Here is a 51,952-nt window from a genome sequence, read left to right as displayed (position 1 = left end):
CCCGCAACCCCGGTGGCTCCCGTCTCCCCGGTGGCTCCCGTAGCTCCAGTTGCTCCCGTGACTCCAGTTGCTCCCGTAGCTCCGGTTACTCCTGTGGCTCCGGTTGCTCCCGTGGCTCCGGTTACTCCCGTAGCTCCAGTTGCTCCCGTAGCTCCAGTTGCTCCCGTGGCTCCGGTTACTCCCGTAGCTCCAGTTGCTCCCGTTTCTCCGGTTGCCCCCGTGGCTCCGGTTACTCCCGTAGCTCCAGTTGCTCCCGTGGCTCCGGTTACTCCCGTCTCTCCTGTCGCTCCCGTGACTCCGGTTGACCCCGTAGCTCCGGTTGATCCCGTGACTCCGGTTGCTCCCGTAGCTCCGGTTACTCCTGTGGCTCCGGTTACTCCCGTAACTCCGGTTGACCCTGTCTCTCCGGTTACTCCCGTAACCCCGGTTGATCCTGTGGCTCCGGTTGTTCCCGTCTCTCCGGTTGATCCCGTAACTCCAGTTGCTCCCGTGGCCCCAGATTCTCCCGTAGCTCCAGTTGCTCCCGTAGCTCCGGTTACTCCCGTGGCTCCAGTTTCTCCCGTGGCTCCCGTGGCTCCAGTTACTCCCGTAGCTCCAGTTGCTCCCGTGGCTCCAGTTACTCCCGTAGCTCCAGTTGCTCCAGATTCTCCCGTGGCTCCGGTTACTCCCGTAGCTCCAGTTGCTCCCGTGGCTCCGGTTACTCCCGTCTCTCCGGTTACTCCCGTAACTCCAGTTGACCCCGTAGCTCCAGTTGCTCCCGTCTCTCCGGTTACTCCCGTAACTCCGGTTGCTCCCGTGATTCCGGTTGCTCCCGTAACTCCAGTTGCTCCCGTAACTCCAGTTGCTCCCATAGTTCCGGTTGACCCCGTGGCTCCAGTTGCTCCCGTTTCTCCGATTGCCCCCGTGGCTCCGGTTACTCCCGTGGCTCCAGTTGCTCCCGTAACTCCGGTTGACCCCGTGGCTCCAGTTGATCCCGTAACTCCGGTTGACCCCGTAACTCCAGTTGATCCCGTAACTCCAGTTGACCCCGTAACTCCAGTTGACCCCGTAACTCCAGTTGACCCCGTAACTCCAGTTGATCCTGTGTCTCCGGTTGCTCCCGTGGCTCCAGTTGACCCCGTGGCTCCAGTTACTCCCGTGACTCCAGTTGCTCCTGTCTCTCCGGTTGCTCCCGTAGCTCCAGTTGCTCCAGTTGCTCCAGTTGCTCCAGTCGCCCCCTTCCCCGCCCCTGTCGCTCCGGTTGGACCCGTTGCTCCGGTTGGACCCTGCATGGTGGAGGCGCTCAACACCGTCTGCAGCTTCGCCTGGAGGAGCATGTCTTGTTTGATCGTCGCATCGACCATTTCTCTTACGCTCTGGTCAATCGCCAGCAAATCATCTATCGTCGCTCCCGCAGGTCCACTCACACCAGGAAGCGTTCCTAGGACATACTGAATTTTTTCGCCTTCCGCATTCAAGATATGGCTTAGCCCCAATTCCTCCATGGCAAAAGAAGACAGCAACAAGTTAATGGCGTCTTCGCGCGTAATCGTAATTGTCGGGCTGATATTTGGGATATTTGGAAATGACAAAACTCTCCCCCCTTCCCCGTGAAAAGCGCAGCCTCCCCATTCCGCTTATTCAATAGCCAAAAGAACACCATCCAACCTCACGGATTCTTCTTCCACTTCTTGGACTGGACCACAACCTTGTGGCTTTTGGTCACGGCGGGCAGTACCTCCCTGTTTAACCAAGGAGCTTGATAATGGCGATTTGTCTCGATAACGGAACGGACGCTCCCCCCGAGATCGCCGTACTTTTTCAATGGCAGGACAATGTCCTTCAATTTCACTTTAAAAGCAGAAGAAAGCGCGCTCGAAGGCGAACCATACCTTTCCAACTGCTGCAAAGCCGAACCAAGCATGGAGCGTTTTTCCCGCTGTGCAGCTTCCCCCTCAATCCCTCGATTGGCAAAAGGCACTCCCCAAAAATCCGCTTTCCGCACACAAATGCGAAAAAAATCATCCAACTGTTCGAGCAAATGAATAAGCTGCTGCTCGGACGATCGGTGACAGGGCGACGTTTGCTGGAGAGCAATGACATGCAAAATGATCTGTTCCACTAGGCCAATGGCCGCTAGACCAAACGAGTACACAGCCGTCCATGACCTTTTGCAAACCTCCGCAACCTGCTCCGATTTCTCTGCCATATGATCTTGCCATGCAAAAAAAGAAGCCATCCCCTTTATCCGGCTAAAAGTTATCCAATGCAACATAATCATCGCTTCCAGCCAAAGACTTGACGATTTCAGCGCCTGGAATAAAAGTGGGATCGCTTCTTCCTTTGGATGTGTTTTGGCGGCAAGCAAAAAAGCTTTGGTGTGACACGCTTGGCATTCCGCCAGAGAAGCCATGGCTTTTTCCATGGCGAAGGCAGCGGCCAAAAGCCGCTCATATCCGTCTGTTCCCCCTGTCGTTCCCTGGCGATTCGTCCAATGAACCACACCTGCAAGCATTCGGTCAAACGAGCTATTCCTCATGACAATCCTCGGCAGGATCTCCCGAATCGCCCAGCTTTCGTTCCATTTCCAAAATATTATCCAGCTTGAATTGCAGCAAAATTTGCTTGCTGATGATGCTGCGCAGCATTCTTTCGACGCTTTTGTTAATGCGCAGCATATCTTCCAGGCAAACCTCCTCTTTTTGCAGCAAACGCTGAATTTTTTCCCCCTCCGCATTCATAATATGAGACAGGCTGATTTCCTCCATGGCGACAGAGGTAAGCAACAGATGAAACACTTCCTCGCGCTTCAGCGTGATGCGCGGCGTTATGTCAGGCACATTTGGCAACGACATGTCTCATGACCTCCGTTTCCAGCCGCCGGAAAAAGCAATTCTCTCACACTGACGGCTGCGCTTCTTCCCGGCTGGCAAAGTACCTTTCGTTGTGCAAAACGCTCGGATGCGTAGGATGGTGCAGCTTTGACATCTCGTGGTGAATTTTTGCCCTTCCGTACTCCCCGATCTGATCATAGCAGTAGCACAACTGCAAATGAGGCAGCCACGACCAGGCAGGTTCATCTGTCATCCCCATCATGTTTGGTGGCCGTTCAAGCAAAGTCGCTTGCCGGAACCAGTAAATCGCTTTATGAATATCCTTTTTCTCCAAAAAATAAGCCCCTACCTTGCAGCAAAATTCCGCCCGCGGCGCGTCAAAAGCCAATGTTCTCACCAGGGACTGAATCTGTTTTTCCGGCTGCTGCAAGTTCGCATAACATTCCGCTTGTTTATAGCAAGCCATAATCTGGTCCTCGATCCAGCCCTGTCCGCCATCCAAAAAGGCTTGATATTGCTCGGCCGCTTCCTGATAGCGGCCATGATCGTAAAGTTCGTTGGCAAAGTAGTACTGATCCCTGGGGGAAAACGATTCGTTTCGCTCCTGCCGCCGCAAATAAATTTGCAAATTGCGGTCGGTGTACGCCTTCTCCTTGCGATGCGTGACCGCAATGTCGCTGTGATAAATCTCCCCTCCCACCTCCAAATATTCGTGGACAGCGCCGTGCCAGACAAATTGGCGTTGCCGCTTCACCAGCCGATTTCGCCGCAGGAACTTCACAGGCTGGCCCCGATCGTCAAAGGCAAGGTGATAAGGCATGGAGACACTGTCGTACTCAAAAGGCTCCATTTTCCGCAGCGCCAAAAACCGTTCCCGGTCAGCTTCTTCCAACACATCGTCGGCATCGAGCCAAAAAATATAGTCTTTGCTCGCCTGGCTGAAAGCAAAGTTGCGCGCTGCCGCAAAGTCGTCGATCCACGCAAACTCAAACAGCCTCGCCCCGAATGACCGGGCAATTTCGCGCGTCTGATCTTCAGACCCTGTATCTACAATGATGATCTCATCCACCAAATCGCGCACAGTCGACAAGCATCGACCCAGTGTCTGTTCTTCATTGCGAACGATCATGCACAGGCTGACTGTGAACATGCAGATCGCCCTCCTTAGGCGCAAAATCTTTTTTACATCCTATTTTCCGGCCAAGCCCAATATGTATATCGCTCCTCACATAACTTTGGCTTTCAAAGAATAAGGTTTATCGAAAGCATGATGAAAGAACAACCCAAAGAAGGTGATAGCGTCCATGACACCTCCGCTCATTTCGCTATGCATGATTGTCAAAGACGAGGCCGATCAGATCGAAGCATGTCTGGGAAGCGTTCATTCTGTTGTAGATGAGATCATTGTCGTCGACACAGGTTCAACAGACGGCACACAGGAGCTTTGCCGCAAATACGGTGCGAAAGTCATCGAAGCTCCGTGGGAAAACAGTTTTTCCAAAGCGCGGAATATCGGATTGAAAGAAGCCCGTGGGGAATGGGTTTTGTGGCTCGATGCGGATGAGCGATTGGAGGAAGCAGATCAGGAGGCGTTGCGTCAGGCGGCCATTGCAAGCAAATCGGACGTCCTGTTTCTCAAGCTCCTTCATTACCAAGGCCCGAAAAAAGAAACGGCCTCTCTGCATCTGGCAAGCCGCAACGCGCAAATTCGCCTTTTTCGCAACAAAAAGGGGTTTCAATTTGCAAGGGATATTCATGAAGTGCTGCAATGGCCCGAAACGGTTCCGCAGGACGGGGCGATCCCGCTGATTCCTGTCCGCCTTCACCATTATGGCTACATAGAAGAAGTTGTTACGAAGAAAAACAAAGCCAGACGCAACCTGAAGCTGCTTTTGGAAGAGAGGGAAAATCCCGATCGCGACCCGTGGTGCGACTACCACCTGGCCAGCGAATTTTATCGCGCGCAAAAATGGGAGCACGCCTTCATTCTCGTCAATCAGGCGCTGGAAGGCTTTTTGGGCAAAAGTCAGTTGCCGCCGTCTCTTTTTTACAAGCTAAAATACGAGATTTTGTTCCGGCACGGCAGCATGCGGGGGGCATGGCCCGGCATCGAATGCGCCATTCGGCTCTATCCGGATTACGTGGACCTGCATTTTTACAAAGGAGTTTTCTTGATGGAGCACGGGCTGTACGCCGAAGCGATCCAATCGTTCGAGCGTTGCCTAGAGATCGGGGAAGAGCATTGGGAGCATCTCAGTCAGCAAGGAATGGGCAGCTTTCATGCCTTGCACTATCTCGGACGTTGCATGGAGCGTCTGGGCAAATCAAAAGAGGCGCACGTATACGACCAGACCTCGGCCAACATGGTGCGTACATGTGCCCACACGCCATCGACCAAGGGGTGATAAAATGACGACGCAAACGCGGATTTTGATTGGAAGCCCGGTTTGCCAACAACCGGACGTGCTGCGCATGTTTTTGTTTTCGCTGGAAAAGCTTTCGACTTCCGATATGGCCGTCCACTACCTGTTTGTTGATGACAATAACGATCCTGCTTCGAGCAGACTCCTCCACCATTTTGCCGAAAAGCACTCCGGCCAAGTGGAGATCATCCGCAGCCAGGAAGCACCCTCTACCTACTCTTGCAACGAGACGACCCATATTTGGACAGATGAGCTGGTCTGGCGGGTAGCTTCCTTCAAAAACCAACTGATCGAGCGCGCCAAATCAGGCGGCTACGACGGGCTGTTCCTCCTCGACTCGGACTTGCTGCTCCAGCCAGCTACGCTGGAAACTTTGCTCGCATCGGAAAAAGACATCGTCTCGGAAGTTTTCTGGACGAGTTGGACGCCAGACACGCTGCCAGTTCCCCAGGTTTGGCTTACGGACCAGTACACGCAGTATGAAATCAACCATCGGCTGGAAACCATCTCTGCCGAGGAACAATACCTCAGAAAGTACGCCTTTTATGGAAAGCTGCGCGTTCCCGGCCTGTATGAAGTGGGCGGCCTCGGCGCTTGCACCTTGATTCGCCGGAAGGCATTGGAATCCGGCGTGAACTATTCGCGTATTCACAATGTCACGTTTTGGGGAGAAGATCGCCATTTTTGCATACGGGCTGTGGCGCTAGGGTTCTCTTTGTTCGTAGACACCCACTACCCCGCGTTCCATCTGTACCGGGAAAGTGACTTTGCGGAAGCGACCGTCTGGATGAAACAAATCTACGGTTCCGCTCCGCTCCGCGTCAAAAAATCCCCCTCTCTTGCCGTGCCCGCTGTGCCCACGTCCCGTCCCAAAATTACTTTGTCCATGGTCATCCACAACGAGGCAGACAAACATCTCGCCCACGTGCTCACCAAGCACAGGGAGTACATCGACGAAGCCGTTATTATCGACGACGGCAGCACAGACGACAGCGCCGAAATTTGCCATGAGCTGCTAAAAGGCATTCCCCTCCACCTCGTCCGAAACCCGACGCCGCAATTCACCAACGAAGTCGCCCTGCGCAAACAGCAATGGAAAGAAACCATTTCTCACCAGCCAGAGTGGATCGTCAACATGGATGCCGACGAAGTTTTTGAAGACGGGTTTGCCACAGGTGTACATGCGCTGCTCTCCAGACAGCATGGCGATGTGTGCTGCTTCCGCCTGTATGATATGTGGACTGAATCCCACTACCGTGAAGACCCGTATTGGCGCGCCCATTATGTATACCGCCCATTCATCGTCCGCTACCGCCCCAACCTTCGCTATCTGTGGAAAGAACAGCCCTTGCACTGCGGACGCTTTCCCGGCAATATTTTCGAGCTGCCTTCCTTTCTCAGTTACTACCGGGTGAAGCATCTGGGCTGGTCATCTGAAAAGATTCGCCAGGAAAAATACGCCCGCTACAAGCTGCTGGACCCAACCGCCCTGTATGGCTGGAAAGAACAATACGAATCGATTTTGGACGCCGAGCCAAATCTCGTGCCGTGGAGAGAATAAAGGGTTGGTAACATTAACCATTTGTGGTAAAATCGTTTACAACTATTTGGATAGGAAGGTACGGGTGCGACGTATGCCAACAACAACTTTGTAATGGCCTAAAAAACTGGATAGCCTTGCTCCTGGAAAAACAACGCGTTTTTTCGCCCAGGTGCAGTCTGCCCTTTTTTCCCATTACAAAGGAACGTAACGAAATCTGTAGGCTGTCCTTCTTACGGAGATTCGCTATGGGGAATCTCCGTTTTTTGCGTTCAAAAAAGCCAGTCTGCAAGACATCCAAATAGCAGGTACGTTCCTTACCCTTTTTCACGAGGTGAAGGATCATGCTAGTCATGGAACATACGTGGGTATTAACTCAAACGCCATGCACTCTCCCCGTGCTGCGGTATTGCCGGAGCTGCGGACGCACCGTACCCTTTTTCGATACCAGCATTCGCCGGCACAACGCCAACGGCAAAAACATTTATCGTTTCGCCATCTACAAATGCGAGCGGGACCACACATGGAACGAGAAGCTCGCCATATACAAATCGTTTACGGAGCATGTAGAAGTACCGGAGCAGGAGACAATGGCAGAAAATCTCGCCTTGCCCGTCCTCCCTGTTCTCGATTACAAAGAGCAAGGCGTACAGGAAGTCCGCATCACGATTGAAAGCGCAGATGCGCGGTATCGCCTCGACAAGCTGCTCGCCAGTCGACTGGATGGCTGGAGCCGCAGCCAAATCGTGCAAAAGATCAAGGATGGCCGCATCCGCGTCAACCAGCGGGAAGCGAAGCCGAGTGCGATTTTGTCCGCCAGCGACGTCATCGTCATTGTGATCGGCTGACACTTGCTTGCACCATATTCAATAGCAAAAGGGGCTGTCCCAAAAGTCGAATTTTCGGCTGAGCGACGCCCTTTTTCCTTTCATACGCGTCGATGAATCAATGTTTCCGCTTGCTTGACGTTAGCTAATTCGCCTTTTTGGGCAGCTCCTTTGTGCTCTGTTGGGTCGTGCTGCCAACGCCGCTTATTTTTCGCCTTCTGTTACTCAGGCTTATCCTCGCAGCACTACCGTTTTCCTCGCTGCGTCCCAGCTCACTTCCATTCCTAGCAGGGCAGCCACCTCTCTTGCCGGAGCATAAGCGGTTCCATTTTCATGGAGACAATTCAGTTCGTGACCGTTCACCGTTACCGTTTTGGTACTCGGCTCCCACCCGACCGTTGCTCCCGCTGCCTCCGCGACCAGCCGGACCGGGACATAGGCAGTTCCTGCAATCAGCTTGCCTGTCGTCGCCAGCGTCAGCTCGACAGCGCAGTTATCAACAGGCGCCTGTGGTTTTTGTGGAAAACCTGTTAGCAACCTGTGGACATCCTGTTTAAAACTTTCCCAGGCAGCTTGCGCATTTTTGCCAAAATAAGCTTGCGCCGTGCGCTCATCGACAAAAAAGGCCGGGCAGTTTTTCCCGGTAATGTCGTAATGCCGCCACAACTTATCCACAGCCCAGCCATAACGTTTTAAAAGCTCTGCTGTCAAAGCTACGGTCTGCTCGTACATTTTTGTAAAGCTGCCGTCCGCGTTGACACACATCTCGATGCCAATCGTGCAATCGTTCGGGTACGCGCTCAGCTTTTGCAGCGCCTCTGCCTTGTACGATTTCGCCCCCACGTGATAGCCCATTTCCGTCTCAGGCAAACACCTGATAATTTGCCGGTCGTCCACGATGTAGTGAGCGCTGGCTTCTGTCGTCGGCTTGTTGAAGTAGTTCCGGTTTGCCACCGCATCGGCGCCTTTTTTCTCGTTGGCTGTCCAGTGGATGACCAGTCCTTTCGGGACAATCTTTGTGCCTGGTCTGGCCGTTTGGTTCGTGAGCAGCATTTCCGTGATTTGCATGTTATTTGCCCTCCCCTCTCCCTTTTAGCACCTCTACTGCTCGCTTAATCAATTCCGGAACGGGCAGGCCAATGCGTCCCGCGTTCTCGATGATGGACAGCAGCTCATTTGCCAGGTAAAAAAAGATCGTCGCGTCGCGGATGAAATTTTGGTCACCAAGCGACATGTCGATCAGATGGGCAATCGCGACCATGCAAAAAATGAACAACTTCCGCGCAATGCCGATCATACCGACCTTGCTTTTTAACTTTCCTTCCATTCCGGCTGCAATCAGGCCAGTGACAAAATCAAAAATGACGAATGCGAGTAGCACACTGAGCAATGCTGACCAGCCGCCAAAAAGAAACGAGGCTGCTGCGCCTCCGATAGCAATTCCTGTTTTGATAAAGTTGTCCATTCGCTCTTCTTCCTCTCTCCCCTCGGTGCAGTAAAAATTGCCCCGATCGGCTCGGGGCTGGCTCTCGGTCTTGGTGATAAAAAAATACCCTCGGTTTTACCCGAGGGCCGTTGATGGCGTTTTAAAATGGACCACTTAATGGTGTTTCATACGTTATGTTCTCGTGTTTATCCTTTACTGCCCCGGGAACAAACTTTACTTGATAGAAAAACCCGGTATGCCAAGTATCAGGATTATAACGCATGTAAACCTTGAGAATGGGCTTTTCCGGATCGGTTGTATCCCATTCAATACTCTGGTTCCAATTTTGTTTTTTTAAGTTGGCTCCAGTATGACTGTTAATGTGGGTAATGAGCTGATCAATATCAGTAATGGATAAGGTATCCTCTGATAATTCTTCATTGAAGCTAATCAGCAAAATACTCGCATTCATAACAGTGATTGTGCCAACTGCCGGGCTGGTATCGCTATTCTCGACTTATCCCCTTCTCTCCACGAGGGGTTTCGTTCGAGCCTACACCGCGCGAGCGACTTTCATCGCACACGGCGTTCCATCAACGGATAAAAAGCAAAAAACCTACAACGGGCAAATGTGATTATAAGCTCATTGCGTATAACTGGTCCTCTAACTAAAGTTATGCATTGAGACAAATTTGAAGCTAACGGAAAGGAGCCACTCAGTAGCTCCCCATGAAAAACGCCCTCTTCGCTTGGGAAAAGGCGCTATGCTACTGGTGCTCCATCGGTACTCAGCCCGTTAGCTTCCAGGTCTTCTTTTACTGCCAGCTTCAAACCAGTTGGCACACTGTCGTATGTGCGGCGGCCAATACGATCAGAGCTACCTAGCCCCGAAAAGATATGAGCCGGATGCCCAGATTAACCAGTGCTGCTTTCAGCATCAAGCATCGCCTGTACTTCCTCTTGAAGATGTGCGGGAACTTGGTCCATCTTCCGCCTGCCAGCCTTGACCAAACTGTAGTAAATTGCTGCCACTAAGATGTCCCTCCCATCTGCTCTTTCAATAGAAGCAACTCCTCATACAGTTGAGCAGTTGCCTCCATGATTGTGAGCTTGTCATTTTTTTCGGCGACCAGTTCCGCCTCCAGCCTGACAATCTTTTGTTCCGGCGTTTCCTGCTGCTTTTTGCGAATTTCCGTGATGGACTCTTGATTGCTGAACTTCATCAGTCAAAAGCACCCCCATATCCATAGACGTGGACTCGCTGCGTGGCAGAACCTTTTGCAAGGGTGACCCATACGCAAATAGCCCAGTCGGCTGCTGTCTTCGTCTTGTTTGTGAAAATGTAGCCGCGGCCACCGATTACGGCATTGCAAGCATCTTCCCAGGTAGGCGTAGCATCGAGATAGTTATTTGTGACCAGCAAACTCTCGATCTCAGAGTCGGGCGGCAAGTATCGCTCCAGCGTGAACAGGATTCGCTCCGGCATGCCATCTACTGTGAAGAAGGCAGCGACATCCGGGTTGTTGTAGTCCAGCATGAACTCCAGATGTGTCTCGGTGCGGGTAAAAGTGTAGACGCGCTCGGATGAAATGCCTGCGCTGTCCGTAGCGACGATCTTCAACTGGTGCTGTACGTCGAGATCAAGCTTGATCCATGCATCATGTGTCAGCTCGAAGGTGTTCTGCTGACCATCTGTCCCGGCGAATGACCTGACTTGCTGGCCGTTTAGGTACTCGGTGAAGGTGAAGGAGTTGCCTTCCGGGTCTGCGGCTGAATATGTGACTGTCGGCCGCTCCGTAAGCGTTCCAAGGTCGCTGTTTTGACCGCTGATCGTAGGCGGACGGTTCCAGACCACGCGGAACTTGCGCGTGACTTCCGCGCTTTTGCCGCCTTTGTCGTCTTCGGCCCAGACTGCCAGCGTGTGATCGGTGTTCTCCGCCAGATCGACGCCAGCGACATCGACCGCGCCGTCCCACATCCTTTTGCCGCTGTACCTCAGATCGCGAGCAAAAGAAAGAGGCGTGCTGCCGTCTGAAACTCCAGATGCGATGTTTCGGATGGTGCCGCCGTTGATGCGGTATTTGATGGTGACTGCGTTGTCTACGTCCTGATCCAGTGCGCTACCAGCTACAGAAAGTGTAGCGTTTTCGGTCAGCGTCTGGTTGTCAGGCGTAGTCAGCGTGACGACAGGCTTCTTGTTCGGGTTTAGGACGCCGTAGTATTTTACTGCTCCGGCCGCTTGATAAAGCGTTGGCGGCACCGAGAAGTCAGTCTGGAACGACTGGTCATAAAACGTCGCTGGCTTGGTTCCTGCGCCGACCAAAAACGGACCTTGATATGTGACGAACTCGTCCGTTGACTCGATCCGCTTGATATAGCCGCCGTCTTCGTAGGTTATCGATAGCTTTCCGTTTTTGTCAGACGTGATGCTAGCGTTCTGTCCTTTTACCAGCTTTCTCGGCGCGGCGGGCCAGGTTATGGCGTCTGTTGAGTTGCTGTATCGAATGTAAGGGCTAACCGTATTATCGGAATCTGTACCGTGCCAAACAACATGCAGTTTGTCGTTTGGTGTGGTAATTGCTTGAGGACTTGCTTGAGGGTAGCCCCCGCCGTCGTAAATCATCACTCCACGTCCGTCATTGGATGGGTCCCAGGCGAAACCGAGATAAAAGTTAATGTAAATTCCGTAGTTGTTTGGGGCACTTGACCATACGCTAATGATCGCAGGATTTTCTAATACATACGCTACACATGGACTGGTGATGTTTGTACCTGAAGCATCATAGTACGTCAACTGACTAGCTGAACCAGGCGACGGATCAAGCGTCCCGTTCGACAAAAATACAAGGAAACCAGTGCGAATGTTGAAACTGTTTGGGAGTGTTGAGTTTTTCGTGCTGGCTGCCCACCAAAGTTCGGAACCGTGAGAGTTGACTATTAGGTCAATGCCATTAAATGCGGTTTGTCCCGAGTCGATTGCACCTTTATACAGAACCCAACTTGCGTTCAATCCCCATAGATTCGTGTTCGTTGCGTAGATTGCGTCGATTGCGATAAGGTTGATATCTGCGGTTCCTGTCGAAAATGCAATACACACTACACTATCCTTTGATGCGATCGAGAAGTAGGTCAAGTCACTACTTCCGTTACTCACGTAGCACAATTGCGCCCATGCTTTTCCGTTATTGGTTGACTTGTATAAATAAATGGTTTTTCCTGTAAAATCATAAACGGCCCCCACTAGCCACCCATTGTTCAAACGAACAGGCTGAGCCATTTGAGAAACAAGATGAGCCTTACTGACCACATTGACTGGAACATACAGCTTGCCATCCTCTTGCACTGCGGTGAAGTTTCGAGTCACTTTTGCTGAGTCATCGCTGCCATCGTTCACCCACACTTGTATGGAGGACACTTCTGCTGGTAACAGGCCAGAAACGTCAGCCGTCCCGTCCCAGAAACGCCCCTGTGAGTATGTCAACGTTTTGCTGAATGTCTTCGCTGTTGTTCCGTCAGATGTTCCGAGTGTGATACTCTGCGTCGGTCCGCCGCCGATGGAATACTTGACTGAGAGGGGTTGTCCAGCGTCTGCATCAGACACGCTGCCTTCCAACTTGTATGTGCTGCCTTCGGTCAAAGCAAGGTTGTCAGTTGGCTGCGCCAATGTGATGGAAGGGAGACTATTATCCACATAGTCAACTGTGACATTATATTGATAGTAGTATGCGTAAGTTCTAGTATCCGCCGACGATACCGTTCCACCGTATGTAGCGGTTACTTCCGCGAACCAAGAGTCTAACATTTTCGTGCAGCTGCCGTTGCTAGTACTGATCCTTGAAAGAGTACCGGAATACGTACCATCATTGTAATAGATTGCGCCGGGTAATGCCGCCAGTGCGTTCCCGTATGCACCAGAGCAGCCCGTCGCGCTATCGCCAACAGACGTTCGAGAATCTGTCTTATACGTTGAGTGCGAGACCGATCCACCAGTCTGAACCGTTCTCGAAACTGCACCATTTTTGAGAGTAAAGGTTAAGGTATTGCCAGTTAACGAATAGGAAACTGTACCTGTATTTACAGTAACTGTATTTATCTTCTTGAGATTTGGTAATGTTAGTACCTGAGTTTGTGATTGAGAGGTACTCTCTGGATAAGACATCGACTTTATTGCCATGTTCCTCCCCCTTTCCAAAAGTCGTTCGGTTGAGCGACTGTTTTTGCATCCTTCGTTTGCACTCCGCTATACCTCCAACCTACTTTGCGCCTTGTTGTAATAACCCCGAATCACCTTGATCCCGATAATCGTAGAAAGATCATCCTTGAAGTGGTTATGCAAGAAATTTTCTGGCAACGTGCTCTCGATAACGTTCACGCGAGTTTTCAGGTTCGATACATCAGCGGTGAGCACTGCAATAGCAGCATGAGCATCCGCGATACCTTGTTCCCAACGGTTTATGTCCACTTCCGTTACTGGGTCATCTTGTTTCCAGTCCATTTTGGCATTGTATGACATCTTACGCCCCTCCTCTCACATCGACAACGAAAGTCAGGTTCACGAATTGCGCACCGTTCATTTCAATAGTGGCCGTCTTTTCTGCGACGACTACCCCTGTACTCGTTCGGATTTTTGCATTAGTGATAACCGAAACGCTGGTGACGTTCTGCGTCGACACCTCTAAGGCAATTGCATCATGAACACCCGCAGTCGGATGCTGCGAAATAGATGCAGCATGGATTGGGACGGAAACAGTGTTATTCAGCAGGATATCGCCTCCCGTTATCCGCGCCAACAGGTCGTTTCGTATAGTCTGTAGATAACTGTGCGTAATCATCTGACCACCTCCTCGTATCGTTTGATTGGGGTCATCCCTACACGAAACTCACTGACCTTGTGGTACTCTTTAATTCCAACAACCAGCACGTCCCGAAGTTCAACTCTCTCCAGCGACACAGGCTCGAACGCAACCCCGTTGCAATGAACAGGCCGGATTTTCTCGACGGCCTGTACCGCATTTTTGGTATCGAAACGGTCCTCGACCGGGTAAACGTACCGGATCACTTTCTTTTCAAAATCCTCGACCATTCGTACCTGCTTGAATGCTGACGAACTGTAGCCAATCGCCCGCAATACACCTGGAGTAAAGCCAAGGTACGCCCAATGCTTCTGCCGTATATTCTTCCGCCGCTCCTCAACACCCAGCAGCTGCTTTTGACCAAAGTAAATCCAATCCCAAACATCCAGCCCCCAGGTCGCTGACCACGGATGGAACTGCCGCAAAACGTCTTCCCGCTCCGCATGAAAAGCATCGACTGCAGTTGCTGCGCCTTCGAAATGATACTCCGCTACCTTGTTCTCGTACCATTGCGGCGGCAACATTTGCCTGTAGCGTTCTGGAATCATGTCGTCACCGCCAAAGCGAGCGAAGCGACAGAGTCAGCAGGCACGGTTAGATTGGCTTCCTGGCCGTTCAGCGTGTAATCCGCAAAGTCGACGACCCCGTCCACGAAAAAGAGCGCCCCGATCTGCTGGTACACGATCTGCGAACGCCCTTTCAAATACGTTTTCACTTGGGCAGCAATCTGTTCCTCGATCTTCGCCTGCTCGGCATCGGGGCGCAGCGCCAGCTTCACTGCAATCGAAACGGGATAAACCTTGGCTGGCAGCACCCGCAGTTCGTGCAAAGCCCGCCTTTTGTCTTCCAGCTTGGTACGCACAGTATTCGCCAGCTCTTCCGTGGCGGGCTGACCGCTCGCATCCGTGATGTACACATCAATCGACAGATCGTGCCGCGCCTTCTCTACAGCGACTGCTCCGCCTACGCCGTCAACGTTTCGCGCCCAGCGCTCATAGTCCTGGCGGCGGCCGTCGCCTTCTTCGGAGCGCGCCCGATCCAGCAAACGTTTGCGATAGGCATCGTCGCTTTCTCCCTCATTGCGAGGGAGGCCGAAAAAGACGCCTGACGCGTCCAAATATTCACCGTCTGCCCAAGGAAGAAAGGCTTGCAAAAAGCCGTACTCCAAAAGCTGCTGCTGCTCGCTAAGCTCTTCGGCAATCGGGTAGGCCAAATCGTAGTGGATTTCCCCCTCCCCCGTAGCCGGCGGCGTCTCCCCGCGCTTCTGCGCGAGCACAGCCATCCGGTTCGCGATCCGCTGGTAAATCTGGTCGGGCGTCTCCCGCAAAATCGGCATTTCAGGTTTGTCTATCGTTGCCATGCATCCACCTCCAATCGGGTTGTGCCTCTTGTTCCTTCTATCTCCAGTTGCAAAATGACCCGGCCGCCCGCAAAGCGAATGTCCTGCACGACAGCGCGCTCAATCTCGCTGTGTGCCTCCAGCGCTTCCTCGGTCTGCGCCTTGATCGTCGGCAATGACAAACCGGAGCGCATCCGGCCTTTTTCCGCCAAAAAGTCCACTCCGTACCGCTCCGAGTAAATCGCGTAGCGAAAGCGGCGGGTGTGAAGAATTTTGTGCACCGTCTCCTGCAAGTATTCTGCATATGTTCTCGTGCGCAAATAGCGGCCATCTGGCCCTTGCTTCAACTGCTTCGTCTCCCAATCGAACTGATACGTCCAGGGAATCGGCTCGTCCGTTTGCGCCGTCAAAATGTCTTCCGTGCCCGTCAACTGGGGAAACATCATTCCACCACCCCGAGCAGGAGGTATTGATCGTTTGTGCAGGAAAGCAGGGCAACCTTTTTCCCTACGTCCTCCTGGCGCAACTCCGCAGAGCGCAAAATGACAATTTCATCCGGCTCCAAAGGCGTTGGATCTTCGTCGAGCTTGACGGACAACGGCGTGAGCGACAAAAGCTGTCCGAACTCCCCTCGGGTGTTCACCAGCCCGTCCTGTGTATATCCCCTGAGCTTTGCAATGACGGATTGCATGATTACGTCCTCCTTTCCAGTTGCAGATCCATTGTGTATTGCCCGCCTTTCCAGTGAGCGTTGCAACTGGTGACGATCCAATCGGTAATGGTCTGATTGTTCTTTTCCATGATCTTGATCAGCCAGCCTGCGCGAAGCCTTGCCGCCTGCTCGTCCTCATGACGGACCGAGATCGACCTGGTCAGCGGGATTTTGGACAGCTCGGCAAGCTGCTTCGCTGCCAAAGCGGCAACATTTTTGTCCTCCCCGGCGTCGATGACCTTTTGCATGCGGCCAATTTGCTTGACGAGGCTCTCGTTCGCTTTCGTCGCACTGCTCGCCACCTTGTCGTCCTGATAGCGCTCTGCTGTCACCACCGTGTACACATCCTCGATGCTCTCGCCTGTGGAGCTTGTCGAAAGCAAGCTTGCCTTGAACAGCGGAATGATCGGGTTTGCCCCCTCCGGCAAAACGGTCAGCTTGTCGCGCTGGTACTGCACGAAATAGCGGGCGCCTGTTTTCTCGTACGCTTGCTCGGTCAGCGATGTGAACAGAGCCGTATATGATTGGGGAGCAATGCGCTCTTTGGTCGTGAAGCCAAAAGGCGGGCAGCTTATGTTCACGCCCGCCGCCTTGATGACTCGCGCCAGCTCCGTTCCGGCATCGCCGTCCAGCTTGATGCGGGAGACTTCGTTTTTTTGCAAATACCAGCCAAGCTCGTAAGCTGTCGCGGACAAATCCCCAGTCCGATCGTCGCGATCGAGGCGGACAAGCGGACCGTGGAAGATTTGCTGCGCTTCTTTTAGCTGATCGCCGGAAAAGAGCATCAAAAAGCCCGCCGCTTGCAGGGGCGGGGCTTCCTTGATTTGCACACTCAACTGCCCGGCGATTTGCCCGCGGGACGATGACCAGGACAGCTCTGTGACAGCCGGGGAAAGGTCATATCGAGTCTGTTCCTTCCCATATATGACTTTCATCTCATCATCTCCGTTAAAATCCGTGTGCGTCTTCCAGCTTTTTTTGAATCCGCATGCGCATGTCCTCCGCCCGGCTGCTGCCAGCAGACTGAGTGATCGCCTTCTGCTTCTTCGTCTTTTTCGCTACCTTGCCGCTCGTATTGGGACGAGCCGGCTGCTGCCGCGAGATGACGGCGCCAGGGGAGAGAAGCTGCGTCTGGTTGCTCCAGGTAATAAATTCGTCTTTTACAAACAGCGGCAGCTCAATCGAGCCGTGAAAATCGACGTTTTTCCCCTGAAACTTGCCATCGCACGGCCCGATCAGCACATTCCAGGCGAGATTCAACTCGTCGATCGTCAGCAGCACCTCTGATCCTGTCAACCGCTCCAATCCGGCAAGCCACGGTCTCGGACCTTGGTAGCCTTTGACCTCGATGTAAGGAGCTGTAATGTCTCCCGGCAAAAAGAAATCGAAACTGATCGATTTCGGACGTCTGGCCGAGATGCGATTGGCGGCGAGCAACGTGATCGACGTGGTGCCTTCGACATCGTTACCGTAGCCGCGAAATTGGATTTCGGCTGGAGTGACCGGGAATGTCAGTGTGTATTTGCCTTGCATGCGAATCATGTCACCACTCCTCCTCTTGTCTCCAGCGCGTCCAACAGTGCCCTCTCGATGATCGCTCTGATTCTTTGGCTGACAGTTGGATCATTGAGCATTTTCAGCATCGTCGGAATATCTTGCAGCACACCGTCCGCATGCAAAGAAATTGTCAGTTGTGGGATCGTCAAGGAGACGCTCTGTGGTTGGGAGGCAGACGCTACTCCCGGAGAGAGAGGGGGAACCACCTGACCAGCTGGTGTTGCTGTGGAGATCTGGGACAGCTGCGGTTCAGTTGGGCCGCTTGGTTTGTTCCACCACTCCTTGGCCTTCTCAAAAACTGCGCTGCCAAGCATCGATCCTCCAAAACCACCTATCAAGCCACCTACCGCTCCGCCAATTGCTGTTCCGATTCCCGGAACAATGGAGCCAATCATCGCACCCGTTGCTGCCCCTGATGCCATGCCACCCCAGTTACCGAGCGCCTCTGCCCCTACCTGCATAGCCGTATCCACCTTGTTTTCCGATCCGGCTATCGTCGCTAGACCGAGAAGCCCTCCAATAAACGGCAATTTCCTTAGACCAGCTTTCGCTATTTTTTTCCATGAGCCTTTGCCGCCACTGCCTGTATCAGGGGGATTCGGACTGGGAGTGTCGGGTGGAGCTGCCTGCGGAGTAGGTCTGGCAGTGTCAGGCGGAGCTGCCTGGGGATTCGGTCTGTTTCCGCCAGCATTTGCCGACGCTGCATTTCCGCTACCAGGCCTCCTCCTTTTCTGCTTCCGCTTTCGAGGATTAGCCCCGTCAGCGTTAGTGTCTTTGCCACCCCCTGCACCGTCTGCACAACAGCAGCACTCGCCTTTTCCTTTACCACCTGCGAGCGCGTCTGTCGCCGCTTCACTCTGTTCCGCAGTATTGGCGTCTTTTTTTCCAAACAATCCACTAACCCAGTCTTTAGTTGAAACTGCGAAATCTTTGGTTTTATCCCAGAATTTCACGAGCATGCTCGTCCCGCTGGTCAGTGCTACAAGCGCAGTAACCGTGTAGACGGTTACTTGTCTGGCTCCATCAGACAAGCTATTGAACCAACCGGCTACCCCCGCCACTAATTTGGCAGTCCAAGACGTGATAACCGACAAATCATTGGTAATTTTCCCAATAGCCGCCATTGCCTCATTTCTTGCAGCTGCTTGCTCTTGCATGCCGGCGAAGAACGGGTCCGCTTTTGTAGCCGCAGCATACGACTTGTCGACTTCATTGCTTACATGCGGATTGCTCTCACCGGAGGCGATTTTGATTGACTTCTCGATTTCCGAACCAGGGCCACCGCCCAGACTCGTCATCACTTTTTTCTGTGCCGCTTTGTCTGCCATAGCAGCAACTGAAAGAATTAATTTCCCCATCGCGATCCGCTGCTCTTCGTTATCCAACGAAGACAAACCGTCATTGATTGCTTTCGCTTCTGTCTCTGCCTTTTTCTTGGCCTCTCCAGCCGTTTCGCCTTGCCCTTGGTATTGAGTTTGCAAGAGTTGTACAAATTCTTTTTCTCCGCTGAAATCCCGCGATTTGTCCAGCACGGAACTAAATTTCCGGTCGTCATTGGAGAGCTTGCCGATTTCTCCGACCACAGCCGCCAGTTTTTCCGGCGTCTTTAACAGCTTTCCATTGTCTGCGTTAAATTCCGCGATGGAGTCGACCAGCTTCGTACTAACATTTCCTTCTCCTGTATTGTTCATATACTGGAGGGCATTTCCCAATCGGGATGCGCTATTCACGCCTGTTGTAGCGCCCATCGTCTCCATCATTTTCAAAATATCATCGGAAGCAAATCGCGTAGTGACACCAAGTCTCGCTACTTCCGCCGCCATATTTGGATTGGAGTTTTCCGTTTGAGCCACAAGAGCCCTCGCCTGGTCAGGTTTCAAGTCAGGATTGAGCATTGTCAGTTTATTTGCCGACTCTTCAAATCGCTTTGTTTCCTCTTCGCTCTTCCCTCTCGCTACATAATACGATCGCTCTTTAGCCGCAGCTCTAGCATCAGCCTTGACGTCATCCAGCGTCGTACCAATCGCAAGCCCTGTCAAAAAAGCGCCAACACCAGCAAGCTCCGTTTTGAACTCGTCGAATTTGCCAATAACCTCTCTGAGATCCACCTTTGGCTTCACTTCTACCTGGTTCAATTCTTTCATGCTGTTCTGGACGTTTTGCATGTCCTTCTTCATCTGGTCAAAGCTTGCGGAAAACTCTTTGACCATCTGCTGTATCCCCTTACTGGTTCGTCCCAGTTCCCTGGACAGCAATCCTGCTTCCTTGCTCAGCACCTTCATTTCCTTGCGCATTTCTTTTAGTCTCGCAGCATCCGCTGCCATGTTTTCACCCCCTGTCCCCAAGCTGCCATCTGAAGCTTTTCAGATCGGAAAAAGCCGAGCCCCTTCACCCGGCTCTTTCCTCATCCTCCAGCTCGACCATCTGACAAGCCATCACGAACAGCTTTTGCTTGTACGCGTCCACATCGTACTCCAACAGATCCGACGGACGGCCCCGGCCTCTTAAAAAAGCGCGGCACATGTGCCAAGCCTCTCCGTCAGATCGGATCAGTTTTTTGCTTCTTCAATGGCCTCTTCTTCCGACTGGCCTGCGTTTACATCGCGCACTGCCTGGAGCAGCTTGCTGTATCCCTCAGGATTGTCGCGGAAAATTTTCTCCACCAGCTCGTACTTCGTTCCGGCCTTGTACGCCTTTTTCAGCTCTTCCTGGTTCCACGGAAACTCATGCTCGGTCGCCTTGACGATTCGGGCATCGTTATAGAGGAACCAGTCCGTTTTTTCTCCCTTGTCTGCCATGCGCTCGCATTCGCGCAGCTCGGACAGGTTCAGTTGGCGTACTTTCCACTCGTCGCCGTCGATGACGACAACCACCTCTTTGCGCGGCGCTTGTTCATTCGCTTTTGCCAAATATTTTTGCAGTTTGCTCATGTCTCTTCCTCCTATTCGATGTAAGCTGGCAATTCATCCAGGTAGTCCGGCTTGTCGATGGACATCCCTTTCAGGTCGTAGGTAGCGTGATCGTTGCCGTCTGCCTTCGCTTCCCACAGCGTGATTTCTTCCGGATTCAACACGATGTTGGAAATGCGGACGCGCTCGGAGTTGCCCGCTTCCTTGTCCAGCGTCTCTCCAATCAAAAACGGCAGCACAGGCGTTTTGCCCTGGGTCAATTGCTCGACGCAGTAGTATTTCAAAGCGGCGTTGGTAGCCGTAATTTTCAGCGTGACCTCTACATGCCAGTCATTGACCGTCTGGATTTTCCCTTTTTGCAGACGGTTGGTGTCGCCGTACTCGACCTTGAGGACCATTTTGCCCTCCAGTGTTCCGTAGATCGGATCTCCATTTTCATCGTAAACTTGGCAATTTTTCAGTTTGATATCGCGTGCAATAGCCAATTACAGCACCTCCCAGTCAATGTCAAAGTATTCGATCGCATCCAATGGCTTGGCCGACAGCAGGAAGCCGCGGCGATCGCCGTTTCCGTTCTTTTTGTCTGTAAACGTCCAGCCTGTCTCAATCGCGCCTTGCTGCTCGCGCACGGTCAAATAAGTGTTGACCGCAGACACAAACACCGCACCGCCCAGGTCGTTGTTGCCCAGCTTGCCTTTGTACTTTTTGCCGACTGCATTGATGTCGTTGACGATCTGGTCGAGCGTCATGCTGACGCGGATTTTGCCGTAATCTTCCCGCTCGTGTGCACCCAAAACAGCCAACGTGTTCACGGCGCTCTCGATGATGTACACCTCGCCGTCACGGGTGGCGACCAAGGTTCCCGAGCTGAGCGCTTGCAAAATGTCGGTGTGGCCCCAGTCTTTCAGCGCTTTTTTCAGCGGCACGACAACCGCCGTCAACGATTCGTGCGCAGGCGTCGCCGCGATCATGCCCGCTACCCATGCCGCCCACTGCAGGCTGCCATATGTGTTTCCATTGTTGTGCTGGCCAGCGATGGCGCAATTGACGACATAACGGGCATTTTGCGCGACAGAGCGCTCCACATGCTTCTCCATGTTTTCATCGTCCGCAGCCTTGCCGCCAATGACCAGCGTGCTCAGCTTTTTGCCCAGCTTGCGGCGATCGCTCATAAACTGCTTGGCCGCTGCCTGCACGGAAGCATCGTCGAACGGCAAGTACATGGCGTCAAAATCCGCACCGGAAACAGCCATGAACAGCTTGCTGGAATCCGCTGCCGAGAGTGCCGCTGTCCCGCTGGTGCCGCCTGTCAAATTCGCTTCGGAAGCTACGGCAATCGCCGCATCGCCCAGCTTTTTCACGCGCACGTAAAGCGACTGGCTTGTTTTCGCCACCAGCTCATCTGCATCCGCAAACGAAAACTTCTCGGTTTGCAGCGGCCCTTTTACTTGCAGCTCCTTTTTGCCCGGCTCGGAAGTAGAAGCGACGATGACGACGCGCAATTCGTTGCCCAGCAAGCCCGGATAAAGCGCCTCGATCCGCACGGCATTCGCCTGCTCGTAAGCTGCCTTCGCCGCTGTTCCGTTCGTCATGCGATACGCCAGGACGGTTGCCCCGCCTTCTGCCGCAAGTTCGACCGTATCCGCTTTGCCAAACGTTTGCGCCATGCGCTCCTCGTAGCTGCCCAGCTTCACCAGTTCATCCGGCGCTCCCCACTCTGCCTGGTACGGAACCAGAACAACACCGCTCTTTGGTACTACTCGTTCTTTTGCCTTTGCGATCAGTTCGACCGTTACGCCCGGCCGTTCACGTTGAATTGTCATGCTTACACCCCGCCTTTGTATTTGGTCAATCGATTTTTTACTTGCCCTTCCGACAGCTGCTCGTTGTCTGCCGCCATAAAAAGAGCGCCTGCTACCTCGAACCGTTCGGCTTCCAGATAGGCGGCGCTCAAAATCCACTCCTGTTTTGTTTTCACAACATCAGGTTGCTGCTCTTTTTTTGCCACTAGGAACGTCCCTCCTCAATCTCAAATTCGTTGATGGTCGCTTCCGCCGCTTTCGGCACCGTGACGACGTACGTAAACCGAAACGCAATTTCCGTGCGATCCCGCTTATCCCGCCAGATTCGCAATGTCGAGCTGTCGATGTCGATGGACAAATCCGACGCCGTACCGCGATAGCTGTACTGCGACTTGCGCAAAAGCTGGCGCAGCGGCTCGTCCGACAGCCTCTGGTACACGCCAGCTGTTTTCGGATAATGCAGCACGATCCACGCCTCTGACTGCACTTGATAGGAAGCATGGCTCCTGCCCGTCTCCCCGATGCCTTGCGTCAGCAAAAACGCGGCCGGTGCGGAAAAACGCTGAGCCATCCAGTCGTCGACGTTGACGACCGTTGCCAGCTGCGGATAAGCTTCCCCGATCAGTTCGGAAAGAACGGACAACTCGCGATCCTCCATCCTCCCACCTCCCCCTTCCAAGCAAATACGCGTTTATTTCGCAACGTTGCAGGGCTGTACTTTACATGCTTGTAGTCAAGCGGAAGAAAGTTTTAACCCCTTTGCGACTCCTCTTTCGAATCTTCCTTCAATGAGCGCCTGTTGAACGTCCTCTGTATGACCGATGTCCCACTTTTTGTTGGTAAACTGAACTTCCATACACTATTTTTTCTTTGTCCCGTATTGCAACTTTCAAGCTGCTTGTTTCAACTGCTGCCCTATCTTCTCCCCAAGTAATGGTTCTGTCGTATAACCTTCCCTGCCTGCCAGGTAAAATAAGTGGGTATTTGCTCACAGATTTTTGAGAAAAACGAAAAGGTTCTGTTTTACTGGGAAAATTAGGGAAATTCGCCCTAAATCTCAATATTTCGATACGTAATGGCAGCATCGTTTTATGATTATTTAGGATCAATTTCATCCACAGTTCTTTATAACCCCATGATAAACGAAACCATTCCCCAGTTGGAACGTCTAACCAGTATGCGGGAAATTAACTTAGGGGAGGTAATAGCCGTGGTAAAAACTTCGCTTCTCACTTCAGTGGCCTTGGCCATTTCAATTGGATTTTCAGGAATTATTGCTCCGTCAGTTTCTGCGAATACTCCTGTACCCATTCAAAAAGTTCAGTCCCAATCAATGATCGAACATGTAAAATCGATAAGAACTGAACATAAAGGTATATCCTCAATTGCAATTACTGAAGAATGGTTTAACCCACAAAATGGTTTTTTCCGAGACGACAAACTCGTAAAAGAACCGGGGAAAATCACTCTAAAATCCAAGGTGTATCAATACCCTAACCAAAAATCGCTGTTTAGAGAAACAATTGACCGGTATCAAGACAAGGATATTTGGACACAGCTAGGTGTTGAGACTTTAAATGGGCAGCAAGTTAAAAAGATGAAAACCATTATTGAGCCGAAAAGTGGTATTTATCAAATCGCGTATGTGAGTTCATCAACAGGCTTACCCATTAAAGAAGAGGAATTTGATGAAAAGAATGAACTAATCGTTACGTTCGTCTATTTTTTCGACCAAGTCTCCGACCCCAAAGGTGAAATCTTTAAAGTAAAAGAACAACATGTAGAGATCGATCTGCAAAAAGCGAAGTGAATCTCACTTCGCTTTTTGCCTTGTTATTTATGAAACTACACTTCGTAAAAATTGTTGATCGCATCAAAAAGTGGGTTATTATTTAACAGGTTATGAGTCGAACCTGCATAGAAGACGATTGGAGCCTCTTTGACAATGCCGGAGAATGTATCCACATAGTAATCGAACCTGTCAGATCGGCTCTTACGATAATTATCATCACCTTCCATGGTTACCCCAATTAATGCTGTGGCCGAAGTCTTTCTTCCACCGCCAACAACATCTCCATCCAAATCATAAACCTTTTGACTATCGGCACTATCAAAGACTTTATCAACGTTAACTCGGTAAGGATCGCCCTGAAAATAGTATTGTGGCTGGATGCAAATGATATCAAAAATGTCTGTCCTGTTTGCAATTACCCCTAGATTATGAATGATATTCTCTGCATACGTTCCAAACCCATAGTATGGCGCCCACATAAACTCTTTTTTATGTGTCTTGCGTACTCTGTAAGCAATATCATTCAACAATTTAACCATTTTGTTCGAGGTCGGGGACGTACTGCTAATTTTCTGATCAATTGGGAAAATCGTTTCTGTTCGGAAATAAAAACCTTCTATCCGGAACTTCCATCCATCTTCACCTAAAATATCGATGCATGTTTTTTCAACTTTTCGCATATAGGATCGATAGTCGTCATAGAAATCATCAACATTTTTAATTGTAGTAATATCATTACTGAGAGCTGGCAACGAAATATACAAGTCTTTATAGTTTATTTCTGATGCTTTGTATTCAGGTAAAAAATCAGCAAGATCATCAATCATTTGATCAATTACAGCATTACGGTCTGACTTGCCCTTTCGATAATCAAAAAACACTTTATCCATGTTTCCCAGGTGTACTACGTAATCATGAATGTTGGTACCATCAAATTCATTTAGCATCTTTGTTGTTACCGTTCCATAACCTTTTCCTGTATAAAGATGAATCCCACGCATTCCTTTAGACATATTCACAACACTCCCACTATAAAGTAATGTTTTCCTCTGTTTTTTCGCCCATTCTTCGTGTAATCCGTTGATTCTGTTTCTGCCTATACTTCCTGTAGAGTATCCTCCCCATTTAGGGCAGTGAATGTGTCCCATTCCAAGACCCCGCATACAGGGGGCGCTTTTTTTCTTTCAACTTCATTACAGGAATGGCTCCCTTGGTTGCACTGCTTGCCTGCTGTTTGTCACATGCCAGCTCCCTCCTTCGTCGGATTAGCGAACAGGAAAAGCCACCTGGCAATTGACCAGATGGCTTCTTGTGTCTCTTACTTGATTCGCTTGAGTCCATTATAACCTTTTGCGCGGATCAAAATGGATTTTTCACGTAAGTGTCAGGGAGTGTCAGCTCTTGTCAGCCTTGTTAGCCAGTGATTCGCCCGCCCTTTTGGAAAAAGCCGCTCGAAGATCGTTCCAGCTCTTTCAACGATTCCAGCTACTTCATTCCAGCTCCAGAAAAAAAGCCCGATCCTGGCATGTCGCGCCAAAATCGAGCTTCTCGCATCTTCTGCGTATTCACTTTTCGCTTTTTCATCCCGTCTGCTGCATTTCATCCCCGTACATCGCCCACGCCATTTTCAGCACAGCACTCCGCTTAATCTCGTAGTAGCGTTGGCGGGACACCCCGATCGCTTTGGCGATCAAATTGTTTTTCTCCCCATCCAGCAGCGCTTCCACAATCAGGCGCTCCTGTTCGCTGCGAATCGTTTCTACCGCTCTGTTGATCCGCTCGATTTTGTCCTGCAAATTTTGCAGCCGCTTCTGTTTCCGTTCCCGGCGAACGACTTCCGCGTGTGTTTTGTCGCTGTGGGAGCCTTGGCCTTTTGGCATGGCCGAATCCAATCCGTACTGGCTGACCATGCCTTCCCCGGCTTCCCGCAAATAGCGCTGAATGCGAACAATCTCGATTTGCATGTAGCTGTAATCGCGAATTTCTTCTTCCGTCTTTTGCAAAACAGAGAGGGCTGGAGCCAACTCGTGCAAATCAAAGCGGACTTCCCGTTGTTTACTCGCCTCTTTCTGAATCGGCCGTGCTGGCTTTGCTTGCTGCTGCTGCAAATATCTGTCCCACTCCGGGCACGATTCAATTTTGCCGATATGCTGGTCATGGACCTGGCAATGCGTCCGCTTCCCCCAGCACGTCGCCGGGCAACCTTCGCACACCGCTTCCATCAACATGTCTTTACTGATCAAAGTTGTCGTCGTCATTCTCTTTCCCCCTCGTTCTCTCGTAAAAGCTGTAGAGATACATCGTTTCGTTTTGCTGCTATCTATCTTTTTCGTACCTTTTCTGCTAAAATGCTCTGCCCGATGATCACTCCGACCAACAGGGCGCAAGCAACGATCAATGCTGCCTGTATCATCTCTGCAAAAATCCCCTTCCCCCATGGAATGATATGGAAACAAAGGACAGCGCCGACTCCTCAACTATTCTTGCGGATGCTGCTTTTCATGGGCAGGAGGATCGATTTTTTTCTCACTCGGTTCTGCCTCCTTCTCTTTCTCCTTGTTCGCCTTCAACTGCACATCCAAAATGTTGTTGATGCGAATCTGCAAATCGACATGCTTGAATGTCACTACCAACACGAGAAAACAAACGACCACAGCGAGCACCTGGACATAATCCATCGACATCATCGCTGCCCATCCTTACTTTGAATCAATAGGCGCTCTCTGATCGTGCTTCCTCGGCTGAGCTTCGTGCTTGTCCATTCGCCTGCCAAAACGAGATTCTTCTTCGGGGAGAGCACAGGGAACTGGCTCGTGAGTACCGCTTTGCACTCTCCTGACCGTCCTCTGCGCACTCGGCAATGAGAACTCTCGCCTATGCAGCCGATACGGCCTATCGCTTGTTTTTGCATACTCTCACTCCTTGCCTGATTCCATTTTTGGAAATAAGATAGTTTGCTTCCCCTAAAAGATAGACAGGAACGTTTGTTCTCTTTGTTAGTACAAGTATCTCATACAATTCATTTCAGTTCAAGTTATTTCCAATCATTTTTTTCCTTGACTTTTCTTGATCGAACGGGGTTAAATGCCCCTGTATTTATTGCAAAATTCCGCATAAAAAGAAGCGCGATTCTCTGGAAAAGAACCGTGCTTTGAACGATAGCCACAACTCGAAAAGTATACCACTCTCATACTTCGTTGGTTACGTAATGCTTTCTTGCTGCCTTTCTGCCTGAGCGTTCCCAACTACGCCATCCACCATGTATAGCTGAAAAGCCGTGCGCAAAAAACGCAAAAGAGCCAGCGTCTCCACCCGATGCAGAGAACGCTGGCTCTTTTGCATTATTCCCCCAAGCTTCTTCCGTTCTACTCAATCCCAAATGTTCGGACGTTCGATTCCCATCGTCCTCATGTAATCGAGCAACTGCCCGGTATGAACCGATTCATGGTACGCAATCCGGAGCAGCATGTCGCCCAATGTCCTGACGTACCCGACATCGGAACGGTCGATGCGGATGCTCTCCAGGTCGCTTTTGTCCAACTCTTTGACAAAGGCGAGAAACTCGTCCCGATACGGCTTAGCAAAAGCCAACTCTTCCTCAATCGAGGTGAACGGCTTGGTGTCATACGGATTCGGCAGAGCAGACAGAGCGGAGCTGCCTCTTTGAATCAAAATCTGATGGTACAAAAACTCGCCCTCGATGACGTGCCGGATCATTTCCCCGCAAGTAAACGCTTTGTTGTCGGGCTTCCAATCCAGCTTGTCTTCCGGGATCGCCCTCCACACCTTGATGCTGCGGCGTCTGACTTCCTCGAAATTCAGAATCAAAAGATCAGTCGCATTCATGTCTGCTCCTCCTCTCATTGCCTGTGCTTTAGTCTTTTTGATACAGATCGCACGTCTTCACGTGGTCATTTACCATCCCTACTGCTTGCATGAACGCATAGCAGATCGTCGAACCGACAAACGTAAACCCGCGCTTTTTCAAATCCTTGCTCAGCTTGTCGCTGATCTCGGTGGAGGCAGGCACATCTTTTAGCTCCTGAAAGTGGTTGTGAATCGGCTTGCCGCCAACAAACGACCAGATGTAGCTGGAAAAGGAGCCGAACTCCTCCACGACCTTGAGAAAGGCGTGAGCATTTTTGACGACGCCCCTGACTTTCAGCTTGTTCCGCACGATGCCCTCATCCTGCAAAAGCTGCTCGATCTTGTCCTCGTCGTACTGCACAATCTTTGCCGCTTCGAAGTTGTCAAAAGCCCGGCGGTAGTTCTCCCGCTTTTTCAGGATCGTGTACCAGCTCAGCCCCGCCTGCGCGCCTTCCAGATTCAAATATTCAAAGAGCAGCCGGTCATCGTAGACAGGCACTCCCCACTCATGATCGTGATAATCCAAATACAACGGGTCCTGATTCACCCAGCCACATCGATTCATCAAAAGGAACCTCCCAGCAAATACGAACATATATTCTTATACAAAGAATATACAATCTTTGGCTATTCTGCAAGTTATTCTTGCTCATTCTCGCAATTTTTCTCCCAAAGCAAAACGGTCATGACCGTTTCGTTGACCGTAAGCGCTCACATCCCATTTCATAAAAAACGTCGAGACGTTTTTCACACAAAAAAGACCCTATCAGCGCAATAGGGCCTCCTCTCTTTGTTCACGCTCGCAAAATCACCGCGCGCGGTGCGGAAAAACGCTCAAGCCGTCAAAATAATCGGCTTGCCGCGCGTTATGACGACGGTGTGCTCGTACTGGGCGGTGTAGCTTCTGTCCGGCGTCACCAAAGCCCAGCCGTCCTTCCCGTCCTGCACATACTCGGCTCCTGTGGAAATAAACGTTTCGACAGCGAGCACAAGCCCGTCCGTCAGCAGCCGTTTGTCCCATTTGTCGTAGTAGTTCAGGATGTCCGTCGGCTCCTCGTGCAAGCTTTTGCCGATGCCGTGGCCTGTGAGGTTTTTGACGACCGTAAATCCTTTTGCCTTCGCTTCATTGTGGACGATGCGCCCGATCTGGCTCAACTTGGAGCCAGCCCTGGCCGAATCCAGCGCCTTGTACAGCGACTCCTCTGCGCATTTGCACAGCGCCTGCTTCACAGGTTCTCCCTGTCCCACGACAACCGAAGCGCCTGTATCCGCAAAGTAACCTTCCAGCTCTGCGGAAACGTCGACATTGACGATGTCGCCTTCCTTCAATACCGTTCCATCGGGAATCCCGTGCGCCACGACATGATTCACGCTGATGCACGTCTGCCCGGGGAAGTCGTACGTCACCTGGGGTGCGGAGCGCGCGCCGTACTTCGCCAAAATATCGCCGCCAATCCGGTCCAGCTCTTTTGTCGTGATCCCCGCCCGAACGGCCTGCAGCATCGCTTCTCTCGCTTCTGCCACGATTCTCCCGATCCGTTGCAAAGCGAGCAAATCGTGCTCATTTTGAATCGACATGTCATTTCCCCCTTCATTAAAATATATGGCCAAAATTTATTTCCAGCTCTGCTCCCATTTATTGGAACACACTTCCGCGCAAATCGCAAATGCCAAAGGCTTGAACCAAACGGCAAGCCAGGCGCGCTAGGCCGGACTGACCACGTACTGTCCTCCCCCTGCCTGCTGCCTGATAAATCCGATCGAGACACGATTGAACTCTTCCGGCTGATCCACATTGACGACGTGGCCGCAATTATCCAGCATGCAAAGCTGGGCGTGCCTTCTGCGGCTTACACACGACTGGACCGAGGGCAAAAACATATAGTCCTCATCTCCCATGATAAACAGCGCGGGAATCGCAGGCTCTTTCGTCAGCAGCCCCGCGAGAAACGCATTGATTCCGTACGTCAGCCTGAACCAGCGCTTGAACTCCTTTTGACAAAGCTTTTTCGCTTCTCTGACAAATAAGGAGCGGGATTCGCGATGGCGTTCCCGCGGCATGATCACCCAGGCAAACAGCTTGTACAGCCACATGTACGGAACGATATGCTTGACGAGATTGCCCAGCGCAATCAAGATTTGCGAGCGCAAGTTCAGCTTCGTCACGGCTCCCGCCAAAACCATCGAGCGTATTTTTTGCGGCGCAAGCTCGGCGATGATCTGGACGATGATCGTGCCCAGCGACACCGCTACGAAATGAGTGGAAGCAATGTTCTCGTGCTTCAGCACCTCAATGATATCTTTGCTGATGTCTTCAAACGTGTATGTAGCCCTGGGCTTCCCCATATGCTGCTTCGACTTGCCGTGACCGCGCAAATCGACGAGGAGAATATTGAAATGCTCTTTGTAAGCTTTGATCTGTTTATACCAGATGGATGAGCTGCCGCCCGCCCCGTGGACGAAGGTTACCCATTCATAGGCATCTCCGCGTATGTACGTCTTATAATGGATCACTTATATCCCCCCAGAGTATTATAGCGGAGGGATGCTGCATGTGAAACATTTTCCATTTTATTGAAAAGAAAAAGGCAGGATGCCTGCATTCCCGCAGCTCCCTGCCTTGCCTGTACAGCCATGTTTTACGCTTTTCTTTTCCTGCGCAACTGATAGTACGTCACCGCAAGAGCAAGCGCCAGTACCGTTCCTTTAATAATATCGTAGGCGTAATACGGCACGTTCAGCATCGTCATGCCGTTCAGCAACACCCCGATCAAAATCGCGCCGACGAACGTACCGAATACGTTCGGCTTGCCCGCGCCGAAAACGGAGAAGCCGACAAACGCGGCCGCCACTGCATCCATCAGCATCGAGCCGCCGCTGCTCACCTGGCCCGTACCGATCCGCGCTGCCAAAAGCATCCCGCCCAGTCCGGCGAACAGGGCAGACAACACATAAGCGAGCGTGCGATAGCGATTCACGGGAATGCCGGAGAGACGCGCCGCTTCCAGATTGCCGCCCGTCATGTACAGCATCCGCCCTTGGCGAGTATACGCCAAATAGACGTGTGTGACCGCGACCAATAAAAAGGTCAAAATGACGGGAACAGGCAGGGATAAAATTTTGCCTTGTCCGAGCCAGAGGAACCATTCCTGGAATTTTCCCGGAGCCATCGAACCATCTTCCAACGGCATGTTGGCGTAAATCGAGTAGCCTTTTGAATAAGTCATATGAAGTCCGTTGACGATGTACAGCATCGCCAGTGTCGCCAGCAGATCGGGAATGCGGATTTTGACGACCAGAAAAGCGTTGACCAATCCGACAATCAGACTGAGCGCGATCGGGACGACCAAAGTGGCAAACACGCCCTGCTCGTACCAGACCATCATGGAAGCCGAAACGACTGTGGTCAACGACACCGTCGAACCGACAGACAAGTCGAAGCCTCCGACAATCAGTGAAAACGTAACGCCAATCGCGACGAACGTTACGATCGAGATGGAACGCAAAATGTCCGTGATGTTGTCGTACGTGAAGAAATACGGATTGGTCAGACTGAACAACAGCATGACGATCACAATTACTGCGACTGTACCGTATTTGTAAATAAAATCAAACAAGCTGAATTTTTTACCTTCCACCTTACTCACCCCCGCTGGCATAATACATCATCGTCTCCTGTGTCGCGTCCGCGCGGCTCAGCTCCTTGACGATTTTCCCTTCAAACATGACCAAAATCCGGTCGGCAATGCCCAATACTTCGGCAAACTCGCAAGAAAAGTAGAGAACGCCCTTGCCCTGCTCCGCCAGCTTTCCAATCAGGCGGTAAATATCGCTTTTCGCCCCGATGTCGACGCCTTTGGTCGGCTCGTCGAACATGAACACTTGCGCATCCGTATCCAGCCATTTGCCAATCGCGACTTTTTGCTGGTTTCCTCCGCTGAGGTAGCCAACCAGCTGTGTGATGTCTGCCGTCTTTACGCCCAGACGGCTCACCAGCTCCCTCGCCTGCTTCGCTTCTGCCCCTCTGCGGACAAATCCGAGCCGCGACCACTTCTCCAAAGCGGAGACAGACAAGTTGTTCTGGACAGATTCCTCGACAAAAATGCCTTCTTTGCGCCGCTCTTCCGGTACGAGGACGATTCCCGCATCAACAGCGTCCTTTGGCGACCGCAGCCGCACCTCTTTGCCGTTCAGCCTGACTTGTCCCGCCTCGGCGGTATCCGCTCCGAACAAAAGTCTCGCCAGTTCCGTCTTCCCGGCTCCAACCAGCCCGACAATCCCGACAATCTCGCCTTCGCGAACGCTCAAATCGGCGCGGCGAACCTTGCCGCCAACCACTCCCGCAGCTTCCAGAAGCACCCCTCCTACAGGCACTTCGACTTTCGGGAACTCTTCCTCGAAGCTTTTGCCCAGCATGTTGCCGATGACCTCATCCATCGTCGTGTGGGACGTATCGTTCGTCACGATCAGTTGACCGTCCCGCATAATCGTGATTCGGTCGCATATCTCAAAAATTTCCGGCAGGCGATGGGAAATGTAGATGATCCCGACACCCGCTTTTTTCAACTGGTCAATGATGAGAAACAGCCGCTCGCTCTCCTTCGTGCTCAACGGAGCTGTCGGTTCGTCAAAAATGACGTACTTCGCTTTTTGCACGGTCGCGCGGGCAATCAGGATCAGTTGCTTTTCGGACAGCGTACATTCCTCGACGAGCATGCGCACAGGGATGGAAAAGCCGAAGCTCTGCAAAATGCTTTCGGCTTCCTTGTGCAAGCTCGGCCAGTTCATGAATCCTTTGCGGCCTGCCGAGACAATCTGATCGAGCAAAATGTTTTCCGTCACGCTCAAGTACGGGATCAGCGCCGTATCCACTTCCTGGTACACGCACTGGATGCCTAAAGCTTTCGCATCCTGGGGCGATTGAATCGACACCTCTTTGCCCTCAATCGTGATGCTCCCCCCGTCAGACTGATACGCGCCCGTCAAAATTTTCATCAAGGTACTTTTCCCCGCCCCATTCGCCCCTAAAAGCGCATGAACCTCGCCAGCCTTGACCTCAAAATCGACCGAACGCAGCGCAGGAACGCCGGAGAACTGCTTCACAATCCCTTTCATCTGCAAGCTGGACACTTTTCGCCCCCCCCTTAAATAAGCAAGATTCCCGTTGACTGATCAACGGGAATAGCCAAATCAACCAGCTCTATATGCTTACTTGCCCCACTCTTTCACGTACTGGGACAAGTCGCCCATTGTCACTTTTTTGTCCTTAGGCAAATCTTCTTGTTTCACCAGCACCGGATTCAGCTTCACGCTGTCTGGCACTTGCTCGCCTTTGATTTTTTGGAAAATAGCCGCTGCGTGAGTGCGTCCGATGTTCGATGGATCTACGGCTGCAGTCGCTGCCCATGGCGAATTTGCTTCCTGGATCAGTTGCAGGTCTTCATCACTCAGGTCGATGCCGTATACTTTGATTTCTGTGCGGCCTGCTTGCAAGATCGCACGGGTTGCCCCTTTGGCAAATTCATCCCAAGATGCCCATACAGCCGTGATGTCGCCTTTGTTCGGATATTTTTTCAGGATGGCTTCCATCTGTGCTTGGGTATCCAGCGCTGTGTTGTTTGTCGCGGAACCGAAAGCGGCGACTTCCTTGATATCCGGATATTTTTTCAGGAACGCTTCATAAGTCACCTGACGTTTTTCCATCGGGGCAAAGCCTGCCACCCAAATTTTCACGATGTTGCCTTTGCCGCCGGAATCTGCCGCCAGCTTTTCCAAGCTCAGCTCTGCCAGCTTGTTGTCGTCTTGCTCGACAATCGGCACGCCAGGCAGCTTGATGTCTGTGTCGAACAGAACGACCGGGATTTTTTTGTCGACAGCTTTTTGCGTACCTTGTTGCAACGCTTCCGCTGTACCGTGGTCGATCAGGATGCCGTCGAAGTTTTGGTTGACCGCAGCGTCAAGATTCGACGCCATTTTCGACAAATCCGTATCTGCGTTGAATACTGTCAGCTCTCCGCCGTTTTTCTCGACTTCCTGCTTCACACCGTTAATGTATTGAGCCGAAAACGTTCCTACATTTTGGCGCATGATCAGGGCAATCCGCTTCGCTTTTTCGCCGGAAGCGCCGTTTGCCGCCGTGTTTTTCGTATCGGCTCCGCCGCCGCACGCGGTCAAGGCCACCGATACTGCCAGTACGAGTGATGTGATAAGGCCCAGTTTCTTTTTCATCGAAAAATCCCCCTTTTTCTTTGTTCCTTGTTGTGCTGCAAGCTGAGGAGGCGACGACCTTCCCTTTCCAAAAGGAAAAGCCTCTTTCAACAGATGAAAGAGGCTTGATCGACAAGATTCGCGCCTCTTATCTGTCAGGTATCGCTACCTGTTGGAGTTAGCACCTTGGCTCGCAAGACATTGATCTTGCCAGCTAGGTTGCCGGGCGTCATAGGGCCATTCCCTCAGCCTTCTCTGGATAAGAGTAGTTATTATTTTCGAAACCTTTGTATTAGTATATAGAGACTATAATCCGTGTTTTACCCATCTGTCAACTAGGTTTTTAAAACTTTTCTCCTTTAAATTTATTCCGCCGCTGCGTCCAAATTTTGGAGGAATCGTGTAGGCTCTTGTCGAAATATCGTAGATTGAAGCAGCCATGCAAATTTGCGATGGGGATGTCCGATGATTCTACTAAAAGAAGTAATTTTGCAGATGTTTTTTGCTCTGACGCCATTTGTCCTGTTCAATATTTATTACCGCGACCGAATGCGCAATTACAGCCGCGCTTTCATTCTTGTGACCAGCTCGATTTGCATGTTTCTGGCCATGACCTTCGCGACCAGCGTCTCGGAAGGCGTGATTTTCGATATCAGGCACATCATCGTATTTTTTGCCCTAGTCTATGGGGGAGTGCGGATCGCGCTGGTCTTGCTGATCGAGTCCGCGCTATACCGCTATTATTTGGGTGGTGAAGGCATCTGGCTCGCGCTGCTTGCCCTGGTTGTCACCTTTTCCATCTCCCTCCTGATGTATCGGCGTTACAAAGCCAGTTATCGGAAAACACTGTATATTTTTTTGACGGGCGCGCTCTTTTCCCTGGTAGCTTTGGGGTTGACCTATCTATACTTTCCCACCTATGTATCCCATCATCCTGCCTACTACTTGTTCGTGATCCCCGTTCAAAACTTTGTCGGAATTTGGCTTTTGTTGTCGCTATTTAGCAAGTGCGTATCCGACAAAGAACTGTTTATTCGACACGCCCAAAATGAAAAAATCGAAACGATGAGCCATGTCGCCGCATCGCTTGCTCACGAGGTGAGAAATCCGCTCACAGCGGTCAAAGGATTTTTGCGCCTGATCCAGGAAAATCCTGAAAATATTACGAAAACCGATCAGTACATCCGCATCAGCATGGACGAAATCCAGCGGACGGAAGCGATCCTGACCGAGTATCTCGCTTTGTCCAAGCCGCTCAAGGAGCGCACCGAGCTAATCAACGTATGCGACCAGCTTTACGTCGTGCGGGAAGTCATGCTGCCTTTTGCCAATATGCACAATGTCGAGCTGGAGCTGCAAGCTTATGAAAAGCCTGTCACGATCCTGGCCAATCCCGACGAGTTCAAACAAGTCTTGGTCAACTTCATCAAAAATGCGATCGAAGCTTGTGAGGAGACGGTCAACGGCAAAGTGTCCCTCTCGCTGTTCATTGAGAAAAGCAACGCCATGCTGATCATCAAAGACAACGGCATCGGGATGGACGAAGGCCAGATCAAACGCCTCGGGTCCATTTATTTCTCGACGAAAACAAGCGGAACCGGTCTCGGGCTTACGTACTCCTATCACGTCATCCACGCGTTCGGCGGGTCGGTAAGCGTGTCCAGCAAGCCAAAAGTCGGAACCAAATTCACGATCACGTTTCCGTATCACGCGCAACCCTAGCCGTCAGTCGAGTGATCTGGGCTTAAACGAGCGACCTGGTCATGAATACTTGCTTGGCCATCACGTCAAAACCCGCCCTTTGCAAAATACGGATGGTCATTTCGTTGGAAGCTGGCAAATTGACCGTGAGGCGATACAGCTCCTTGTCCCATGGCGAAAAGACATGGGCAAGAGCACTTCTGACAATCGCCTCCCGGTCGGCCCGTTCCGGCCTTGCCTCACACTGAAACAGCAAGGCTGTCGTTTGTTTTCCGTTTTCAAAAATCCGTCTGTACAAGGCATAGCCGATTACTTGTTTGTTCTCATCGCGGACGAGTACCGCTTGCGGTCAACAAAACGATCATGACCGTTTTGTTCCGGAAAAATCGACTGGTCACAGATAGCAAAGCCCGTTTTCTCGTACAAAGCGATCGCCCTGTCTTTCTCCCGGATGGCGACCAGTGACGCGCCCCCCGACTACATTTTTTCTCCGCCAAATAGTCAGACGAAAAAGGGAAATATTACATAAAAAAGGCCGCCTGACCAAACCGTTCTGTCAAGCGATCAACAGGGGAGAATTCGCTAACATCGAAAAATCAGAAACATGATTTACCAAGGTGTTTGAAATTTAAAAGGGTATCTCTAAAGCCGAAAAATTGACTTTGAGACACCCCCTTTGATTCGTAATACCCCTTTATTCTCTTGTGTCCTTAGTTGTGTCACTTAATTCCATTTTTTCTTGCTCGAATTCGTCAAGTAATTCTTGTGCAGACTTACCAGTTGTCAATTTCGCATTTCCCGAAAGCTCATTTTCCATTCGTTCAATGAGTTGTTTTCTTTTCTCGATCGCTTCCAAAACCTTGATAACTTTTGGATCATTGAAATCCACCTCTTCAACATTTTCGCCCTTATAAGAGTTTTCATGAATGAGCGTCATTTGTTTGAAGGCGCTCAGTTTCCTTTTTAAAACTTCTTCAGGATCTTCGGGATGTAGCTCTTTTTTCAGTTTACCAACTTCCCACGATAAATCTTTTACCTTTTTTTCCTGTTTGTCAGTATACTTCTTATCCAAGATTTCTTCTTGTTCTTTGAATTCCTTCTCCATTTGGGCTAGACGTTGTTGTTTATCGGCATATGCGTCAACCCCGATGATGCCTAAACTCAGGGAAGCTGCAGCAGACAAAGTTACTACTAGCAACTTATTCAGCTTACGCATAAAATCATCTCCAATTGACAAAAATCTGTCCTTATTTTTTTATCTCTATGGTAATTACATACGCACCACCATAATCAAGCCATTCGCTTAACCGCAAATCTGTTCCCCAATAATAATCTTCATCATTAACAGAATGTTGCGCCATATATACATCACCATCTTTGAACTTGTGTACGACTTGTGAGTGTACTGTCCTTCCGTTTTCATCGACATATTGAACAATATCACCAGTATTTAAATCTTGATAAATATCATCAAAATTCTCTTGTGCATCCTGAACTGAGTACTTTTTAGCTTGATAAGCAAATTCCCCTCCAGAGCCATTCACTACAGCCCAATGCTCCCGAAATTGATGAGCGCCGGTCCAAGATGATGTGCGTGATTTTTTATCATTCGTATTTTTAGGAACATGTGGACCGTAATAGTACCAATCCTTTTCATTCCTATTGTAACCAATCTTCCCATGAAACCCCAGACCTCCACCTTCATGTAATACCTGAGAGACAAAGTTTGTGCAATCGCCGCCATCGCCGTTGCTTCCGTAATTTGCGTAATTTTTGTTTCCTGGTCGCTCAGCATACTTTTCAGCATATTTTTTTGCTTCGCTACGATCGTACTCTTTATTGGTTGAGGAACTATTAGTAAACAAAGTTTCTGCTGCCATCGCTTGTCCAGTCACTAAGGTGGATGCTAGGCACACAAGTGTTAGTGACTTTTTTAAAACCTTTTTCAAACAAGCTCATCTCCTTGAAATAAATAAACTTTCGAATCTTCAGCGTACAAAAATTGTCCTGTAGTAACCTTTTATTCAAAAGTATGGATTTTTATTGTGTAGAGAGAATTCTTCATTAAAAAACCACGTTAAGGGAAGAATCCCCGTTTGGCCGGACCCCTAGACTATTAAATCACACTTTTTTGCATCATTTTTGATTGAATTACCAGAATGTACTGATCCAACTGCTGGCTTAATTCCACGACTTTATCATCCAACAAATCATTCTTCTCTAAATACAATTGAACCAGCTGTTCGCGCAATTGTTCCACCATGTTTTTCAATTGAATGATATCGTGACAAGTTCCTCCTTCCCGATCTAAAGGTGGCGTGGTACATTTACTTATAGGAGCTGTAACTGCTCCTCCTGTGGGCGTTCCTTGAACCTGGCGAATGGGTGGGACGCCCTTTTTATAGGCAATAGCTCCTATAATTATCACCTTCCTTTTTTTAACATAAAATACAATTACAACTATACAATGTTATCCTAAAAAAACCGTTGATAGAAAAACAGGAAAAAAGCACCCCTTTTTGTTTGGGATGCTTTTTCAAATCCTTTATCAAAACGCTTTTTAGCCTCCTACGCCGTGATGATATTGAATAATTGTAGAAGATGAAATAGTAGAAATGGATAGCGATTCGCTTTCTTTAGAAGCCTGGGCAACATTGGAAAACAACCCAATACTTACAATCACAGCTAATAAAACAAAAAATCTTTTCATACTCACACTCTCCCTTCTAAAATGGCTTGATAGCGATCTTTTTGCTCGTTTGATGCATGGGGCAAGTGTTTCCAAAACTTTGTGATACAACGTTTGAAGCCATGATAATAGGCCATTTTGTCAGAGAAATCTAAGCATAGCAGTAACTCATCTATCGCTTGTGAGGTGCGTCCTTTTCTAAAGTCATATTCGGACTTTTGATCCCAAAAGTGAAAATTCTGACTCAAATTAATTGGGTTCTGATGATCATGGAAGCTGGATAGATGAGCAGAAAAATGATCTAGCAGCTCATCTATACAAAAACCATGCTGATTAGCTGCTTCAATGATGGTCAACATGCCGGGAAGAATCTCATTTGGATGTTCCGTTAAGAAATCAACATACTCTGATAGGAGATTCAGGTTTCCCTTTTTTAAGCCAAGTCCATATAAATTGGCCCTTCCCCAGACATTGAATTTCTTTACTTCTTTATATCCTATCTCATCCAACAGTTCAAACCAGCTAAGATCCGTATATTCGTGCACATGCTTTTCTGCTTCCTCATATTCTTCTTGCATAGTTAGAGCGATTCCTTTTAGCAAGGAACTTTGCCCATAATATACGACTAGATGACGTTCCGTATCTAATCTTTCCTCGGTTTTACCGATGTCTTTCTTGCGTAGCTGATCCTGATAAACTGCAATAGCTAGAGTTCGTAATTCGTCTGCATATTTCTCAACATCTTTCCATTTCTGCAACGTGTAGCACGCATTCGCTAGCTGTAGCAACGCATCCAATTGAAGATTTTCAGATAATCTGTTCCTGTAGGGTTCAAACCGTATGATTGCTTTCCAGTTATCTTCGGCATTTGCCCCTTGTACCGCACGAAATAAGCGATATTGGCTGATCACAAATAATTCAGAATGACTATCTTTTTCCGTTTCAATCACGAACTGATAAAAGGGGACAGACGAAGCTTTTTTCCCATTTTGAAATAATTCCTCTGCCACAGTGAAGAGAATGGAAACACTTTTGGGCTTCTCTAGTAATTTGGAGACAACCGCTTCAATGCAATCCTGCCGCCCAAGCTCAGCGCATCGAACCAAATAAGGTACCAAACGCGGCCGCGAGATTCTATCTTCGGAGATACATTCTTCCGGGTACAACTCATACAACCATCCAGGAGGTTGACCAAAAACCATTGCCATTGCGTCAAGTTGGCCAATCGTAATGGCACGCGGCGGATTGCTATTTAAAATCTCACTCAGATGACCTGGATTAACACCGCTTAGTTCACTGAGTTTGCTAAGTGTATATCCGTTCTCTCTCATGTTGCTATGAATTTCAGAACGAATTGACTTTAGCATCGCTTTGCTTGTTCCCATACGAAAAGAACTCCTCCTTAGTCATATACACAAGAAACGTATAACTTCTTTTATTTTACGATATTTTGATTTTTTGTAAATATATTCCTATACAGCGCTACTTAGCACTCAGGTACCACAATTTGCTTTGAGCTACCTGTCAAAAAGCACACTTTATGACACATTGGAAATCTGCTTCTCTCAACATGTCATAAAGTGTGCTTTTTTTGAAACATTTCAATTCATTGATATACTCTTTGCAATAGAATGTCGAAGGGAGTAACAAGGTGAAGATAGGATACGCTCGTGTTTCTACGAAAGATCGAAATCCTCATTTGTAAACCGCCGTAACTTCTCAGAAGATTGATGCAGCCATACGCGATATTTTGGATCAATATAATACACACTGAACCTACCTAAACTATGGGGAGACGGGAAGAAGTGAGTATGGCGGAAGCCACTTGAATGAGCAATGTCAGTACCTGTTTAATTGCTGGGGTCATAGCGTTGATTTTTTCACCATCACATGACCCGTTTTCACACGTATCCCGGCTGTACCCGCAGCGAGCCTTACCCCTCCCCCTAATGATGAACGGGCGGCACTTGTTGCTCGTTCTTCGGATGTTTTTCAAAAAACAGCAAATCGTTTTGCCGGTTCAATGTAGCTAAAAATACTTGCTCAACCGCGACGCCGCTTTTATGTAGCTCCTGCAAAAGCCAGTTTTCATCCCGCTCGCGATAGGTCAACACTTCTGCGCATATTTTCCCCTCGATAATCACAGGCAAGGAAATGCCTGTCGAAGCCGTCTTGATTTGCAAATCTTGTCTCGTCACGGTCTGCTGTGCCGATTTTTTCAAGACCGTCAAACGCCCGTTGGCCTCGATAATCGCCATATCAATCTCGGCGAGATCGAAAATATCTTTTTCCCGCAGCATTTGCAGCACGTTGTCGAGGGAATAGCGGATTTTTTTCAGCTGATCGACGAGAAACTCGCCGTTGTAATAAACAACCGTCGGCTCAAACGTGACCATTTTTCCAAAGCGCCTGGAAACGACCGACCATTGCGACACGATTCGTTGCAGCACGCCCAATGTCACAATCGCTACAGCTATGGGGATATGGTGGACGTTCGGTTCGGCGATATCGGCCCCTGCCACAGAGCCTAACGTGATGATCACCATAAAATCAAAAACAGGCAGCTCGCCAATCGAGCGTTTTCCCATGAATAGCGTCACAATCAACAATAGCGGCAAAATCGAGCAAACCCGCCCGATCACGATCAAGCTTTCACTGAACAGCTCCACCCACTTGTGCCCCCTGCTCTATGCCTTTCTTCATTTTACTATGTAAAGTTTTGGAAGCAATTATACAAGTTCGCCGATCAAGAAAGGCCGTTTCCCGATTTCCCGAGCTGACGGCCTTGAAAAAGACGTTGCTATTTTCATATCGCAGAAAATTTTCCATTATATGGACCGAAGAAAAATTATATGCTCCCCAGCCGCTGCGATGTTTTGTGGGCAGCATCCTGCACGCGCTCGATCAAATAGTTCAACCGCTCTTCTTTCAAATCAAAGGTGACGATTCCGATGCTGAGAGCACCGATTACTTTTTGCGTATAATCAAAAATCGGAGAGGCAACAGAAGCTGTATTCTCTGTCCGTTCCGCAAAACTCACCGCGTAACCAGCCTTGCGAATCTGGGCCAGCTTCTCCATAAATGCAGGCGTCTCCTCCTCGCCGACGAGCTGAAGCACGGTCTGCCTCGCTTCCTCCTCTGGCATGTGCGCCAAAACGACCTTGTTCGCTGCACCGATGTGCATCGGGATGCGCAAGCCAAGCTGATCGTAGATGCGAATATTGTGCTGGCTGTCCACTCGATCGACCACGATCGACTCCAAACCGCTCGGCTGGCTGAAATAAACGCTTTCCTCGACTTCTCTGGCCAGCTCCTCAATCATCGGTTTGATCACTTTGCGATAATCGATCCGATCCAGGACGCGAAGTCCAAACTCCATCCACCTGATTCCCAACGTGTACTGCTTCGTCGCCGCATCGTGCTCCACCAAATCGTGATTCATCAAAGTGTACAGGAGGCGATAAGTCGTACTCACCGGAAGCTGGCATTCTTTCGCCAAATCGTTGATGGTCCACCACTTTCTATGCTCGTCCGACGCAAGTGCCGTCGCAATCGCCATCGCCCGATCAAACGATTGAATCACTGTCATTTCCCCTTTTTCTATGTTCTCGTCTATCTCATATCTTAAACTACTTGCTACAATTTTGTGAATCGCAAAAAATTTTACACAAATCCCCGCATCTGGCGCGGAATAGCGATTGACAGTCCAAAATCAGAATGTGTACACTTAGAGTGATTTTTCGAAATATGAACAATATTCCATAATACGGAATAAAGGGAGGCAACTATGTTCCAAGGCAGCCAATCCATGGTCAAAAAGATGAAGACAGTCATCATCAAGCATCCCCGTGAAGCTTTTATCAGCCAGGCCCACCTCGAAGAATCGTGGAAAACCTTTAACTATACAGACCGTCCTGATTGGGACAAAGCTTTGCACGAGTACGAGAAGTTCGAAGCCATTTTGCAAGAGCATGTGGAAAACGTCCTGCATCTCCCGCAATCGGACAAAACCGGACTCGATTCCATCTACGCCCATGATCCGGTGAAGTTCACGTCCAAAGGGGCGATCATCCTCAAATCCGGCAAAGAGCTGCGCCAGGGTGAAGCAGAAGTATACAAAGACTTTTTGCAAGCAAACAACATTCCGATTCTCGGACAGTTGACAGGCGATGCCCGCTCCGACGGTGGCGACCTCGTCTGGCTGGACGAAAAAACGCTCGCCATCGGGCTAGGCTTCCGCACCAACCAGGCGGCGATCGCGCAAATTACGGAGATGGTCAAAGATTTCACGGAAGAAATCATCGTCGTTCCGCTGCCATACGACCGCGGCCCGGCGGAGTGCCTGCACCTGATGTCGATTATCAGCATGGTTGACCACGATCTCGCCGTCGTCTATTCCAAGCTGATGCCTGTTTTCTTCCGTCAGCTGCTCATCGACAGAGGCATTGAACTGATTGAAGTTCCCGACAACGAATACGATAACCTGGGCAGCAACGTCCTCGCGCTCGCCCCTCGCCTGTGCATGGTCGTAGCGGGCAATCCGATCACAAAAGAGCTGCTGCAAAAAGCGGGCGCTACGGTGTACGAGTACGAGGGTCATGAAATCTCGTATAAAGGCACGGGCGGCCCTACTTGCCTGACTTCTCCGGTTGAGCGGGTGTAGTTTTCTCGCAACCGTTCGGAAACTGGTTTCTCCAAATGAAAAACGAGTCATAGAAGTGATTCTACGGCTCGTTTTTTTCGGCTGTTTCTTTGTTTGTTTCTGAAAAAAGAGGCTTTTGCAGCGCTTGGCAAACAGTTATTTTTACCAATCGGGGTCCGCGAATGTGATGACAAATTTCACCCAATCAGGATCAGCATGCTGCGGCATGTATTGTATTTGGGTAATGGTGAAGAGAAAAATGAAAGCAGCGAATCCAGGCAACCATTTTTTCATGGCACTCTACCTCCCTATTCTTTTACTAAACTAGCACGGAAAATTTCCGCGATATTTTCCACGGTCTCGAAAGATACATCCTTTCTATTTGCTAGATGGTACTTAAAAATCGTCTCAAATCCCTCAACCATCTTTGCCGCCGCTCCAATTTGTCGATAAAATGCAATACTTTGTGTGAGACTGTCGATCCCTTCCTCCTCCAGCTCCATTGAGATCAAGCAAATGCCTTTTCGTTTAAAGTATCTGGCTGCATGTTTAATTCGGTTAGGATGGGTGTCCACCGACAAAAAGGTGTCTTCAGTAGCGATCAGCTCTTGAATCGCACCATTTTGTTCCGTTTCGAAGTATACGTCCAATAGATCGCTGGCAATCGTAATGCGCTCAGACGGCTTTGCTTCATGCAAGCACTCGTTATACAGCGCAATCGCTTGGTCGTATTCTCCTTTTTTCGCATGCAGCAGCGCCCGCAAATGCTTCTTTCGGAAATCCGCATATTCACTTTTTTCGTATAATTCCAAATATTGCTCAGCCAAAATCAAATATCCAAGGCGCAAATAAGCGTTCACGACAGAGATTAACGCTGAAGCTTTTTGCCTGCTGTCGTTTGTCCTGTCTTCCATCAACGCCTTTCCGCACAGTTCAATGCTTTCGCTGTAATAATCCAAAATATAAGCGTGGACGCCCATCCGGTAATAGTAGTCGATGCGCTCTAACGGTTGCAGCAGGTCGATATAGTGCAACAATTCCATTCCTCGCTGAAAAGTTTCTTCAAAGCGGGAAAAATCATCCCGTTCGAGCAAATAACGCGCGTAGAGATTCTTCGCCAGATAGAAAGGGATGCCGCGTTTTCTCGTAAACTCGATCATCACCTCATGCAAGGCCAATTTAGTCGATGAGTCCTCTGTTTCTTTTGCCAGTTGATGAAGGTAGTCCAGCGCAAGAAAAGTATCCATTTTCGGTGTGTCGAGCAGCTTCTGAGCCGCTTTGCGCACGAGAGCCTGGCTGTTAAGCGAAATAGCTTCGTTCAACAACAACTGAATCGATGCAGGTCTTTCGGTTGTACTTAAATAGACGGAGATAACATCGACATACGGAATTTTCAGAGCACTTGCGATCTTCTTCCACTGGGAAAAACCTGGCCGCTTGGTTGCTCCTGACTCCATTCTGGAAAGTGCTGTTTTGCTAATACCCGTTCGTTCTGCAAGCTCGCTTAACGATATATTTTCCCGCTGTCGATAGGCAAGGAGCAATTCTCCAATTTCTTCGGTGAGCATTGAGATCCCCCTAAAAAATTTTTATCTTTTATATTTTTTATAATATAACACGACTAGAAAAATGGGAATATATTCCTTTGGCGTAAAATAAAAAATATATAGAACAAACACGACAAAATACCAAAAGGCGCAAGTCCGGAGCCAAAAAGTACCCAAAAAAGAAGAGCCTCGACAAAGCGGCTCTCCTTTACACAAATCTGATCTGGCAATTCCTCGCAATGCAACAGCCTGTGCGCGCTTACAGAAAATGCTGCATCCAAATATTCGGCTCTACGTACTTGGCCTCGTTTTTCTCCACATCCATCCGCACAGGGACAAGCGCGTCCGGAATGATATACGTGCCGGACTCAGGGAACTTCAAGCCTGTCCATTCCTCCCAGTTGGCAATGCTTCCCACGATCGACATGGATTCCGACGCCACTTTCATGATTTTCGCCCCCATCTTCCAATGCGTGCGAACCCACGGATCAAAAGGAGCGCCCTCTTCCGTCTTCCATTCGATGTAGTTTTCCATCGGGGTCAACGGATACTTGTGCTTGAGCGATGGGCGAACAGGCGCCACCATATATTCCAGCCCGTTTTGCTTCGCAATGTCTTTCATCGCCGCCACCATGTGACGACTCAGTCCAAGACCGCGATGCGCAGGGTCGATTGAAATCGAAAGCGCCGACAATGTGTTTGGCTTCTGGCCTTGGGCGTGTCCTTCAATCCCGCGCAGGAAGACGTCTCCCCAGCCCTTCGGCATTCCTTCCAGCGTGCCGTCCCAGTAAAAAGGAATCGAGTTGCCCACGGCCATTACCTTGTCGTTTTCATCGGTCAACAAATATTGAAAAGAAGCAAACCACTCTTCCAGCCGATCGTAGTGCTGGTCGGCCACTTCGTCATGCAGCATGAAGGTAGACCAGCTGGCAGCGAGCACTTCGGCCATCTGATCGTTCAAATCAGGACGTTCTGCTTGTGTATACACCTTGTATGCCATTCTTTCCATCCTCCCAAAAACATCGCTGTCTCTCTGTTCGCCAAAAGGCTCCTCGCTAGAAAGTCAGGAAATCCTTTCCACGACTCTTTCATTCTATCAAAACTTGTTTGAAGCACAAACTTTTTCGCCGAATCGCCCTTTTCCGAAAAAAACTTCTGATTGCTGCGTCACAAAAATTGACCCCGCCTCGTTATATGGTCAAATCGCAGCGAGGAGCTGATCTCCATGAAAGAAATGACTGTAGTCGTAGTCGGTGGCGGCTATGCCGGAATCAATGCCGTTAAAGCAATCCAGGACACATGGAAAGGACGTCCTGCACACATCGTCCTGATCGACAAGGAGCCTTACCATCTGCGCAAAGTTTTGCTGTTCAAGCCAGCTGTCTCCCAAACCGATATTGCCATCCCGTTGAAAACCATCTTCCCCGCAGGCGTTGAATTTTTGCAAGGTACGGTCGTTTCTGTCCAGGGAAGCGCCAAGATGATCCATTATGTAGATAAAGGCGGAAAAGAACTGTCGCTTGCGTATGACGTGCTCGTCCTCGCGGTAGGCAGCGTCGCCCGCCGAGCAGAGCCGGAGCAGGGCGGAATCGCCTTGTCTGATGTGGCAGCCGCCGAGACGATTCGCAACACCTGGCAGCAAAATATGCGGCTGGCCGTTTTGGAAAAGCGCCCCGAAGAAAGACAGCGGCTTTTGACAATCGCTGTCGCAGGAGCGGGCATCAGCGGCATCGAGACAGCTTCCGAGCTTGCTTTTTCCATGCGGCAGGAAGCGCAACACCTCGGCATCGCTCCCCATGAAGTCACTGTCTACTTGCTCAATGCGCAAAATCGCCTCTTCACGGAAGGACCTGTGAAAATGGCGCGCAAGCTGGAACAAGCTTTGCTGGACGGCGGAGTCACGGTTTTGCACGGGACAAAAGCCATTCGCGAGCAGGACGGCAAGCTGAGTCTGTCCACGGGCCGCACGCTTGCTGTCGGTCTGTGCATCTGGGCGCTCGGTCTGCTGCCGAACCCGGCGCTGCGCCAGATGGGGTTGCCGCTCACCACACACGGCCAGCTTGTCGTGGATGAATCGTATCGGGTCGCTGGCGCCCCTTTCGTCTACAGCATTGGCGATTGCGCTCGCATCGTCGACCCGGCAAGCGGCCAGGCGGACCGGATGACGTGCAAGGAAGCGAGCAGGCAAGCCGCCCGGTTGAGCAAAATTATCCTCGCTGATCTGGATGGAACGCAGTCTCCCGTTCATAAAAGTTGCATGGATTTCTACTGCGTCGGATTGGGGCCGGAGCGGGCGATCGTCTGGACGCGCCAATGGGGCGTGGACATCATTTTGACAGGGAAATTGGGCTGGAAGCTGCGTCAGTTCACGTGGAATATTGCCAGCATGATAAAATAAGGAAAAAACGATGCTGACACTAGACGCCAGAGGAAGTGAACATGCGATGGAGACCCTTTATCAGCAATACAAAGGATTGCTGTTTCGTCTCGCCTACCAGCTCACAGGCTCGGCCACAGATGCGGAAGATATCGTACAGGATGTCTTTTTGAAAGCGTACGATGTCGAGCTGGAACAAATCGCAGAGCCAAAAGCCTACCTGTGCAAAATGACGACAAACCGCTGCCTCGATCTGTTGAAATCGGCACGCCACAGGCGGGAGCTGTACACGGGGCCATGGCTGCCCGAACCGATCCCTACTCCCGGAGCGGACAGCTACGAATCGGTCATCACCAAAGATTTGTTGTCGTACGCCATGCTCGTGCTGCTCGAACGCTTGTCTCCGGTCGAGCGTGCGGTCTTCGTCCTGCGCGAAGCTTTTGCCTTCGACTACGACGAGATTGCCCAGCTTGTCGGAAAAAGCCAGGCCAATTGCCGGAAAATCATCAGCCGCTGCAAAGCCAAGCTCGGTTTGGATGCAGACGAACAGCTTCACGCGCACGAAAAAGAAATCGGCGAAGAATGGATCGGCCGTTTTCTGCATGCGCTGGAACACGGCAATGTCAACGCTTTACTCACGCTCTTGTCCGCAGATGCTGAACTGCTCTCGGATGGCGGTGGAAAAGTATTCGCTGCCATACGTCCGGTCGTGTCTGGCAAACGTGTCGCGGAGTTCTTGCTTGGCTTGATGCGCTTCGCCGCACAAGGCTCTCCGTACGAAGTAGGGCTTGCTTCGCTGAACGGCCAAACGGCACTCGTCATCCGGCAAAATGACGCAGTAGATACAGTCGTTTTCCTGCACAGCAAGGCAGAAAAAATTCACCGCCTGTACTTCGTTCGCAACCCGGATAAACTGAAAGCTGTCCTGTAAAGGCAAAGCAATGCCCCCTTCGCTCTCGGTACGAAGGGGGCATGTTCACGCTCATGACTTTGTTCACTTACAGGCGAAAGCGCTGGACGATCTCTTCCATCGAATGCGTCAATTCCGCATTGCGTTCGGAGATGGTCGCGATTTTCTGGTTGTTGTGCGCGATAATTTGCGCCTGCTCGGTGATCGCTTCCACGCTGTATGCGCTTTGGCCCATGGAGCTTGTCACTTGCTCCACAATCGCGACCACACTGGCAATCGACGAATTTAATTCTTCGAACGAAGCGCTGAAATCCGTCAGCAATGTGTTGAAATGATGTGCGTCGCTGTTGTATTGCTCTGACATGTGAATCAGCTTGCCGTAATCCGGGCGGACTTTGCTGTCGATAAACTCCAGCACGCTGGAAGAGTTTTCTGCGAGATTGTTCACGGATTCGCGCACGATGGCGATAATTCGCTGAATATCGATGACGACCGCAGACGACTGTGTCGCCAGCTTGCGTATTTCATCAGCCACGACGGAGAAGCCTCTTCCGCTTTCCCCGGCACGCGCCGCTTCAATCGCGGCGTTCAAGGCGAGCAAATTCGTCTGCTCGGAAATATGCAAAATCGCTTCTGCCAACAAATTGATTTGTCCCATCGATTCGGTCGACTGCACAATCGCCTGCTCCGTTTGCTGCTTCACGCTTTGATACAACTCGGCTGCCGATACTTGCGCCGCAACGGCATTTTCCTTCAACACATCGGCTCGCTGGCTTACGTCCTGAGAGGTAGCCGCTGCTTCGGTCGTGCGCAAAGTGACTGCGTGAACGACATGCTGAATATCAGTAAGAGTAGCGTTCATTTCTTCCGTCGAAGCCATTGTCTCTTGCATATGCGACAGCAAGACAGCAGTCGCCTCCGCCGTTCCGCTCGATTGCTCGCTGACGGCCACTGTGGATTGCTGCACGCTTTGCGCATTTTCCGCTACCACATGAGAGACGGTCGCAAGCTTGCTCGCCACTTCCCGCAATTGCTCGCGCATGACCAAAATCGACTTCGCCATCAGGCTGATCTCATCCTCCGTCACCTGCTCCTTCGCCACGATCTGCTCGCGCAAGTCGAACTCGGCTGTTTGCGCAATCATCTTGCGCATGTGATCGAGCGGTCCGGTAATCAAGCGGCTGAGCACAAACGACAAGATCAGCGCTCCTGCCACCGCTGCCGCCATTTTCAATAGCGCAGACCGGAGACTGTTGGCGAGCACTTCGTTGCGCTCCGTATTGTTGTAGACGATTTCCACTACACGGGAACGGCTCAGGTCGTTGGCGCTCTCATCCAGCTTGTATGGGATGTAGCGGTATGTTTGGTCGTCCTCTCCCGTACTCTCGTGAAATTCCTTGATCGTCTGCGTGGAGAACGCCGCTTCAAAAGTTGGCGCAAACCGCTGCGCGATGCGCAAAGCTTTGCCGTCCTCCCCTTTTTTGCCGAGCGCGTAGCCATCGTGCGAGTAAACGGTGATTTCTTTCACAATGCTGTATTTGCCTGCGATCTCCTTCGAGACATCGAGAAAGTTGAACGTCTGGAACAAGTCGCTGTCCTGCAAATTCATGCTCGCTTCCAGCAAATATTTGTGATCGCCGGTTGGGAGATAGGCGAACTTTTTGATCTGCCCGCTGTTGACGGACACTTCCATTCCGTCGGCGGAAAACTCGCTTCCGTCGATTCGTTTTTTCAACACCTCCGCGAAAGCTCCCGATTGGCTAAAATCGAGCCCCACGTCAGAGGCGACACTGGACTGCACTACTTTGATGTTTCGATCAATGACGAAAAAGTCCATTCCGTACTGCTCGCGCAAAGCCGCATAGTCCCACGCCGAAAGCGCCGAGTTGGCCTGATAGTTTTTCGCCAGCTTTTCCAGTGCGCCCTTCATCCGCTCCTCCATGTCTTGCTCGAACACGCCGTACACGAGATCGACGTTTTTGACGGCATGAATGATCCGATCCTCGACTAGCTGATACTGCACCGCTTTTTCCGAAAGGATCGTGGCCTTGAGCTGCGAATAGTCGATCAGCGACAGCACAATCGCGACCAGCATCGTAAACAGCGAGATCATAACGCTGAGTTTCATTTGAAAAGACACAAAATTTCGTTTCATAAGTATGCTCCAATAGTCTCCGTATTTTTCAACAAAACTCAACATAATTTACCATATCTTAACTTGTCAATATTTCTTCCCGATGACTTTATTTTGCAAAAACTATGTCTTCTTACCTTTTTGCGCTTTTTATGTCCATCCGAACACATGACAATCGAACTAAGGTTAACATCGTGCCAATAGTGTCAATGAACACCGTATGAACTTATGCCCTAAACCACTGCATCAAATCGTTCCTTGTGTTAAAATCACCTGGAATCAATATCCATCACAGGATATCCATTCTATTTTTATAAGGAGGGCACGTACACATGCGTCCACCAAGCAACAACGAAATCATCATTCCTGAAAATCCCGTGTCACAATTTTTGTTCACCAGCACCCGTTCGGCATGGATCTGGCTGATCATCCGCGTGTATGTCGGCTACACTTGGCTGACAGCAGGCTGGAAAAAAATCCATACCGACTCCTGGACAGGAGACAAAGCTGGAGCTGCCATCGAGGGCTTCGTCAAAGGCTCGCTCGCGAAAGCAGCGGAAGGAAAAGACGTCACCTCCTGGTACGGCTGGTTTTTGGAAAGCGCCGTTTTGCCAAATGCCAAGCTGTTCGCTTTCATGGTCGCTTACGGCGAGGTACTGGTTGGTCTCGGACTCATTCTCGGCTTGCTTACCGGAATTGCCGCTTTCTTCGGCGGATTGATGAACGTCAGCTTCCTGTTCGCAGGGACAGTCAGCACCAACCCGATGCTGTTTGTTTTTGCCACATGGCTCGTTCTCGCTTGGAAAGTCGCTGGCTGGTACGGTCTGGACCGTTGGGCTTTGTCGTACCTGGGCACGCCTTGGACACGATCGAAGTCGCGTAACGTGGGCATGCACTAGCCTCTCGTTCCATTCATCATCCTGCATACGGCAGGCAAAAGACGCTGGCTGCACCGGAATCTTCTGGTGTCGGCCGGCGTTTTTTTATTCAGGATCAAATCGCTTGCAACAGCAGCCGCTTTCCGCCTTGCTGCTGATTCAAGGACAAATTGTATGAATTATTCCCGGTTTTAAAAACAGAATATTCATGAATATTTATACAGAATGTTTAATGACAGATACAGGAAACTGAATTATCCTTCTACATATGAATTTTTAAAAATATTCAAACAACTAGGAGGTACTGATGAAAAAATGGTTGCGAGTTGCCTGTAGCACCGCGTTACTAGCAAGCCTCATGATCGGCTGTACGACGAAGCCCGCTGAAAATGCCCAGCCTGCCGCAAGCCAGCAGCCCGCTGGTGAGACCGGAAAACCTGCCTCGGGAGAACCGATGGTCTTGCACTGGAGCATCACGGGCGAACCTCCGACGATGGACCCCGGCATTGCTACTGACGCCTCCAGCATGGACATGATCAATCTCGCTTTTGAAGGACTGACTATCGTCGATCGGCAAGGTCAGATGATCAACGGAACAGCAGAGAGCTTCACCAACTCTCCTGACTTTACCCACTTCACTTTTACCTTGCGCAAGGATGCCAAATGGAGCAACGGCGATCCGGTTACCGCCCACGATTTTGAATACGCTATCAAGCGCAATCTCGATCCGAAAACCGCCTCCGGCTACGCTTACCAGCTGTTCTACATCAAAGGCGGCGAAGAGTTTTTCAACGGCACAGGCAAAGCAGAAGACGTCGGCGTCAAAGCCAAGGACGATTACACACTCGACTTCACCCTGCGCTCGCCTACGCCATTTTTCCGTGAATTGACCTCATTCACTACTTATTATCCTTTGCATAAAAAGACGCTGGAGAGCAATCCGAAATGGGCAAGCGACGCCTCTACCATCGTCGGAAACGGCCCGTTCGTCATCGACCAGTGGGAGC

General features: G+C 50.4%; 58 protein-coding genes and 1 riboswitch (1 of these 59 cut by a window edge). Of the genes, 10 read left to right on the top strand and 48 right to left on the bottom strand.

Annotated elements, in window-relative coordinates:
* The 4 genes from EDM60_RS09690 to EDM60_RS09675 form a co-directional block, all read right to left on the bottom strand.
* The coding region (locus tag EDM60_RS09690; protein ID WP_208715200.1) for a collagen-like protein at positions 1-1,571 on the bottom strand (1,571 nt) is incomplete at its 3' end.
* 77 nt (positions 1,572-1,648) lie between these two features.
* The gene (locus EDM60_RS09685) at positions 1,649-2,404 is read right to left on the bottom strand and encodes a hypothetical protein (RefSeq protein ID WP_141254276.1); all 756 of its coding nucleotides are present in this window, start codon (positions 2,402-2,404) and stop codon (positions 1,649-1,651) included.
* A 103-nt stretch (positions 2,405-2,507) separates the two neighbouring features.
* Entirely contained in the window at positions 2,508-2,834 is a 327-nt protein-coding gene (locus tag EDM60_RS09680) for an alpha-helical endospore appendage domain-containing protein (RefSeq protein ID WP_122963797.1), read from the bottom strand.
* Between the two features lie 43 nt (positions 2,835-2,877).
* Positions 2,878-3,963, bottom strand: a complete 1,086-nt coding sequence (locus tag EDM60_RS09675) for a glycosyltransferase family 2 protein (RefSeq protein ID WP_122963796.1) — start codon at positions 3,961-3,963, stop codon at positions 2,878-2,880.
* 154 nt (positions 3,964-4,117) lie between these two features.
* Here EDM60_RS09675 and EDM60_RS09670 point away from each other — a divergent pair, with 154 nt between their 5' ends.
* The 3 genes from EDM60_RS09670 to EDM60_RS09660 all read left to right on the top strand — a co-directional run bounded on the left by EDM60_RS09670 (position 4,118) and on the right by EDM60_RS09660 (position 7,624).
* A complete protein-coding gene (locus tag EDM60_RS09670) occupies positions 4,118-5,218 on the top strand; it encodes a glycosyltransferase family 2 protein (RefSeq protein WP_122963795.1) in 1,101 nt (366 codons plus the stop codon).
* A gap of 4 nt (positions 5,219-5,222) precedes the next feature.
* Positions 5,223-6,797 (top strand): glycosyltransferase family 2 protein, encoded by a 1,575-nt coding sequence (locus EDM60_RS09665; protein WP_122963794.1) that lies wholly within the window; start codon positions 5,223-5,225, stop codon positions 6,795-6,797.
* Positions 6,798-7,120: 323 nt separating this feature from the next.
* Positions 7,121-7,624: a S4 domain-containing protein gene (locus tag EDM60_RS09660; protein ID WP_122963793.1), complete on the top strand. Its 504-nt coding sequence runs from the start codon at positions 7,121-7,123 to the stop codon at positions 7,622-7,624.
* Positions 7,625-7,834: 210 nt separating this feature from the next.
* Here EDM60_RS09660 and EDM60_RS09655 read toward each other — a convergent pair whose 3' ends face one another.
* The 21 genes from EDM60_RS09655 to EDM60_RS09560 form a co-directional block, all read right to left on the bottom strand.
* The gene (locus tag EDM60_RS09655; protein WP_122963792.1) at positions 7,835-8,671 is read right to left on the bottom strand and encodes an N-acetylmuramoyl-L-alanine amidase; all 837 of its coding nucleotides are present in this window, start codon (positions 8,669-8,671) and stop codon (positions 7,835-7,837) included.
* 1 nt (position 8,672) lies between these two features.
* Positions 8,673-9,068 carry a phage holin family protein gene (locus EDM60_RS09650; RefSeq protein WP_063226740.1) on the bottom strand — a complete coding sequence of 132 codons (396 nt, stop codon included), beginning with the start codon at positions 9,066-9,068 and terminating at the stop codon, positions 8,673-8,675.
* 121 nt (positions 9,069-9,189) lie between these two features.
* Positions 9,190-9,501, bottom strand: coding sequence for a hypothetical protein (locus EDM60_RS09645; protein ID WP_122963791.1), 312 nt, complete (start codon positions 9,499-9,501; stop codon positions 9,190-9,192).
* A gap of 443 nt (positions 9,502-9,944) precedes the next feature.
* Positions 9,945-10,061, bottom strand: a complete 117-nt coding sequence (locus EDM60_RS29390; RefSeq protein ID WP_267901895.1) for a CD1375 family protein — start codon at positions 10,059-10,061, stop codon at positions 9,945-9,947.
* Positions 10,061-10,252: a hypothetical protein gene (locus EDM60_RS09640; protein WP_122963790.1), complete on the bottom strand. Its 192-nt coding sequence runs from the start codon at positions 10,250-10,252 to the stop codon at positions 10,061-10,063. The genes EDM60_RS29390 and EDM60_RS09640 overlap by 1 nt, the downstream gene beginning before the upstream one ends.
* Positions 10,252-11,655 (bottom strand): hypothetical protein, encoded by a 1,404-nt coding sequence (locus EDM60_RS29090; protein ID WP_167470269.1) that lies wholly within the window; start codon positions 11,653-11,655, stop codon positions 10,252-10,254. Before EDM60_RS29090 ends, EDM60_RS09640 begins: the two co-directional genes overlap by 1 nt.
* Positions 11,656-13,269: 1,614 nt before the next feature.
* A complete protein-coding gene (locus EDM60_RS09625; protein ID WP_122963787.1) occupies positions 13,270-13,542 on the bottom strand; it encodes a hypothetical protein in 273 nt (90 codons plus the stop codon).
* A 1-nt stretch (position 13,543) separates the two neighbouring features.
* Positions 13,544-13,861, bottom strand: a complete 318-nt coding sequence (locus EDM60_RS09620; protein ID WP_122963786.1) for a hypothetical protein — start codon at positions 13,859-13,861, stop codon at positions 13,544-13,546.
* Entirely contained in the window at positions 13,858-14,430 is a 573-nt protein-coding gene (locus EDM60_RS09615; protein ID WP_122963785.1) for a DUF2313 domain-containing protein, read from the bottom strand. Before EDM60_RS09615 ends, EDM60_RS09620 begins: the two co-directional genes overlap by 4 nt.
* A complete protein-coding gene (locus EDM60_RS09610; RefSeq protein ID WP_122963784.1) occupies positions 14,427-15,242 on the bottom strand; it encodes a baseplate J/gp47 family protein in 816 nt (271 codons plus the stop codon). The genes EDM60_RS09615 and EDM60_RS09610 overlap by 4 nt, the downstream gene beginning before the upstream one ends.
* The gene (locus EDM60_RS09605) at positions 15,230-15,664 is read right to left on the bottom strand and encodes a DUF2634 domain-containing protein (protein WP_122963783.1); all 435 of its coding nucleotides are present in this window, start codon (positions 15,662-15,664) and stop codon (positions 15,230-15,232) included. Before EDM60_RS09605 ends, EDM60_RS09610 begins: the two co-directional genes overlap by 13 nt.
* Positions 15,664-15,912 (bottom strand): hypothetical protein, encoded by a 249-nt coding sequence (locus EDM60_RS09600; RefSeq protein ID WP_122963782.1) that lies wholly within the window; start codon positions 15,910-15,912, stop codon positions 15,664-15,666. The genes EDM60_RS09605 and EDM60_RS09600 overlap by 1 nt, the downstream gene beginning before the upstream one ends.
* 2 nt (positions 15,913-15,914) lie before the next feature.
* Positions 15,915-16,868, bottom strand: a complete 954-nt coding sequence (locus EDM60_RS09595) for an XkdQ/YqbQ family protein (RefSeq protein WP_122963781.1) — start codon at positions 16,866-16,868, stop codon at positions 15,915-15,917.
* A gap of 13 nt (positions 16,869-16,881) precedes the next feature.
* Positions 16,882-17,475, bottom strand: coding sequence for a hypothetical protein (locus EDM60_RS09590; protein WP_122963780.1), 594 nt, complete (start codon positions 17,473-17,475; stop codon positions 16,882-16,884).
* Positions 17,472-19,814 (bottom strand): hypothetical protein, encoded by a 2,343-nt coding sequence (locus EDM60_RS09585; RefSeq protein WP_122963779.1) that lies wholly within the window; start codon positions 19,812-19,814, stop codon positions 17,472-17,474. The genes EDM60_RS09590 and EDM60_RS09585 overlap by 4 nt, the downstream gene beginning before the upstream one ends.
* Before the next feature lie 64 nt (positions 19,815-19,878).
* Positions 19,879-20,013 carry a hypothetical protein gene (locus EDM60_RS29385; protein ID WP_255679189.1) on the bottom strand — a complete coding sequence of 45 codons (135 nt, stop codon included), beginning with the start codon at positions 20,011-20,013 and terminating at the stop codon, positions 19,879-19,881.
* Between the two features lie 26 nt (positions 20,014-20,039).
* Positions 20,040-20,420 (bottom strand): phage tail assembly chaperone, encoded by a 381-nt coding sequence (locus tag EDM60_RS09580; RefSeq protein WP_122963778.1) that lies wholly within the window; start codon positions 20,418-20,420, stop codon positions 20,040-20,042.
* 11 nt (positions 20,421-20,431) lie between these two features.
* The gene (locus EDM60_RS09575; protein WP_063231751.1) at positions 20,432-20,884 is read right to left on the bottom strand and encodes a hypothetical protein; all 453 of its coding nucleotides are present in this window, start codon (positions 20,882-20,884) and stop codon (positions 20,432-20,434) included.
* Positions 20,885-22,222, bottom strand: a complete 1,338-nt coding sequence (locus EDM60_RS09570) for a phage tail sheath subtilisin-like domain-containing protein (RefSeq protein ID WP_122963777.1) — start codon at positions 22,220-22,222, stop codon at positions 20,885-20,887. It abuts the gene before it with no gap.
* Between the two features lie 2 nt (positions 22,223-22,224).
* Positions 22,225-22,407 (bottom strand): hypothetical protein, encoded by a 183-nt coding sequence (locus tag EDM60_RS09565; protein WP_122963776.1) that lies wholly within the window; start codon positions 22,405-22,407, stop codon positions 22,225-22,227.
* Positions 22,407-22,859, bottom strand: coding sequence for a hypothetical protein (locus tag EDM60_RS09560; RefSeq protein ID WP_122963775.1), 453 nt, complete (start codon positions 22,857-22,859; stop codon positions 22,407-22,409). Before EDM60_RS09560 ends, EDM60_RS09565 begins: the two co-directional genes overlap by 1 nt.
* Positions 22,860-23,411: 552 nt before the next feature.
* Here EDM60_RS09560 and EDM60_RS09555 point away from each other — a divergent pair.
* Positions 23,412-24,011, top strand: coding sequence for a hypothetical protein (locus tag EDM60_RS09555; protein WP_122963774.1), 600 nt, complete (start codon positions 23,412-23,414; stop codon positions 24,009-24,011).
* Between the two features lie 35 nt (positions 24,012-24,046).
* Here the strand turns inward: EDM60_RS09555 and EDM60_RS09550 are convergent, their stop codons facing one another.
* From EDM60_RS09550 to EDM60_RS09500, 11 genes are all read right to left on the bottom strand, one after another.
* Complete coding sequence (locus tag EDM60_RS09550) at positions 24,047-25,006, bottom strand: DUF4855 domain-containing protein (RefSeq protein ID WP_167470268.1); 960 nt, start codon at positions 25,004-25,006, stop codon at positions 24,047-24,049.
* 567 nt (positions 25,007-25,573) lie between these two features.
* Positions 25,574-26,251 (bottom strand): hypothetical protein, encoded by a 678-nt coding sequence (locus EDM60_RS09545; protein ID WP_229049757.1) that lies wholly within the window; start codon positions 26,249-26,251, stop codon positions 25,574-25,576.
* 219 nt (positions 26,252-26,470) lie between these two features.
* A complete protein-coding gene (locus EDM60_RS09540; RefSeq protein ID WP_122963772.1) occupies positions 26,471-26,680 on the bottom strand; it encodes a hypothetical protein in 210 nt (69 codons plus the stop codon).
* Positions 26,681-27,194: 514 nt separating this feature from the next.
* Positions 27,195-27,335 (bottom strand): hypothetical protein, encoded by a 141-nt coding sequence (locus tag EDM60_RS28515; protein ID WP_167470267.1) that lies wholly within the window; start codon positions 27,333-27,335, stop codon positions 27,195-27,197.
* Positions 27,336-27,362: 27 nt separating this feature from the next.
* Complete coding sequence (locus tag EDM60_RS09530; protein WP_122963770.1) at positions 27,363-27,839, bottom strand: DinB family protein; 477 nt, start codon at positions 27,837-27,839, stop codon at positions 27,363-27,365.
* Positions 27,840-27,867: 28 nt separating this feature from the next.
* Positions 27,868-28,425: a DNA-3-methyladenine glycosylase I gene (locus EDM60_RS09525; RefSeq protein WP_122963769.1), complete on the bottom strand. Its 558-nt coding sequence runs from the start codon at positions 28,423-28,425 to the stop codon at positions 27,868-27,870.
* Positions 28,426-28,694: 269 nt separating this feature from the next.
* Entirely contained in the window at positions 28,695-29,438 is a 744-nt protein-coding gene (gene map, locus EDM60_RS09520) for a type I methionyl aminopeptidase (protein WP_122963768.1), read from the bottom strand.
* A gap of 126 nt (positions 29,439-29,564) precedes the next feature.
* On the bottom strand, positions 29,565-30,374 hold the full coding sequence (locus tag EDM60_RS09515; RefSeq protein WP_122963767.1) for an alpha/beta fold hydrolase: 810 nt from the start codon (positions 30,372-30,374) through the stop codon (positions 29,565-29,567).
* Between the two features lie 125 nt (positions 30,375-30,499).
* Positions 30,500-31,498: an ABC transporter permease gene (locus EDM60_RS09510; RefSeq protein WP_122963766.1), complete on the bottom strand. Its 999-nt coding sequence runs from the start codon at positions 31,496-31,498 to the stop codon at positions 30,500-30,502.
* A gap of 1 nt (position 31,499) precedes the next feature.
* Complete coding sequence (locus EDM60_RS09505; protein ID WP_122963765.1) at positions 31,500-32,990, bottom strand: sugar ABC transporter ATP-binding protein; 1,491 nt, start codon at positions 32,988-32,990, stop codon at positions 31,500-31,502.
* A gap of 78 nt (positions 32,991-33,068) precedes the next feature.
* On the bottom strand, positions 33,069-34,088 hold the full coding sequence (locus tag EDM60_RS09500; RefSeq protein ID WP_063231736.1) for a sugar ABC transporter substrate-binding protein: 1,020 nt from the start codon (positions 34,086-34,088) through the stop codon (positions 33,069-33,071).
* A gap of 124 nt (positions 34,089-34,212) precedes the next feature.
* A riboswitch (SAM riboswitch) is annotated at positions 34,213-34,333 on the bottom strand.
* Between the two features lie 199 nt (positions 34,334-34,532).
* Here EDM60_RS09500 and EDM60_RS09495 point away from each other — a divergent pair.
* Positions 34,533-35,789, top strand: a complete 1,257-nt coding sequence (locus EDM60_RS09495) for an ATP-binding protein (protein WP_167470266.1) — start codon at positions 34,533-34,535, stop codon at positions 35,787-35,789.
* A 22-nt stretch (positions 35,790-35,811) separates the two neighbouring features.
* Here the strand turns inward: EDM60_RS09495 and EDM60_RS09490 are convergent, their stop codons facing one another.
* From EDM60_RS09490 to EDM60_RS09460, 8 genes are all read right to left on the bottom strand, one after another.
* The gene (locus EDM60_RS09490; RefSeq protein ID WP_122963763.1) at positions 35,812-36,066 is read right to left on the bottom strand and encodes a hypothetical protein; all 255 of its coding nucleotides are present in this window, start codon (positions 36,064-36,066) and stop codon (positions 35,812-35,814) included.
* A 396-nt stretch (positions 36,067-36,462) separates the two neighbouring features.
* Positions 36,463-36,984, bottom strand: coding sequence for a hypothetical protein (locus EDM60_RS09485; RefSeq protein ID WP_122963762.1), 522 nt, complete (start codon positions 36,982-36,984; stop codon positions 36,463-36,465).
* A gap of 31 nt (positions 36,985-37,015) precedes the next feature.
* Complete coding sequence (locus EDM60_RS09480; protein WP_122963761.1) at positions 37,016-37,717, bottom strand: amidase domain-containing protein; 702 nt, start codon at positions 37,715-37,717, stop codon at positions 37,016-37,018.
* Positions 37,718-37,884: 167 nt separating this feature from the next.
* Complete coding sequence (locus EDM60_RS09475; protein WP_122963760.1) at positions 37,885-38,196, bottom strand: aspartyl-phosphate phosphatase Spo0E family protein; 312 nt, start codon at positions 38,194-38,196, stop codon at positions 37,885-37,887.
* A gap of 132 nt (positions 38,197-38,328) precedes the next feature.
* Complete coding sequence (locus tag EDM60_RS28510) at positions 38,329-38,478, bottom strand: hypothetical protein (RefSeq protein WP_167470265.1); 150 nt, start codon at positions 38,476-38,478, stop codon at positions 38,329-38,331.
* Positions 38,479-38,480: 2 nt separating this feature from the next.
* Positions 38,481-39,842 carry a helix-turn-helix domain-containing protein gene (locus tag EDM60_RS09470; protein WP_122963759.1) on the bottom strand — a complete coding sequence of 454 codons (1,362 nt, stop codon included), beginning with the start codon at positions 39,840-39,842 and terminating at the stop codon, positions 38,481-38,483.
* A 561-nt stretch (positions 39,843-40,403) separates the two neighbouring features.
* The gene (locus EDM60_RS09465) at positions 40,404-41,126 is read right to left on the bottom strand and encodes a DUF421 domain-containing protein (RefSeq protein WP_122963758.1); all 723 of its coding nucleotides are present in this window, start codon (positions 41,124-41,126) and stop codon (positions 40,404-40,406) included.
* A 179-nt stretch (positions 41,127-41,305) separates the two neighbouring features.
* Entirely contained in the window at positions 41,306-42,040 is a 735-nt protein-coding gene (locus EDM60_RS09460; protein WP_122963757.1) for an IclR family transcriptional regulator, read from the bottom strand.
* Positions 42,041-42,244: 204 nt separating this feature from the next.
* On the opposite strand from EDM60_RS09460, the gene EDM60_RS09455 reads away from it, so the two are divergent.
* On the top strand, positions 42,245-43,120 hold the full coding sequence (locus EDM60_RS09455) for a dimethylarginine dimethylaminohydrolase family protein (RefSeq protein WP_063231733.1): 876 nt from the start codon (positions 42,245-42,247) through the stop codon (positions 43,118-43,120).
* 141 nt (positions 43,121-43,261) lie between these two features.
* On the opposite strand, the gene EDM60_RS29380 is transcribed toward EDM60_RS09455, so the two are convergent.
* The 3 genes from EDM60_RS29380 to EDM60_RS09445 all read right to left on the bottom strand — a co-directional run bounded on the left by EDM60_RS29380 (position 43,262) and on the right by EDM60_RS09445 (position 45,646).
* Complete coding sequence (locus tag EDM60_RS29380; protein ID WP_267901842.1) at positions 43,262-43,393, bottom strand: hypothetical protein; 132 nt, start codon at positions 43,391-43,393, stop codon at positions 43,262-43,264.
* Between the two features lie 14 nt (positions 43,394-43,407).
* Positions 43,408-44,667 (bottom strand): helix-turn-helix domain-containing protein, encoded by a 1,260-nt coding sequence (locus tag EDM60_RS09450; protein ID WP_122963756.1) that lies wholly within the window; start codon positions 44,665-44,667, stop codon positions 43,408-43,410.
* A 238-nt stretch (positions 44,668-44,905) separates the two neighbouring features.
* Complete coding sequence (locus EDM60_RS09445) at positions 44,906-45,646, bottom strand: GNAT family N-acetyltransferase (RefSeq protein ID WP_122963755.1); 741 nt, start codon at positions 45,644-45,646, stop codon at positions 44,906-44,908.
* Positions 45,647-45,871: 225 nt separating this feature from the next.
* Between EDM60_RS09445 and EDM60_RS09440 the strand changes: the two genes are divergently transcribed.
* Both EDM60_RS09440 and EDM60_RS09435 read left to right on the top strand, forming a co-directional pair.
* On the top strand, positions 45,872-47,044 hold the full coding sequence (locus EDM60_RS09440) for an NAD(P)/FAD-dependent oxidoreductase (protein ID WP_122963754.1): 1,173 nt from the start codon (positions 45,872-45,874) through the stop codon (positions 47,042-47,044).
* A 46-nt stretch (positions 47,045-47,090) separates the two neighbouring features.
* Complete coding sequence (locus EDM60_RS09435) at positions 47,091-47,954, top strand: RNA polymerase sigma-70 factor (protein WP_122963753.1); 864 nt, start codon at positions 47,091-47,093, stop codon at positions 47,952-47,954.
* A 67-nt stretch (positions 47,955-48,021) separates the two neighbouring features.
* On the opposite strand, the gene EDM60_RS09430 is transcribed toward EDM60_RS09435, so the two are convergent.
* Complete coding sequence (locus tag EDM60_RS09430) at positions 48,022-50,088, bottom strand: methyl-accepting chemotaxis protein (RefSeq protein WP_122963752.1); 2,067 nt, start codon at positions 50,086-50,088, stop codon at positions 48,022-48,024.
* Positions 50,089-50,399: 311 nt separating this feature from the next.
* Here EDM60_RS09430 and EDM60_RS09425 point away from each other — a divergent pair, with 311 nt between their 5' ends.
* Together EDM60_RS09425 and EDM60_RS09420 are read left to right on the top strand one after the other, a co-directional pair.
* Entirely contained in the window at positions 50,400-50,966 is a 567-nt protein-coding gene (locus EDM60_RS09425; RefSeq protein WP_122963751.1) for a DoxX family membrane protein, read from the top strand.
* Positions 50,967-51,252: 286 nt separating this feature from the next.
* A protein-coding gene (locus EDM60_RS09420) for a peptide ABC transporter substrate-binding protein (protein WP_122963750.1) crosses the window boundary here: on the top strand, positions 51,253-51,952 show its start. Its footprint extends 947 nt past the window's final position; 700 of the gene's 1,647 nt are visible here — the first part of the coding sequence; the start codon lies at positions 51,253-51,255; its stop codon lies off the right edge, out of view.

The sequence above is a fragment of the Brevibacillus parabrevis genome (assembly GCF_003710905.1).
Classification (GTDB): domain Bacteria; phylum Bacillota; class Bacilli; order Brevibacillales; family Brevibacillaceae; genus Brevibacillus; species Brevibacillus parabrevis.
This window is presented reverse-complemented; position numbering and strand designations above follow the sequence as displayed.

Bases quoted from the DNA above. Each gene is read 5' to 3' on its own strand.
- EDM60_RS09680 (WP_122963797.1), bottom strand. From the start codon at position 2,834: ATGTCGTTGCCAAATGTGCCTGACATAACGCCGCGCATCACGCTGAAG.
- EDM60_RS09445 (WP_122963755.1), bottom strand. From the start codon at position 45,646: ATGGCATACAAGGTGTATACACAAGCAGAACGTCCTGATTTGAACGAT.
- EDM60_RS09530 (WP_122963770.1), bottom strand. From the start codon at position 27,839: ATGAATGCGACTGATCTTTTGATTCTGAATTTCGAGGAAGTCAGACGC.
- EDM60_RS09450 (WP_122963756.1), bottom strand. From the start codon at position 44,667: ATGCTCACCGAAGAAATTGGAGAATTGCTCCTTGCCTATCGACAGCGG.
- EDM60_RS09430 (WP_122963752.1), bottom strand. From the start codon at position 50,088: ATGAAACGAAATTTTGTGTCTTTTCAAATGAAACTCAGCGTTATGATC.
- EDM60_RS09545 (WP_229049757.1), bottom strand. From the start codon at position 26,251: ATGACGACGACAACTTTGATCAGTAAAGACATGTTGATGGAAGCGGTG.
- EDM60_RS28515 (WP_167470267.1), bottom strand. From the start codon at position 27,335: ATGCAAAAGAGCCAGCGTTCTCTGCATCGGGTGGAGACGCTGGCTCTT.
- EDM60_RS09495 (WP_167470266.1), top strand. From the start codon at position 34,533: ATGATTCTACTAAAAGAAGTAATTTTGCAGATGTTTTTTGCTCTGACG.
- EDM60_RS09650 (WP_063226740.1), bottom strand. From the start codon at position 9,068: ATGGACAACTTTATCAAAACAGGAATTGCTATCGGAGGCGCAGCAGCC.
- EDM60_RS09580 (WP_122963778.1), bottom strand. From the start codon at position 20,420: ATGAGCAAACTGCAAAAATATTTGGCAAAAGCGAATGAACAAGCGCCG.
- EDM60_RS09550 (WP_167470268.1), bottom strand. From the start codon at position 25,006: ATGTCTAAAGGAATGCGTGGGATTCATCTTTATACAGGAAAAGGTTAT.
- EDM60_RS09645 (WP_122963791.1), bottom strand. From the start codon at position 9,501: ATGAATGCGAGTATTTTGCTGATTAGCTTCAATGAAGAATTATCAGAG.
- EDM60_RS09610 (WP_122963784.1), bottom strand. From the start codon at position 15,242: ATGGCAACGATAGACAAACCTGAAATGCCGATTTTGCGGGAGACGCCC.
- EDM60_RS09665 (WP_122963794.1), top strand. From the start codon at position 5,223: ATGACGACGCAAACGCGGATTTTGATTGGAAGCCCGGTTTGCCAACAA.
- EDM60_RS09660 (WP_122963793.1), top strand. From the start codon at position 7,121: ATGCTAGTCATGGAACATACGTGGGTATTAACTCAAACGCCATGCACT.
- EDM60_RS09425 (WP_122963751.1), top strand. From the start codon at position 50,400: ATGCGTCCACCAAGCAACAACGAAATCATCATTCCTGAAAATCCCGTG.
- EDM60_RS09525 (WP_122963769.1), bottom strand. From the start codon at position 28,425: ATGAATCGATGTGGCTGGGTGAATCAGGACCCGTTGTATTTGGATTAT.
- EDM60_RS09670 (WP_122963795.1), top strand. From the start codon at position 4,118: ATGACACCTCCGCTCATTTCGCTATGCATGATTGTCAAAGACGAGGCC.
- EDM60_RS09675 (WP_122963796.1), bottom strand. From the start codon at position 3,963: ATGTTCACAGTCAGCCTGTGCATGATCGTTCGCAATGAAGAACAGACA.
- EDM60_RS09485 (WP_122963762.1), bottom strand. From the start codon at position 36,984: ATGCGTAAGCTGAATAAGTTGCTAGTAGTAACTTTGTCTGCTGCAGCT.
- EDM60_RS09470 (WP_122963759.1), bottom strand. From the start codon at position 39,842: ATGGGAACAAGCAAAGCGATGCTAAAGTCAATTCGTTCTGAAATTCAT.
- EDM60_RS09620 (WP_122963786.1), bottom strand. From the start codon at position 13,861: ATGATTACGCACAGTTATCTACAGACTATACGAAACGACCTGTTGGCG.
- EDM60_RS09605 (WP_122963783.1), bottom strand. From the start codon at position 15,664: ATGTTTCCCCAGTTGACGGGCACGGAAGACATTTTGACGGCGCAAACG.
- EDM60_RS29380 (WP_267901842.1), bottom strand. From the start codon at position 43,393: ATGAAAAAATGGTTGCCTGGATTCGCTGCTTTCATTTTTCTCTTCACC.
- EDM60_RS09455 (WP_063231733.1), top strand. From the start codon at position 42,245: ATGTTCCAAGGCAGCCAATCCATGGTCAAAAAGATGAAGACAGTCATC.
- EDM60_RS09655 (WP_122963792.1), bottom strand. From the start codon at position 8,671: ATGCAAATCACGGAAATGCTGCTCACGAACCAAACGGCCAGACCAGGC.
- EDM60_RS09640 (WP_122963790.1), bottom strand. From the start codon at position 10,252: ATGAAGTTCAGCAATCAAGAGTCCATCACGGAAATTCGCAAAAAGCAG.
- EDM60_RS09625 (WP_122963787.1), bottom strand. From the start codon at position 13,542: ATGTCATACAATGCCAAAATGGACTGGAAACAAGATGACCCAGTAACG.
- EDM60_RS09500 (WP_063231736.1), bottom strand. From the start codon at position 34,088: ATGAAAAAGAAACTGGGCCTTATCACATCACTCGTACTGGCAGTATCG.
- EDM60_RS28510 (WP_167470265.1), bottom strand. From the start codon at position 38,478: ATGAAAAGATTTTTTGTTTTATTAGCTGTGATTGTAAGTATTGGGTTG.
- EDM60_RS09590 (WP_122963780.1), bottom strand. From the start codon at position 17,475: ATGATTCGCATGCAAGGCAAATACACACTGACATTCCCGGTCACTCCA.
- EDM60_RS29385 (WP_255679189.1), bottom strand. From the start codon at position 20,013: ATGTGCCGCGCTTTTTTAAGAGGCCGGGGCCGTCCGTCGGATCTGTTG.
- EDM60_RS09440 (WP_122963754.1), top strand. From the start codon at position 45,872: ATGAAAGAAATGACTGTAGTCGTAGTCGGTGGCGGCTATGCCGGAATC.
- EDM60_RS09435 (WP_122963753.1), top strand. From the start codon at position 47,091: ATGGAGACCCTTTATCAGCAATACAAAGGATTGCTGTTTCGTCTCGCC.
- map (WP_122963768.1), bottom strand. From the start codon at position 29,438: ATGTCGATTCAAAATGAGCACGATTTGCTCGCTTTGCAACGGATCGGG.
- EDM60_RS09600 (WP_122963782.1), bottom strand. From the start codon at position 15,912: ATGCAATCCGTCATTGCAAAGCTCAGGGGATATACACAGGACGGGCTG.
- EDM60_RS09685 (WP_141254276.1), bottom strand. From the start codon at position 2,404: ATGGAAAAAGCCATGGCTTCTCTGGCGGAATGCCAAGCGTGTCACACC.
- EDM60_RS09570 (WP_122963777.1), bottom strand. From the start codon at position 22,222: ATGACAATTCAACGTGAACGGCCGGGCGTAACGGTCGAACTGATCGCA.
- EDM60_RS09585 (WP_122963779.1), bottom strand. From the start codon at position 19,814: ATGGCAGCGGATGCTGCGAGACTAAAAGAAATGCGCAAGGAAATGAAG.
- EDM60_RS09595 (WP_122963781.1), bottom strand. From the start codon at position 16,868: ATGAAAGTCATATATGGGAAGGAACAGACTCGATATGACCTTTCCCCG.
- EDM60_RS09540 (WP_122963772.1), bottom strand. From the start codon at position 26,680: ATGATGTCGATGGATTATGTCCAGGTGCTCGCTGTGGTCGTTTGTTTT.
- EDM60_RS09615 (WP_122963785.1), bottom strand. From the start codon at position 14,430: ATGATTCCAGAACGCTACAGGCAAATGTTGCCGCCGCAATGGTACGAG.
- EDM60_RS09560 (WP_122963775.1), bottom strand. From the start codon at position 22,859: ATGGAGGATCGCGAGTTGTCCGTTCTTTCCGAACTGATCGGGGAAGCT.